The 57,671-nt window shown below is 35.9% G+C and carries 58 protein-coding genes and 4 pseudogenes (1 of these 62 running past the window's edge); 55 read left to right on the forward strand and 7 right to left on the reverse strand.

Annotated features, from left to right (window positions below):
* Positions 1–189: 189 nt before the first annotated feature.
* Both ECA1_RS12515 and ECA1_RS17875 read left to right on the forward strand, forming a co-directional pair.
* Complete coding sequence (locus tag ECA1_RS12515; RefSeq protein WP_060792637.1) at positions 190–432, forward strand: hypothetical protein; 243 nt, start codon at positions 190–192, stop codon at positions 430–432.
* Between the two features lie 313 nt (positions 433–745).
* Positions 746–899: pseudogene (locus ECA1_RS17875) on the forward strand (DNA (cytosine-5-)-methyltransferase); the annotation flags it as partial.
* Positions 900–1,810: 911 nt separating this feature from the next.
* Here the strand turns inward: ECA1_RS17875 and ECA1_RS12525 are convergent.
* Both ECA1_RS12525 and ECA1_RS12530 read right to left on the reverse strand, forming a co-directional pair.
* Positions 1,811–2,020 carry a hypothetical protein gene (locus ECA1_RS12525; protein ID WP_060792639.1) on the reverse strand — a complete coding sequence of 70 codons (210 nt, stop codon included), beginning with the start codon at positions 2,018–2,020 and terminating at the stop codon, positions 1,811–1,813.
* A gap of 19 nt (positions 2,021–2,039) precedes the next feature.
* The gene (locus tag ECA1_RS12530) at positions 2,040–2,255 is read right to left on the reverse strand and encodes a hypothetical protein (RefSeq protein WP_060792640.1); all 216 of its coding nucleotides are present in this window, start codon (positions 2,253–2,255) and stop codon (positions 2,040–2,042) included.
* A 108-nt stretch (positions 2,256–2,363) separates the two neighbouring features.
* On the opposite strand from ECA1_RS12530, the gene ECA1_RS12535 reads away from it, so the two are divergent.
* From ECA1_RS12535 to ECA1_RS12670, 27 genes and pseudogenes are all read left to right on the forward strand, one after another.
* On the forward strand, positions 2,364–3,239 hold the full coding sequence (locus tag ECA1_RS12535; RefSeq protein ID WP_060792641.1) for an Rgg family transcriptional regulator: 876 nt from the start codon (positions 2,364–2,366) through the stop codon (positions 3,237–3,239).
* On the forward strand, positions 3,226–5,376 hold the full coding sequence (locus ECA1_RS12540; protein ID WP_060792642.1) for a peptidase domain-containing ABC transporter: 2,151 nt from the start codon (positions 3,226–3,228) through the stop codon (positions 5,374–5,376). The genes ECA1_RS12535 and ECA1_RS12540 overlap by 14 nt, the downstream gene beginning before the upstream one ends.
* Positions 5,377–5,400: 24 nt before the next feature.
* On the forward strand, positions 5,401–6,759 hold the full coding sequence (locus ECA1_RS12545; RefSeq protein ID WP_060792643.1) for an HlyD family secretion protein: 1,359 nt from the start codon (positions 5,401–5,403) through the stop codon (positions 6,757–6,759).
* 238 nt (positions 6,760–6,997) lie between these two features.
* Entirely contained in the window at positions 6,998–7,180 is a 183-nt protein-coding gene (locus ECA1_RS12550; protein ID WP_060792644.1) for a hypothetical protein, read from the forward strand.
* A gap of 351 nt (positions 7,181–7,531) precedes the next feature.
* The gene (locus ECA1_RS12555) at positions 7,532–8,989 is read left to right on the forward strand and encodes a DNA cytosine methyltransferase (protein ID WP_060792645.1); all 1,458 of its coding nucleotides are present in this window, start codon (positions 7,532–7,534) and stop codon (positions 8,987–8,989) included.
* A 314-nt stretch (positions 8,990–9,303) separates the two neighbouring features.
* Positions 9,304–9,507 carry a hypothetical protein gene (locus ECA1_RS12560; RefSeq protein ID WP_060792646.1) on the forward strand — a complete coding sequence of 68 codons (204 nt, stop codon included), beginning with the start codon at positions 9,304–9,306 and terminating at the stop codon, positions 9,505–9,507.
* A gap of 44 nt (positions 9,508–9,551) precedes the next feature.
* Entirely contained in the window at positions 9,552–9,881 is a 330-nt protein-coding gene (locus ECA1_RS12565) for a hypothetical protein (RefSeq protein WP_060792647.1), read from the forward strand.
* A gap of 92 nt (positions 9,882–9,973) precedes the next feature.
* Positions 9,974–10,153, forward strand: a pseudogene (locus tag ECA1_RS17880) (hypothetical protein).
* A 374-nt stretch (positions 10,154–10,527) separates the two neighbouring features.
* Positions 10,528–11,031, forward strand: coding sequence for a hypothetical protein (locus ECA1_RS12570; RefSeq protein WP_060792648.1), 504 nt, complete (start codon positions 10,528–10,530; stop codon positions 11,029–11,031).
* Between the two features lie 218 nt (positions 11,032–11,249).
* Positions 11,250–11,390: a YvrJ family protein gene (locus tag ECA1_RS17235; protein ID WP_071859302.1), complete on the forward strand. Its 141-nt coding sequence runs from the start codon at positions 11,250–11,252 to the stop codon at positions 11,388–11,390.
* Between the two features lie 45 nt (positions 11,391–11,435).
* Positions 11,436–11,681: a helix-turn-helix domain-containing protein gene (locus tag ECA1_RS12575; RefSeq protein ID WP_060792649.1), complete on the forward strand. Its 246-nt coding sequence runs from the start codon at positions 11,436–11,438 to the stop codon at positions 11,679–11,681.
* Between the two features lie 898 nt (positions 11,682–12,579).
* On the forward strand, positions 12,580–12,948 hold the full coding sequence (locus tag ECA1_RS12590; protein WP_060792652.1) for a BlaI/MecI/CopY family transcriptional regulator: 369 nt from the start codon (positions 12,580–12,582) through the stop codon (positions 12,946–12,948).
* 520 nt (positions 12,949–13,468) lie between these two features.
* Positions 13,469–14,386 (forward strand): WxLIP family cell surface protein, encoded by a 918-nt coding sequence (locus ECA1_RS12595; protein WP_162264659.1) that lies wholly within the window; start codon positions 13,469–13,471, stop codon positions 14,384–14,386.
* A 58-nt stretch (positions 14,387–14,444) separates the two neighbouring features.
* Positions 14,445–15,191 (forward strand): WxL domain-containing protein, encoded by a 747-nt coding sequence (locus tag ECA1_RS12600; RefSeq protein WP_060792654.1) that lies wholly within the window; start codon positions 14,445–14,447, stop codon positions 15,189–15,191.
* A gap of 32 nt (positions 15,192–15,223) precedes the next feature.
* Complete coding sequence (locus ECA1_RS12605; RefSeq protein WP_060792655.1) at positions 15,224–17,461, forward strand: WxL domain-containing protein; 2,238 nt, start codon at positions 15,224–15,226, stop codon at positions 17,459–17,461.
* The gene (locus ECA1_RS12610) at positions 17,458–17,751 is read left to right on the forward strand and encodes an EF2685/EF0750 family sortase-dependent surface protein (RefSeq protein ID WP_060792656.1); all 294 of its coding nucleotides are present in this window, start codon (positions 17,458–17,460) and stop codon (positions 17,749–17,751) included. The genes ECA1_RS12605 and ECA1_RS12610 overlap by 4 nt, the downstream gene beginning before the upstream one ends.
* 147 nt (positions 17,752–17,898) lie before the next feature.
* Entirely contained in the window at positions 17,899–18,264 is a 366-nt protein-coding gene (locus ECA1_RS12615; protein ID WP_060792657.1) for a DUF7006 family protein, read from the forward strand.
* A 214-nt stretch (positions 18,265–18,478) separates the two neighbouring features.
* The gene (locus ECA1_RS12620; protein ID WP_060792658.1) at positions 18,479–19,909 is read left to right on the forward strand and encodes an AcpB/EbpR/MafR family transcriptional regulator; all 1,431 of its coding nucleotides are present in this window, start codon (positions 18,479–18,481) and stop codon (positions 19,907–19,909) included.
* Positions 19,910–20,438: 529 nt separating this feature from the next.
* Positions 20,439–20,750, forward strand: a complete 312-nt coding sequence (locus ECA1_RS12625; RefSeq protein ID WP_060792659.1) for a PadR family transcriptional regulator — start codon at positions 20,439–20,441, stop codon at positions 20,748–20,750.
* Positions 20,751–20,761: 11 nt separating this feature from the next.
* Positions 20,762–21,391 carry a DUF2812 domain-containing protein gene (locus ECA1_RS12630; RefSeq protein ID WP_010749140.1) on the forward strand — a complete coding sequence of 210 codons (630 nt, stop codon included), beginning with the start codon at positions 20,762–20,764 and terminating at the stop codon, positions 21,389–21,391.
* A 557-nt stretch (positions 21,392–21,948) separates the two neighbouring features.
* Positions 21,949–22,263: an ArsR/SmtB family transcription factor gene (locus ECA1_RS12635; protein WP_010748148.1), complete on the forward strand. Its 315-nt coding sequence runs from the start codon at positions 21,949–21,951 to the stop codon at positions 22,261–22,263.
* A gap of 13 nt (positions 22,264–22,276) precedes the next feature.
* Positions 22,277–23,356 (forward strand): ACR3 family arsenite efflux transporter, encoded by a 1,080-nt coding sequence (gene arsB / locus ECA1_RS12640; protein ID WP_005237696.1) that lies wholly within the window; start codon positions 22,277–22,279, stop codon positions 23,354–23,356.
* Positions 23,357–23,373: 17 nt separating this feature from the next.
* Complete coding sequence (locus tag ECA1_RS12645) at positions 23,374–25,041, forward strand: FAD-dependent oxidoreductase (RefSeq protein WP_060792660.1); 1,668 nt, start codon at positions 23,374–23,376, stop codon at positions 25,039–25,041.
* A gap of 120 nt (positions 25,042–25,161) precedes the next feature.
* Entirely contained in the window at positions 25,162–25,518 is a 357-nt protein-coding gene (locus ECA1_RS12650) for a hypothetical protein (protein WP_236596076.1), read from the forward strand.
* A gap of 706 nt (positions 25,519–26,224) precedes the next feature.
* Positions 26,225–26,680 carry a GGDEF domain-containing protein gene (locus tag ECA1_RS12655; RefSeq protein WP_226818125.1) on the forward strand — a complete coding sequence of 152 codons (456 nt, stop codon included), beginning with the start codon at positions 26,225–26,227 and terminating at the stop codon, positions 26,678–26,680.
* A 428-nt stretch (positions 26,681–27,108) separates the two neighbouring features.
* Positions 27,109–28,179, forward strand: coding sequence for a chromate transporter (locus tag ECA1_RS12660; protein WP_060792662.1), 1,071 nt, complete (start codon positions 27,109–27,111; stop codon positions 28,177–28,179).
* An 836-nt stretch (positions 28,180–29,015) separates the two neighbouring features.
* Entirely contained in the window at positions 29,016–29,219 is a 204-nt protein-coding gene (locus ECA1_RS12670; protein WP_060792664.1) for a hypothetical protein, read from the forward strand.
* 75 nt (positions 29,220–29,294) lie between these two features.
* Here the strand turns inward: ECA1_RS12670 and ECA1_RS17645 are convergent, their stop codons facing one another.
* Positions 29,295–29,444, reverse strand: coding sequence for a hypothetical protein (locus tag ECA1_RS17645; RefSeq protein ID WP_005237684.1), 150 nt, complete (start codon positions 29,442–29,444; stop codon positions 29,295–29,297).
* A gap of 295 nt (positions 29,445–29,739) precedes the next feature.
* Here ECA1_RS17645 and ECA1_RS12675 point away from each other — a divergent pair, with 295 nt between their 5' ends.
* From ECA1_RS12675 to ECA1_RS12705, 6 genes and pseudogenes are all read left to right on the forward strand, one after another.
* Positions 29,740–29,940, forward strand: coding sequence for a cold-shock protein (locus tag ECA1_RS12675; protein ID WP_005237682.1), 201 nt, complete (start codon positions 29,740–29,742; stop codon positions 29,938–29,940).
* Between the two features lie 66 nt (positions 29,941–30,006).
* Positions 30,007–30,222: a hypothetical protein gene (locus ECA1_RS12680; protein ID WP_010748155.1), complete on the forward strand. Its 216-nt coding sequence runs from the start codon at positions 30,007–30,009 to the stop codon at positions 30,220–30,222.
* 86 nt (positions 30,223–30,308) lie between these two features.
* A complete protein-coding gene (locus ECA1_RS12685) occupies positions 30,309–30,614 on the forward strand; it encodes a hypothetical protein (RefSeq protein WP_060792665.1) in 306 nt (101 codons plus the stop codon).
* A gap of 795 nt (positions 30,615–31,409) precedes the next feature.
* Positions 31,410–31,655: pseudogene (locus tag ECA1_RS12695) on the forward strand (MerR family transcriptional regulator); the annotation flags it as partial.
* Between the two features lie 415 nt (positions 31,656–32,070).
* Positions 32,071–32,979: an IS982-like element ISEfm1 family transposase gene (locus ECA1_RS12700; protein ID WP_060792667.1), complete on the forward strand. Its 909-nt coding sequence runs from the start codon at positions 32,071–32,073 to the stop codon at positions 32,977–32,979.
* Between the two features lie 55 nt (positions 32,980–33,034).
* Positions 33,035–33,532 carry a GNAT family N-acetyltransferase gene (locus tag ECA1_RS12705; RefSeq protein WP_060792668.1) on the forward strand — a complete coding sequence of 166 codons (498 nt, stop codon included), beginning with the start codon at positions 33,035–33,037 and terminating at the stop codon, positions 33,530–33,532.
* Positions 33,533–33,568: 36 nt separating this feature from the next.
* Here the strand turns inward: ECA1_RS12705 and ECA1_RS17240 are convergent, their stop codons facing one another.
* Positions 33,569–34,171, reverse strand: a complete 603-nt coding sequence (locus ECA1_RS17240; RefSeq protein WP_226818334.1) for a PHP domain-containing protein — start codon at positions 34,169–34,171, stop codon at positions 33,569–33,571.
* Between the two features lie 388 nt (positions 34,172–34,559).
* Here ECA1_RS17240 and ECA1_RS12715 point away from each other — a divergent pair, with 388 nt between their 5' ends.
* From ECA1_RS12715 to ECA1_RS12755, 9 genes are all read left to right on the forward strand, one after another.
* On the forward strand, positions 34,560–35,312 hold the full coding sequence (locus ECA1_RS12715; RefSeq protein ID WP_060792669.1) for an amino acid ABC transporter permease: 753 nt from the start codon (positions 34,560–34,562) through the stop codon (positions 35,310–35,312).
* A 35-nt stretch (positions 35,313–35,347) separates the two neighbouring features.
* Complete coding sequence (locus ECA1_RS12720; protein WP_060792670.1) at positions 35,348–36,160, forward strand: transporter substrate-binding domain-containing protein; 813 nt, start codon at positions 35,348–35,350, stop codon at positions 36,158–36,160.
* A 12-nt stretch (positions 36,161–36,172) separates the two neighbouring features.
* Positions 36,173–36,883 (forward strand): amino acid ABC transporter permease, encoded by a 711-nt coding sequence (locus ECA1_RS12725; protein ID WP_021150492.1) that lies wholly within the window; start codon positions 36,173–36,175, stop codon positions 36,881–36,883.
* Complete coding sequence (locus tag ECA1_RS12730) at positions 36,880–37,626, forward strand: amino acid ABC transporter ATP-binding protein (protein ID WP_054114517.1); 747 nt, start codon at positions 36,880–36,882, stop codon at positions 37,624–37,626. The genes ECA1_RS12725 and ECA1_RS12730 overlap by 4 nt, the downstream gene beginning before the upstream one ends.
* Positions 37,627–37,649: 23 nt before the next feature.
* Positions 37,650–38,870, forward strand: coding sequence for an aminotransferase-like domain-containing protein (locus tag ECA1_RS12735; RefSeq protein ID WP_060792671.1), 1,221 nt, complete (start codon positions 37,650–37,652; stop codon positions 38,868–38,870).
* Positions 38,871–38,882: 12 nt separating this feature from the next.
* Complete coding sequence (locus tag ECA1_RS12740; protein WP_060792672.1) at positions 38,883–39,854, forward strand: NAD(P)-dependent oxidoreductase; 972 nt, start codon at positions 38,883–38,885, stop codon at positions 39,852–39,854.
* Between the two features lie 25 nt (positions 39,855–39,879).
* Positions 39,880–40,632: an amino acid ABC transporter ATP-binding protein gene (locus ECA1_RS12745; RefSeq protein WP_060792673.1), complete on the forward strand. Its 753-nt coding sequence runs from the start codon at positions 39,880–39,882 to the stop codon at positions 40,630–40,632.
* A gap of 14 nt (positions 40,633–40,646) precedes the next feature.
* Positions 40,647–41,819, forward strand: a complete 1,173-nt coding sequence (locus ECA1_RS12750) for an MFS transporter (protein WP_060792674.1) — start codon at positions 40,647–40,649, stop codon at positions 41,817–41,819.
* Between the two features lie 92 nt (positions 41,820–41,911).
* Positions 41,912–42,358 (forward strand): Lrp/AsnC family transcriptional regulator, encoded by a 447-nt coding sequence (locus ECA1_RS12755; RefSeq protein ID WP_005470356.1) that lies wholly within the window; start codon positions 41,912–41,914, stop codon positions 42,356–42,358.
* A gap of 58 nt (positions 42,359–42,416) precedes the next feature.
* Here the strand turns inward: ECA1_RS12755 and ECA1_RS12760 are convergent, their stop codons facing one another.
* A complete protein-coding gene (locus ECA1_RS12760; protein ID WP_060792675.1) occupies positions 42,417–42,848 on the reverse strand; it encodes an Lrp/AsnC family transcriptional regulator in 432 nt (143 codons plus the stop codon).
* 158 nt (positions 42,849–43,006) lie between these two features.
* On the opposite strand from ECA1_RS12760, the gene ECA1_RS12765 reads away from it, so the two are divergent.
* From ECA1_RS12765 to ECA1_RS17885, 5 genes and pseudogenes are all read left to right on the forward strand, one after another.
* Entirely contained in the window at positions 43,007–44,353 is a 1,347-nt protein-coding gene (locus tag ECA1_RS12765; protein ID WP_081091743.1) for an aspartate ammonia-lyase, read from the forward strand.
* A gap of 297 nt (positions 44,354–44,650) precedes the next feature.
* Positions 44,651–45,841: pseudogene (locus ECA1_RS12770) on the forward strand (IS256-like element ISLgar5 family transposase).
* 40 nt (positions 45,842–45,881) lie between these two features.
* Complete coding sequence (locus ECA1_RS12775) at positions 45,882–46,634, forward strand: hypothetical protein (protein WP_060792676.1); 753 nt, start codon at positions 45,882–45,884, stop codon at positions 46,632–46,634.
* Between the two features lies 1 nt (position 46,635).
* Positions 46,636–47,400, forward strand: coding sequence for a mucin-binding protein (locus tag ECA1_RS12780; protein WP_060792677.1), 765 nt, complete (start codon positions 46,636–46,638; stop codon positions 47,398–47,400).
* Positions 47,301–48,476 (forward strand): Spy0128 family protein, encoded by a 1,176-nt coding sequence (locus tag ECA1_RS17885; RefSeq protein ID WP_255209323.1) that lies wholly within the window; start codon positions 47,301–47,303, stop codon positions 48,474–48,476. Before ECA1_RS12780 ends, ECA1_RS17885 begins: the two co-directional genes overlap by 100 nt.
* Positions 48,477–48,558: 82 nt before the next feature.
* On the opposite strand, the gene ECA1_RS12790 is transcribed toward ECA1_RS17885, so the two are convergent.
* On the reverse strand, positions 48,559–50,493 hold the full coding sequence (locus ECA1_RS12790) for a BglG family transcription antiterminator (protein WP_060792678.1): 1,935 nt from the start codon (positions 50,491–50,493) through the stop codon (positions 48,559–48,561).
* 247 nt (positions 50,494–50,740) lie between these two features.
* On the opposite strand from ECA1_RS12790, the gene ECA1_RS12795 reads away from it, so the two are divergent.
* The 5 genes from ECA1_RS12795 to ECA1_RS12815 all read left to right on the forward strand — a co-directional run bounded on the left by ECA1_RS12795 (position 50,741) and on the right by ECA1_RS12815 (position 56,392).
* On the forward strand, positions 50,741–51,202 hold the full coding sequence (locus ECA1_RS12795) for a PTS sugar transporter subunit IIA (protein WP_005225261.1): 462 nt from the start codon (positions 50,741–50,743) through the stop codon (positions 51,200–51,202).
* Positions 51,199–51,522, forward strand: coding sequence for a PTS fructose transporter subunit IIB (locus ECA1_RS12800; RefSeq protein WP_005225262.1), 324 nt, complete (start codon positions 51,199–51,201; stop codon positions 51,520–51,522). The genes ECA1_RS12795 and ECA1_RS12800 overlap by 4 nt, the downstream gene beginning before the upstream one ends.
* Before the next feature lie 18 nt (positions 51,523–51,540).
* Positions 51,541–52,641 (forward strand): PTS fructose transporter subunit IIC, encoded by a 1,101-nt coding sequence (locus ECA1_RS12805; RefSeq protein WP_060792679.1) that lies wholly within the window; start codon positions 51,541–51,543, stop codon positions 52,639–52,641.
* 263 nt (positions 52,642–52,904) lie between these two features.
* Positions 52,905–55,580 carry a mannosylglycerate hydrolase gene (gene mngB, locus ECA1_RS12810; RefSeq protein ID WP_060792680.1) on the forward strand — a complete coding sequence of 892 codons (2,676 nt, stop codon included), beginning with the start codon at positions 52,905–52,907 and terminating at the stop codon, positions 55,578–55,580.
* 383 nt (positions 55,581–55,963) lie between these two features.
* Positions 55,964–56,392 (forward strand): GNAT family N-acetyltransferase, encoded by a 429-nt coding sequence (locus ECA1_RS12815; RefSeq protein WP_005225265.1) that lies wholly within the window; start codon positions 55,964–55,966, stop codon positions 56,390–56,392.
* 84 nt (positions 56,393–56,476) lie between these two features.
* Here the strand turns inward: ECA1_RS12815 and ECA1_RS12820 are convergent, their stop codons facing one another.
* Complete coding sequence (locus tag ECA1_RS12820) at positions 56,477–57,304, reverse strand: LysR family transcriptional regulator (RefSeq protein WP_005225266.1); 828 nt, start codon at positions 57,302–57,304, stop codon at positions 56,477–56,479.
* A 150-nt stretch (positions 57,305–57,454) separates the two neighbouring features.
* Here ECA1_RS12820 and ECA1_RS12825 point away from each other — a divergent pair, with 150 nt between their 5' ends.
* Positions 57,455–57,671 carry the 5' portion of a TDT family transporter gene (locus tag ECA1_RS12825; protein ID WP_060792681.1) on the forward strand. The gene runs 752 nt beyond the window's last position, so only the first 217 of its 969 coding nucleotides appear in the window; it begins with the start codon at positions 57,455–57,457; its stop codon lies off the right edge, out of view.

Below are 57,671 nucleotides of genomic sequence, written 5' to 3' on the forward strand. Positions count from 1 at the left end.
GCACGGTTTCTGAAGGAGCGGTGGTGGTGGCTGGAGCGACTGAAGGAACAAGCATTTCACTCGGATTTAGACATAAAAAAAACGCTAAAAGCCTTGATAAATATAGGTTTTTAGCGTGAGTTATGGTATAATATGAGTACAGTAAAGTTTGTGACGGTGGCGCTTTTTTTGAAAGTGAGGTGGTGCATTATGAATGTACTATCGAAATCTGAAGAAAGGAGTAGCCTTTTGCAAGATGTGGATATAATCGGCATTTTGTTAGCAATAGCGCCTGTTTTATTAGCCTTCATTGGTTTAATCGAAGCATGTGTGAAACTAGCAGATACGATTATAAACACTCGTTCTTCTAAGCGTAAAAGCAAGAAGAAACGAAAAAAGAGTGCAAAAAAAATAACCGTCAACTTTAGCAGGGTTACGGTTATTTTTAACTAATTGATCCGCCGCCGTCTTAAACGGTGCTGTAGGGGAGTTGTTAGCGCAACTCCTCTTTACATAGTAATTATAGCAAGATTTCAGTGAAATATCAACCTTTTGCTATACAGACGTGCCTTGCACGTCTATTTTTTTTGCCCTCCTAAGTGGTGTAGGCGGCTGGAACGTGGAGGGCAAAAAAGATCGCTTTTCTTTCTTAAAAAAGGTCTAAGTACCACCATTGTTCCGTAATTTAACCATCCATTTTCTCGGTATTCTTAATCCATCAGGTACTTGAAATACCTTTCATGCGCATGAAGAAACTGAGTGAATAATGGAAAATGGTACAACAGAAAATAAAGGCACCTTTTTAGATCTTTTTTCAGGAATTGGAGGATTTCGGATGTGTTGGATATTGCGAGATCGATGGCCATGCCAGAAAAAGTTATCAATCAATTTTTGACACAAAACAGGAGGTAGAAATGTATACGTGGTAAACTAGTTTCTATTTAGGAATAGATAAGAAAAAATTTGGACAGAGATCGTTTCTAACCACTTTTTTAACGAATTAGTGGGATTTTTAAGCAATGCTGCGACGGTTGAGAATTTGCAATTTACCCAAAGTAAAAGCTGTAGGAATCTTTAAGGAGAACGAAGCAAAGGCATTCCTTTATGAAAAACATGCGCTAAAAGATGAAGAGGATATGATCTGTAAAAGCTTTTACAGATAGCGGTCATGAAGATTGGGTATTCGGAAATTATTTTGAATTTTAGATTGCAAAAGTAACGCTTGAATAATCACTGAAAGGACGGTCAAAACTAATTAGAGGATGAACAACAATGGAGAAATTATTTCTAAATAAATAAAACATTGCTAGGCTTAATTATATGATGGAAGAAATTAGGTTTTACGAATTTAAGGGTTCCTTATTGTCGCTGCTTAGTTTTTATCTTTTTCTGTGATGAAAGGATATTAAAATAACGTATTTCGCCGTTAGAAATCTTTTCTATGTTGATGAAGCTGGTTACCAGCTGGCTAAGAATGTGATTGTTATTAGATTGAAGTTATACTAATTGGGAAATTGGTGAAAATACAAATAACCTACCAATAAATCAATATATTTTACTTATTATTATAAATCTGAAATTCCTAGCATAAAAAAAGTTACTCAATTTTTAGAGTAACTTTTTTTATGCGCTATTTTATAAAAAGATTATAGTACCCTAAACAAAGAATTCCTATACCAACTATTGTAATACCATCTACAAACTGAGAGCCATATTTAAAATAAAAATAAGCTTGTAGAGACACAATCACTATTCCCATAATTAGAATAACTACTGAGAGAATATTAGTTATGTTGAGCTCTTTGTTAAATATTTTTAGCACCTAGATCACCTACTTCTTTTTTGTATCATTGTAGCCATTCCAAAATCCTAAAGCCGCAGCTCCAGCAAGTGTTGTTACACCAGCAGCAATTAAAGCCGCAGCTTTCCAACCGACAAATGTAATACCAGCAATTGTAATGATTAAACCACCATTAACATCATACAATTCGTCACTTTCAACAGTGACATAACGCTCATCTAAAAAATTTAGGTTATTCATACTATTCACTCGTCCTCTCTTATTTTACGTAAGCCCAACCTTTACCAAGAACATAACCAACTCCATAAGTTCCACCGATTATGGCGCTAATTAGGGCAACTCCACCAGCAATCGCTTTAGCGGTTAATACTAAAGTCACACCACCTAGAGTAATTATAATTCCACCATTGATGTCATACATATCCTCTAAAGTGACAGCTTGATACTGGTTTTCTAAAAATCCTAATTGACTCATTACATTTCCTCCTTTTTGGTATTTTTTTAGTTACAAGTTTATTGTATACTATAAATATTACCAAAAAGAAAAGGGTTGCAAATATGCAAAAATTAAAGGAGGAGTGTTTTGGAAGTTAATAATATTAATAAAATAGTTGATTCGTTGATTAAAAATAGAAACAGATCGATCACGAAAGCTTTACATGGCGTTATGTCTAAGTCTAATTATTATAGATTTGTTAATGGAGAAATTGATATTAGCCTATCAAAATTTCTGAAGTTAATAAAATACAATGATATCGCTTTGAAAGAAATTTCTTTCACTGCTAATAATTATACAGATGATAAGTTTATAAATCAATTAACTGCAATCATAAGTAGTTATAGAAGGAACGATATGAAATATCTGAAAAATTTTATCAGTAATAGTTCAAAACTAAAAGATATTTCATATAAACAAAAAAACATACTCTATCTAAGTGAAATTTACTTGGAATTATTAAAACATGGAAATTCAAATGAAAATAAATTGACTTATCTAACCTCATTCTTCTACGAGTTAGACGAGTTAGCCTATTTTGATATTGTTTTTTTAGCTAACACAATGAATATATATTCTCCAGAGTTTAATCATTATATGTTTAAAAAATTAATTGAGAAAAGTAATAGTTATTATAACTATGAAAAAAACGAGAATATTTTTATCCATATAATTATGGCAAGAATTGCTTATTTATTCGAAATTGGAGAAACGGACACTATAGGAAATTGTGTGAAAATATTGAATCAAATTAAAATTTCGAATAATCAAATTTATGAGAAATTATGCGTGAAATTTTTTAATGAAATTAATGATTTATCTCAAGGTATATCTAAAAATACAACAAAAGCAGAATACTATATTAGTATCTTAAAAGATTTAGAGGATCAAAGATATTTACTTTTAGAAGACATTTTAGACAATTTAACGGAAAGTAGAGGAGTACTTTTTGAAAAAGTATAAGTCGGTAAAGCAAAATGATTTAAAGGATTGTGGGGCAGCATGTATCTTAACTGTATTAAAACAGTATAAATCTGATGTAAGTTTATCTAGAATTAGAGAGACTATCGGTACAAGTAATACAGGTACCAATCTGTTAGGGATCGTAAAAGGTCTCGAAGAGTATAATTTTGAAGCAAAGGCCATTAAAGCTGATATGGAAATTTTTGAAGATGATAGTTTACCTTATCCAGCCATTGCCCATATCTTGAAGGATGGAATGCTTCTTCATTTTGTGGTTATTCATAAAGTTTATAAAGATAAAATTTTGATTTCAGACCCCGCAGAAGGCTTAAAGAAAATTTCAAAAGAAGAGTTTAAAGAAGTATGGACTAAATATATCATATTTACTGTTCCCACAGAACAATATATTCAAATAAAAGATAAAAAGAATTCGTTGGGAACATTTTTTAAACAAACATTGAAAGATAAAGGACTAATTGCTCAGATAGTTGTTGCAGCAACTATAATAACTATTCTAGGAATTATAGCCTCGTTTTATTTTCAGATATTGATAGATTCAATAATTCCTTCAGGATCTATTAAAACATTAGCATTAATTTCGCTAGGGGTCATAATTGTCCATGTATTTGAAGTGATTTTTAATTTTATAAAAACATATCTATTAGTTATCTTTGGAAATAGAATGAGTATCAGAATCATGCTAAGTTATTACAATCATGTATTAAAACTTCCATTTAACTTTTTTTCTACTAGAACATCTGGAGAAATAATCTCTAGGTTTTCTGATGCTAATAAAATAATTAATACTTTAGGATCTTCAATACTCACAATGATATTAGATGTAAATATGGTCATCGTCATTTCTTTAATCATGTTTTTCCAAAATAGTACTTTATTTGGCATAGCTTTGGTATCGATACCATTCTATACAATTATCATAACTTTTTTCTTGAAAAAATATGATAGTTATAACCATAAAGAAATGGAAGAAAATGCTTTACTAAATTCGTTTATAATCGAAAGCTTCAATGGAATAGAAACAATAAAGTCTTTACAAGGAGAAAAGGCAGCGAGTAAAAAAGTCGATAATTTATTTTTATCATATATTAATGCTTCGTTTAAAACAGTACAACTGGATACTACTCAGATGTTTTTCAAGCAACTTGTTCAATTAACAATGAATATTATTGTTTTATGGATAGGATCTCAATTTGTTATTAAAGGAGATTTAAGTGTAGGACAATTAATTACATTTAATATTTTACTTTCTTATTTCACAAATCCTTTGCTAAATATAATAAATCTACAACCTCAATTACAATCTGCCAAAGTAGCTTCTGATCGTTTATCTGAAATAATGGAGTTAAAGCAAGAAAAAAATCAAAATGAAGAAAGAATTAGTATTAAGAATATTTCTGGAAATATTCAAGTTAAAGGTTTAAATTTTCACTATCCAATGCAAAGAGAATGCTTATCTGATATTAACCTAGAGATATTACAAGGAGAAAAAATAGCAATTGTAGGGAGAAGTGGTTCGGGAAAATCAACGTTGGCTAAACTTCTTGTTGGTTATTACGATATAAGTGAAGGGGACATTCTATTTGATGGTTATTCAATAAAGAATATACAAAAAGAAGCTCTAAGAAAATCTTTAATTATGGTACCTCAAACAAACTTTTTGTTTAACGGGACCATATATGAAAATTTAACTTTTGGTTTGGAAGAAAATATTGAATTAAAAAATATTATTGAAGCATGTAAATTAGCCTGTATTCATGAAGAAATTGAAAATTTAACATTGGGATATGGGAGTTTAGTGGAGGAGAATGGTTCCAATTTTTCTGGTGGACAAAAACAGCGGCTAGCAATTGCACGTGCAATTTTAAGAAATCCTAAAATCCTTCTTTTAGACGAATCGACGAGTAATATTGACAGTTTTACTGAGAAATTGATATTTGATAACCTTTTTAAAATAAAAGATTTGACTTTGATTGCAATAGCCCATAAATTATCTTTAATCAAAAATGCAAACAAAATATTTGTGATAGAAGACAAAACTATTGTAGAAGAAGGCACACATGAAGCTTTAATAAATCATGGTGGTAAATATAAAAATATGTGGAAGATATTTAATTAAAATGAAAAAGTTGAGGTGGTCTCAATGAACGATATGAGTTATATAAAAACGAGTGCTGAATTGTTAGCCAAAAAACAAGGATCAACGAGTGCTTTTATTGTTTATCCATTTCTATTACTTCTTGTATCCATTGCTATATTCCTTTCTCTGGGGAAAAAAGAAACTTATATAGAAACGTACGGTGTTTTAGACATTCCAGATATAAGTACCCAAATAGTAAGTCCATCTAATACAGAAATTAAAAATATAAATGCAGAGAATGGCAATTTTATCAACAAAGGTGATGTTTTAATAGAATTCGATACTACTGCTTTAAAGACAGAAATAGATTCAATCTATAAAAAAATTGAAGAAAAAGAAGAAAAATTAGTGTATTTAAATGACTTTTTGGCTAGTATTAGTAAAAGCGAAGATAAATTAAAAGATAATAAGTTCGGATACCATAGTAAATTCAAAGAATATTTAAATAAAGTAGAAAGTTATTCTTTGGAAGATAGTATGAAGTATGATGAAATTAATCATTCAAATAATAAAGTGAGTACTATAGATGATAGTATAAGTATGAAGAATACCCAAATTAATGACTACAAAAACTTCATTAAATACATTGATGGAGAGTTTAATGCCTATGCTCCTACGGATCCTAAGCTTAAAGAATCATTGGTGAATTTCGAAGAAGAAGTCAAAAATAGTAATAATGATTCCCTGGAATCTGTAAAAAATTCACACAAGTCTGCTAGTTATTCATCTATAGACGCATTAAGTACGGAAATAGAAGCTTTATCAGAAGAAAAAAATCAGTTAAGTACATTGATAGAAACAGGATATAAGCAAATCGAACTAAACAAAATAAATTTTGAAAATGAAAAGAACAATATAATCTCTGAAGCTGAAATTGAGAATTCAAATGTCAAAACAGATTTAGAAAGTGAAAAACAAAATTTAGTTAACTATGAACATATGTTGAACAAAAATACGATAACTGCACCATCGGATGGGACATTTGAACTTTCAGAGAATATAAAAGTTGGTTCTGTTGTCCCTGAGGGTACAGAACTAGGGGAAATGATCAATACGGGTGATAATCTTAATGTTAACCTTAATATATCAATACCAAGTAGTGAGATAAGTAATATATATGAAGGTCAAAAAATACGATTTACAATTAATAGCACAAATGATAATAGAAAAAAGGTAATTCTTGGAGAGATCCAGAGTCTTTCTGTGCAACCAAAACAAACGGAAAACGGAAATTTTTATTGGGCGTATGCTACGATTAAAGGAAACCAAGATGAATTTTTACATGGACTTGAGGGAACTGTCTCTATAATAACTGGAGAAAATACGTATAAGGACATTATAATAAACAAACTATTTGGTTAGTCTTATTTCACTATTTTCATTAAAGAATAAATTTTTCAATAAGATCCAGTTAAGGTGCGGAATCAATTTTTTTGCTTTGTCATATTTTAACTAAAAGGGTCAGAAACTTGAAATTTTTTGATTCTAAAAAACGCTAAAAGCCTTGATAAATATAGGTTTTTAGCGTGAGTTATGGTATAATATGAGTACAGTAAAGTTTGTGACGGTGGCGCTTTTTTTGAAAGTGAGGTGGTGCATTATGAATGTACTATCGAAATCTGAAGAAAGGAGTAGCCTTTTGCAAGATGTGGATATAATCGGCATTTTGTTAGCCTTCATTGGTTTAATCGAAGCATGTGTGAAGCTAGCAGATACGATTATAAACACTCGTTCTTCTAAGCGTAAAAGCAAGAAGAAACGAAAAAAGAATGCAAAAAAATAACCGTCAACTTTAGCAGGATGCGGTTATTTCTTAACTAATAAAACTGCCACCGTCTTAAACGGTGCTGTAGGGGAGTTGTTAGCGCAACTCCTCTTTACATAGTAAGTATAGCAAGATTTCAGCGAAATATCAACCTTTTGCTCTACAGACGTGCCTTGCACGTCTATTTTTTTTGCCCTCCTAAGTGGTGGAGGCGGCTGGAACGTGGAGGGCAAAAAAAATCACTTTTCTTTCTTAAAAAAGGCCTAAGTACCACCATTGTTCCGAAATTTAACCATCCATTTTCTCGGTATTCTTAATCCATCAGGTACTTGAAATACCTCTCATGCGCATGAAGAAACTGAGTGAACAATGGAAAATGGGACAACAGAAAATAAAGGCACCTTTTTAGATCTTTTTTCAGGAATCGGAGGATTTCGTTTAGGGATGGAACAAGCTGGCTACCGATGTGTTGGGTATTGTGAGATCGATGGCCATGCCAGAAAAAGTTATCAATCAATTTTTGACACAAAACAGGAGGTAGAAATGCATGATATCACAAAACTTTCAGATGAATTTATTCGAGGAATCGGACGTGTGGACATTATCACGGGAGGCTTTCCGTGCCAAGCTTTCAGCCTTGCAGGAAAAAGAAAAGGTTTTTCAGATACTAGAGGAACTCTCTTTTTTGAGATTGCACGCTTCGCATCTATCTTGCGACCTAAGCTTTTATACCTTGAAAACGTCAAAGGACTCCTCAACCATGAACGAGGGGCTACGTTTGAGACGATCCTCCGAACCCTGGATGAATTGGGGTATGACGTGGAATGGCAACTGTTTAACAGCAAAGAGTTTGTCGCCCAAAACAGAGAGCGTGTATTTATTATCGGACATCTTAGAGGAGCAGGTACCAAAAAGATTTTTCCTCTCACAAGAGAAGAAGGATCAGCTGATCAAAAATCAGGAAGGATCCATTTAGCTGGAACGACACATGCAGCGAATGATTTAAGTCGATTTACACGAGAAAGAACGTACTATACGGACGGTCTGATGGGGACTTTGACCGCAACGGACTACAAAACACCGAAACAAATCGTTGTTGGCAACGTCAATCCAAGCGGTGGAGGAATGAATGGCCAAGTGTATGACGCTTCAGGACTTAGTCCTACGATCACCACAAACAAAGGAGAAGGAAATAAAATTGCGATCCCGATCCTAACGCCAGATAAAGCTACTATTCGTCAAAACGGCCGTAGAATGAAGGAAAATGAAGCGCCGATGTTTACCCTAACCACACAAGATCGCCACGGAATTATCGTGGCTAGGTCAATCGATGGTTCCTATCGATCAGCTGCAGCGATCCATTCTGTAGAAGGGTTATGCCCTACATTTACCACCATGAGTGGTGGCGGCCACGAACCCAAAATACTGGTGAAAGAAGCCACGAAAAAAGGCTATACTGTAGCACTACCAGGCGATAATATCAATTTCGCTTATCCTAAATCTACAAAACGTCGGGGACGTGTGGGAAATCAGCAAGCAAATACCGTCGTTACAGGTGATCAGCAAGCCGTAGTAACCGATGATTTTCAGATTCGGAAACTAACACCACTTGAATGTTGGCGACTGCAGTCGTTTCCTGATTGGGCCTTTTTGGCAGCGAAATTCGGTAATAGGCAGATCGCTGAAGAAATAATCAGTAACGGGCTTGATCACTATAACTGCAGATACGATCAAATAACTTCGGACAGCCAGCTGTACAAACAAGCTGGAAATTCGGTTACTGTATCAGTCATTTATTTTATAGCAAAACACTTCCAAATTGGTTAAAATCATCTTTTTTGACCATTAAAATCAAAAAAAAGCAATAATAGATTGTCACTATCGGTATACCGTGGTATAATAAATACAACGGTATACCGATATATTTAATTTTTAGAAAGGATCTATAACTATCTGAAGATCCGGTATACGGATAAAAAAGGGAGGGATCACTACTGCAAAATAAAAAAAGCACTTATTCTGAGTGGGTCAGAACAAGCGCAAGTAACAAAACCGTGCAGGGAATGCTACTACTCAAAATATACCATAATTGTGAGTAGTGGCAAGTTTTAATTGTCATACTCCTTTCAGGAGGAAAAAAGATGTACGCAGATAAAGATAAGATAGAATGGTTGCTTTTTGAAAGTGGAAAATCATTGTATGAAATTCAAAAAAAATCAGGAGTTGCCGCAACAACTGTTGCAGATCTTGCTCATAAAAGGTCTTCTATAGAAAGAATGCGATTTGATAATGCCGCCAAACTTACAAAACTTGCGGATCAATTAAAAGAAGAACCCACTGAATAATCAGAGCTTGATCTTGTAACTCCTTATCTCTAGGAGGAAAAATAATGAATGCCGTTTTAAATAAGAAAAAATGTACTGTGATATTTGATCAATATGAAGATAATAACAATGTAGCGATTCAACTGATTAAGAGAAGAAGAGGTCAGTCTGAAGAAGAGCTGGTTGCAACGGCTACGGTAAACACGAGTATCGGAATCAAACAAGATTTCGTCGCAATCAAAGGGTGGTCTGAAAATGCGGGCATTGAAGAGGTGCTGATAGCAGCTGGTGTCATTTGTGAGGAATCTGTAGGGGCAATTCCTTGTGGCATGACTGTTGCAAAAGTCTTTCCCCTTACAGAAGAAGCAAAGGAAGTCATGAAAAACAATCAGTAGAAAAGAATCGGTTCAAAGCTGCGGCGAGTGTGACTTACGCTCGCTGCGTCTTTTATCAAATCTACGATCGTTTCAATGAAGGAGAGCAAGTTATGGCTATTGCAAAAGGAAATACACGTCTTCCTGTAACGCTTAATGAAAAGAGGAAGTAGGGACTGAAGCACTTGAACACCAAGTACAAGAAAAGTGAATCGAAATTAATGTGTATCGCTTTAGATATGTTGCTTGAGCAAGAAAAAGCGGGATTTGAGATTCCTGCGCTTAGAAAGTGACTGCACTTTATTTTCTATTTCATTGAAGTGCTATCACTTTTCACTCATTACTTTTATCAGTGAAACCGTTATCCAATACGTGGTAAACTAAAATCAGACAAAAGGTGAGATCCAATGGATGAAAAAGCCAAAAAGAAAATGGCCAAAAATGCGATCGATATAAGGCTGCAGTTCTACTAATTCTATAAAAGAATAGTTTCAACTCTTAGGACGTGCATAGCACGTCTTTTTTTATTCAAATTTAATGAAATTGCTGATCGATCTATAAATTATAGTTTACAAAGAGACTAACAAAAAGAATAATCCGGCATACTTATGACATCAAATAAATATTGATCAATAAATTTGATAAAAAATTCAAAGGAGAGAAAAAAATGGCATTTCAATCAGAACGATGGGCAACAATTCAAGTTACAGCAGGAAATTTAGAAGGAGCTAGACAATATCAACAACTTTTTCTAGATAAAAAGTATGCGCCAAAAGCTGACTACAATGTATTGTTAAAACTATTCCAAAGTAAGGCAAAAGGCTGGATCCAAGGGGGCGTGATTACTGCTTTAGGGTATTTAAGTTTTCCAACAGGAGTTTTTGCTACAGTAGCAACTTTATGTACAAGCATGATCGATGTAATTGGTAAACAAGCTGCTGCAACGGAGTATGATCAATTAATTGCAGGACGTAAAGCAGTTGAAGAAGTTAAATCATATATCTCTAAAAACAATTATAAGATGGCTGAAGTGACTTTCAGACTACGAACTTATGAAAACCCCGCAACTGGTCATAGAGTATCATTTTTCTTGGGAAATTCAAAAAACATTAGTGCTGCTTACGAAATCAAACGAGTTCAGCTACAAAATGGTAAATGGTTAGAAAAATAAAAGCAAAAAGAGAATAGTCCCAGTTCAGAGGACTATTCTCTTTTTTATTTTCGACACTGTTTCGAAGAATGGGCATATAAATTATAATTTATATATTAATTATTTGTATTAAGGTTATTTTATCCTCTCTATATGAAGGAGGGGAAAATAATATGCATACAGAAATTAATCCATTCGGTTAAGAAAGTAAGGGGGAATCAAAAAATGGAAAATTTGGAGTGATCGCAGAACTAGTTGCAAATATAGGTTTTCCTATAGTGTTATCAATATTCTTTCTAACAGAATTAGACAAGGCTATTGAAAAACTTCAAGAATCAATCAATGAAATTCTGCGAATAATAAAGAAAGAAAAAGATTAACGGATAAATCCGTTAATCTTTATTCCATATAAAGGGGCTTATCACATGAACGATGCTATCGTAGGTAAAATACTTAAACAGATAAGAAAAGGTAAGAAACTGACGGTAAGGTACCTTACTGAAGACATAATCACTCCACAACATTATTATAAGGTTGAAAAAGGAGAAGCTTACCTGAGCAGCAATTTTCTATTACAAATTCTTAATCGCATGAACGTTTCTTATAAAGAATTTTCTATTTTAATTAACTCAGAAATAGAGCGGAAAAAAAAATATTTGATGAAAATATAATTGATCAAAAACCTGTTGATTTCGATTCTGACTTTTTCTTTCAACATTATTTAAAAAAAGACAATTTAAATGAAAAAGAAATAAATCTCCTTAAAAAATATTTGTTTGAGAAAGAAGAATTCTTTCACTATGAATTCTCCTTATTTAACAACTTTTTAACCTATTTTGATGATAAATTTATTTCCCTATTACTTCCAACTGTAGAGTGTTATTTAAACACTGTAAGTACGATATCAGAATACAAAATCGAAAAAATAATTTTTTATAATAATCTAGCTTTTAATTGTTTAGATAAGAACAGAAATTTATCTGAATTCAAAAAAATTTTCTCCGAGCTATCCCTACTAATTGAAGATAACTTCTTTGATATTCCTATTCTTCAATATTATAAGTATGAAATGCTATGTTCATATGTAAGGGGTAACATTAGCAAAGAGAAATTTTTGTTATTAAGCCAAATGAATAAAGAAGAGACGAAAGAATCTATAGGGAGGATAATAAATATAAATTTTTATAGCATTTAAAAGTAACAAAGCTTTATATTTATTTTTATGTGATGTATCATATATAAAAGCAAAAAATTATCAATAAGGAGATTCATGTATGAATTCAAACTTCAGTAAGTTACCCTACCATTTGAGAAAGTGGTATGCATGGCTATATATGGTACCACTAATTTTGATCTTGATAATTATAACCTTAACTGATTGGCTGAATGGTTATTCATTAGCAGCGTTGTTTTTAATACTATATGGTATAAGTTGTTCTTTTTCTACCAAAGCAACTGATGGTAGGAAACAATGGATTATAGTAGATACTATTATATATGTGTTTTTACTGGTTGTCTCTTTGGTACTTTACAAATAGAGAATCATCGGAAAAAGATAAGGAGACTATTATGTCAGAATTAAGTAAATCTGAATATCAAATTCTTCGCTATTTCTATGAATTCAACCAGACTTTAACTAAACATGAACTATTAGAAAGATTGCCGAAACTAAACGAAAATACGACTGCTGCTGTGATAAGAAAATTATTAAACAAAGGCTATTTGGAAGTAGGAGAGATTAAATTTTCTCAGAATGTGTTAGCACGTGCTTACAGACCTAGTATTCCTTTTATAGAATTTATAAAAGACGAATATGGGGAAGTGGTTTTGAAAAAATTAGTAAATCATGCAGTAAGCTCCTTAAAGACCACACAACAAACAGAATACTTTTCGAATCTTATAATTGAAAGAAAAAATATCATACAAAAGAATAGTTGAATTTTTAATATTTCGTTTGACTGTTCGGAGGATTAAAAAAGAGGGTCAGAAACTTAAAAGTTTTTGATCCTTTTTTAATTTCACTTAATTATATTTTTTATATTGATTTAGTTAAAGTTAGTCTTTTTAATCGATTAAATAAAAACCTAACAATGTTTATATAGTTAGGTTTTTATTGTACATGGTCTATATTTACAACAAAGGTCAATTTTGTTTTTTTCATGTAAATATATTTCACGTTGTCAAATTATACATTTCGTTTTGTAAAAATTGACAGGTATAAAATAAGATTTCTTGTTATATTGAATTCGAACTTTCATATAAAGATCAAATTGTTTTTTGTTTGAATTTTATTATAAAAATTTAATAGCTAATCAAAGAAAGGAAACAAAAATAAATGAGGAAAAATTTAAATATCAAATTGCTTATATTTATATCTATCATGATAACTATCCTACTTAACTGTTTAACAAAAGTTAATACAGTATACGCAGATTCTTCAGACTCTATAGAGTTTTCAGTGGAAGCATTAGATGAAAACGGTCAGTCAAACGAAAGAGGATTTTATCATTTTGTAGGAGAACCAGGCAAACAGGAAATGGGGCATCTTAGAATCTATAATTCATCAAATCAAGAAATGCGAATAAATATTGAGGCTAATTCTGCTTATACAAATATTAACGGCATACCTAGCTATTCACATAACGAGGTTATAGACAATACCTTAAAGCACCCATTTCATTCATTAGTAAATTTAAATGAAAAAAAAGTTGTTTTGCCACCCAACAGTTCTCAAGAGATTAAAATACCTATTAACTATCCTAACGAAAGTTGGGATGGACAAATTTTGGGAGGAATACGAGTTACTCAAGAAAAAACATCAGACACAAACCAAACAATTTCCAATGAGATTGCCTACACCATTGGTGTTTTACTTACCCAGAAAGGAAAAAATATTCCAGAAAACAATTTAGAATTGAATGAGGTTCAGGCTGCTCAAAGAAATTATCGGAATTACATAGAGGCTAATATGCAAAATACAGAGGCAGTAATTATAAATGAATTGTCTGTTGAAGCGAAAATCTATTCGGTAAATAAAGAAGAAGCCGTATATGAATATTCTGCGCAAGATATGCGTATGGCACCAAATTCAAATTTTGATTTAGGAATACCTACAGGAGATGTTTCTATCCAGCCGGGAGAATACAGACTAGAATTAACCGCTATTGCCGATGATAAAGAATATCACTTTGAGAAGAAGTTTGAAATTGAAAGATCAAAAGCAAATTCTTTGAATTCAAGTGCTGTAAATGTTGAAGAAAATACAAACAATAAATATGTATTTATGGTTGTCTTGGTTCTAATTGTAGTCGTAGGTGGCATCATACTTTTCTATAGAACAAAACTAAATTCATTAAAGGAGGTGAGAATTAAGTGAACGGATTCTAAAAATACCAAGTTTAGAATATAAAAATTATAAAAAGTGAGGAACGAAAATGAAAAAAAGACTTTTTCCAATTACAACATTTATCTTATTAACAGGTACCCTTTTAGGACCAAAGGCGGTCTTAGCTGCGGAATATGATGGTCCAACTAAAGCAGTCAGTGAAGGAACAGTAACGATTCTAGAAAATGATGACCCAGATAATGTGATTCCAGATCCAGATGATCCAGACAATCCGATAATTCCAGATCCAGATAACCCAATTAATCCTAACCCTGGATTACTAAGAATCAATTACGTTTCAGATTTTAGTTTTGGAAGGCAATTCAATACCTCTGCTGCTACGGCTATTCACGCAGATATGGATACTGTATTTGATGGTAATACCGGGGAAGAAATTAAAAGAGTTCCTTTTATTTCTACAGAAGACCGTCGTGGGACAGATAGACTCGGTTGGGAATTAAGAGTGAGTCAAAGTCGCCCATTTCAGGATAACGACGGAAATGAACTTGAGGGAGCAAGAGTAACGATTAATAATCTTCAATATCCAAATATGGTGAATGCACCGACTACTACTCCTGGAAGTATTGTCATTAATGAAGAGGAAAAACCGGTTGCTTTTGCAGATGAGAGGCAAGGTAGCGGAAGCTGGTCTTTAGCATTGGGAAATCCAACAGATGAGGGTACTACAGACGGAGTCCTGTTAGAGATTCCTGCCAATACTGTAAAGAATAATACAACTTACAGTAGTTCATTAGTGTGGGAACTGGTTGCTGATCCAACGAATGTTTCTGAGTAAATTATTCACTTTTAGAAAATGGTGATACTAATATGAAAAATATTTTATGGGGTGGTTTGTGTCTTTTAGGCTTGCTGTTTTTTTCTATAAATATAGAAGGTTGGGCAGACTCAGTTGAGAATTCTTTAGATATAGAAGTGGAATCTCCAACTTATTATGACGTACATGATGGGCCAAATCCTCTGCTAGCCTCAGTACAATTTAGAAACATTTCAAGAGAAAATTCTTTTCAGGAAAATAGCATCTTGGGAAGATTACAATTTTCTGTTATACAAGAGTTACTTGAACAGCGTGTGATGGCCAGTTACAACGGAGTGGTACTACAGCGTGTAGAAGCCTGGTCGAACTCCACCGGAAGTATCGTGTCAAGGATTAGTCTAGGAGGACCACAATACTTAGACTTTTCAATGTTCAATTTACTAAATTCGGACCTATATTTAGTGACTTTATATGGAAAAATTGATTTTACTTCTGATATTTTTAAAGAAATTTCTATAAGTGACAACGGGATAATCACTTTAAATACACTAGATTGGTTGGATACCGAAAACATATTCTATAATGATGAAGTAACAGGCGAAAAGATTTTCGATCAATACCACGATATCACCAAAGTTACCTCCCTCATTACAATAGAGGCAAGTTTATTAAAAGAACGTCATCTTACAGTAGATGGAGAAGTCTTATATGAAGAAGAGAGCTATGTTATCCCATATCAAGAGTATAGTTTTAGACCACGAGAATTTGAAGGGTATAAATTGATTGAAGAAGGTGTTCCTAGTAACTCGTCAGGAAATATTACACAGCCAGAAACCCAAGTTGACTTTTACTATGAAGAAATAAAGCAAACTGGATTTGAGTATGAAGTAAGTCCACAATCTGTCTACCTTACTCAAGATTCGCAACGCATAAATCCTATGAACACTGTTGAAGATGTTCGGTTTAATGGAAAGAGTCTTGATCCATCGGAATATGAAGTTAAGGTTAAATCTTTTATTGACACAGATACAGTTGGAAGAAAAACTGCTGAGATGGAAATTATCCATAAGGAAAGCGGCGTGTCAGAACAGTTTGATCTGCCAATTTCTGTTCTTTGGGGAAATACGATCCTCCTGCAAGGTAGTAGTTATAGATCGTTAGGATCGTACACCTATTTTCCAGAAGAAAAGTATATTCAGATAGGCTGGGGGACTGAGCAAAATAATTCTGTGATTCATTCTGGATGGGGAGATGATATCTACTATTCAACCGCATTTTTTCGTCCGAATGATGATGTAAATCTAATTGGAACGTTATCCCCTTTTTGGGAAATAACTGGGAAAGGAAACCAACAAGCTGCCTCGTTAATAAGTGATTTACCCACTCGAAGAATTGATGTGAAGTCAGGTGATGTAATGGAAATTTTCCATGCTCAGTCAATTAGTCACCCACTAATGACACAACTATTTATTAATGAACAGTCCAATACTTTAGCTAAAATAGCTGAAACCACTTATGTAGAAGTAACGGATAATGGATATGTTCCACTTCAAATAAATTATGTTATTCCTAAAAAATCTAAAATACCAATAAATGTATCGAATGAAGAATTAGAACTGTCACTTGATGAATTTTTAGATATGTCCTCTGCACCGCAAGTACAGGTGGTCGGATTTACAGAATATCCCGACAGAACAAAAGTTGGAACAACAACAGGGATTATAAGAGTTGAACAAATCCTGAGCACAGGACGAAGCATTGTAAAAGACTATGAAGTACCATTTACAGTAGAATTACCTGACGGACTTTTCGGTATTTCAACTGTAGATGATATTCTTTTTGAGGAAGTAAAACAAAGTAGCACCCAACAACTGTCTTCTGGAAAAAATCAAGCTGGAGGAATACCTAGAATTCAAATCACTGATACAAGTCCGGCAGAAACGTGGGCTCTGCGTGTTTCTCAACCGAAAGCATTTTCTGATGCTTCAGGAAATACCTTATCTGGAGCCTATATCACATTAGATAATCTATCTGTTAGTGGAGATTCTGACTTATTAATAGCGGATAGAGAAATTATCTTGGGAGGAGAAGCGGAGGAAATTGCATGGTTTTTTGATCATGACGATTCTAATAAAAAAGGAATAACTGATATTCAATTTGGAAAGATGGATTCTGGAATGCAGTTGGTAATACCTCGCAACACAATACAAAATAGTACAGACTACCATGCAACAATCCAGTGGGAGTTAGTTTCTGATCCAACCTTAATTAAAAGAGAGGAAATAAAATGAAAAAAATCATTTGTGTATTTCTAGTAGTTGTTTCGTTCTTTCTTTTAATACCTTTCGAAGTTCATGGTGATACGCACCGGGTGAAAAGCGAGGCTGTTGTTTCTTTTTATGAAAAAGATAATTCTAGAGATAGTGAAACTAATGAAGCAGGTATTTTACCACAAACAAATGACCGGAATTCAAATTTAAAATGGATTGGATCAATGATCCTCTTTTTCATATTAATTTTTTTGAAACGCAACAATGAGTATGAGAATAGCTCTTGCTCATACAAAAAGGATAGAAAATGAAGCACAATGTGAACGAGGTCTGTAGTGGGAAATTGGTTTTTACAATGAGTATGTCGTAACATACTAAAGGACAACGTATATTATAATACATGTGATTAGTGGTGGTGTTTATATACCATCACTAATTGGTATTAGGAAAACAGAAATATGAAAACTATCGAAAACTTTAAAAATTATCAAGAACAAATTTTATCTGATTGGCTAAATCCGCTGATTATTAACCATCCAATCATTGAAGCCTATAGTAAAGAACTATTAACTACTTTAGAACTATTAATTACAACTATTTCTCCAGAGAATTTTTGGATTAATTTGCCTAAAATTTTAGGTATCGACTCAAAATTGCGCATATTAGGAGAATACCTAGATATGGATATTGCACTGAAGCTAGAACTGAAAGAAAATGATGTGATCGATTTAGTCGAAAAGGACTTTCTTTCTTTTAATAAAGAGTTATGCGGTTATCGGTTGAATACAGATATGAAATGTTCACTTATATTCAATATAGTTTGAAACTATAAGGCTAGTACTTATGTGAAGACACAACTTAAAATATCAATACAGACAAATTGCTTAGACGACTCGACTGATCTGGATTAAAATGGTTTATCTCTATATCATCATAATCATCAAGAAAACTATTTAGAGCGAAAAAAATGTAGATTTTTTATTAAAGATGATAGGATAAAGATAAATTATTTACTATGTGTTTAGGGAGTGAGTTGGCATGCGAATGATTTTATCAAGTAGAGATGAAAAGCTATTATCATTAATTGAATTAATTGAGAGGGAAAAATTTCAAACGTTCAATCAAATAGAAAAAGCTCTCGAGATAAACCCGAGAACATTGAATTCATTGATAAAGTATGGAAATGAAATTTTTTCTCCAGGAGAGATTTATCGCTCGAAAGAAGGAATTATCTTAATCCATTCATCAGAGACTATCACAGTCAAATATTACTATCAAAAAATTTTAGAAAATAGTTTAGAATTTAATATCATAGAATCCGTTTTTTTTGATCAGTATACGATAAGTAAGTTAGTGAATAAGCTCTTTATCAGTGAGTCTACACTTCGTCGATTAATCGATAAGCTTAATGTAGAACTAACTAAAATAGAAATGAAAATTGACACAAAAATTGTTGCTCTAAATGGAAATGAAAAAAACATATGCAATTTAATTATTCATTTGCTGCTTGAAAAATATTCAGATTGCACATTTTTATTTGATGGTTATCGAGTTTCTTTTGTGGAGTCTATAATTAAGAAAGTATTTAAGCAAAGAAATATTGGACTAAATTATCCAGATTTTTACCGTGTAAAAGTTTGGCTTCTTGTTGTTTTTCACCGCGCCAATCAAACCAGAAGACAAACTCATGGCGTAAGGTTGAGAGATTCTATTTTAGTTAAACTTCTTTCCATAGAGGCCTTAAAAAGAACATTGTATTTTCCACTGAAGAATAATCCGTATATCAATGCACTAGATTTTCTTTTTTCTGAGCAAATGATCTTTGAGTATGAGGAACTAGAAAAAAAGATAAAATATGATCCATTATTGAAAGAAAAAAAAGAGAGGTTTGATAGGATTATTCATTATATTGAGGAATATTTTAATATAGTGATAACAGATCATCGGGAGAAATTGCTGGTAGATTTATGTAATGCTGCAAGCATTCATTTTGGTCCCCCATTTATTTTATATGATAAATACAAGATGTTTTCTGAAGAGGTGATGAAATATAATAAAACCTTTTTTATCGAAATAAAAAAGGTTTTTATGTCTCAATTCCCAAATGAACCAGCTTATGTGATTGATACTTACCTGTATATGATTATAACGCATTGGCCACAACTGCTTCTATCACTTAATAAAACGATTAGTCCAATCCGTCTTTCTTTAGTCTTTGATAGTGATATTGAACATATGGAAATGATTGAAAATCTAATTGGAATACTATTCCCTAGAAGGTTTATGATAAAGATCGTTTCGCACTTTACGAGTTTAAAGGAATTAAAGAATATTATTGATACGCAATTAGTTGTCACGAATATTTGTGACTTGAATCTTCCAAGAAAAGATATAATCGTTACATCGTTATATCCCTCTGAAAATGAATTAGAAAAGCTACGCGATTACTATGAGAATGATGCAGATTAATCTGATGCAAAATTGTCAGCTCTTACTGCGAGTGATTTTGATGATTTGATCAATACTTGGACAAAAAAGTTTAAGAAACTAGATATTGGTAAAAATAAATTACAAAATAATTTTGCAATGCAGTTACATATTATCATTTATAATGGGTAACTCAATCAAAGAGAAATGAGATAATTTCTTTCAAAGGAATAGAGATATATTAATTTGTTTGGTAGTGGAAATAAATTATTCTTAAACGACTATTAAGTAGTCAATAAATCAATGTTCCACACAAGTATCAATTTATGAATTTTTGCACTAAGTATATAGGGTCAGAAACTTAAAAGTTTTTGATCTTTTTTTGTTCTCCCGTTTTATGGCTCGTTCAATAGCTCAGTTAGTTAGGATCTGTTAGATATAAAAATAAGGGACAACAGAGAGTAACATAATAAACCTTTTCTTATGCTTGACATTCTTTTTATATACAGTTAAGCTATATATAGTTCAACTGTATATAGCTTAACTATAGTAAAATAAGGAGTATCTTTATATGACTAGAAATCCATATTTACCTTTAACTGAAACAACTTTTTATATTCTTTTAGTTTTAACTACACCCGCTCATGGATATGCTATTATTCAAGAAATTGATAAGTTAAGTGAAGGGGCAGTTAAGGTAGCAGCAGGAACTATGTATGGAGCGATTGAAAATTTACTTAAGCTTAATTGGATAGAAGAAATTCCAAGTAGGGAAAAAAGAAGAAGAGTTTACAAAATTACTGATATAGGAGAAGAAGTTTTAAAACTAGAAATAGAACGTCTAAGAAGCCTGATTAAACTATCTTCTGTATTTGGATATTAGGAGGGGACAACATGAAGAAATTTAGAATTTTCTTATCCTTGAAAAAAGAAGAAGAATGGATCAATTCTATACAGGAAGAGGGATATAGGTTAGTTTCTGTTAATTCTCTGGTGCCTATGTATACTTTTGAAAAAATGGCTAGTAAAGAAATGTTCATTCCGTATGTACGCATTGATTTTAGAGAAAAAAGTATGAGGAAATCAAATTACGAAGATTACGTAACACTGTTTTCTGATAGTGGTTGGAAATTAATAAAGGGCAGTCGTTCCGGTGGCGCTCAGTACTTTCAGCAAGAACATCCAGATGTAACAAGAGAGATATTTTCTGATACTGATTCTCAAGAAAGTGTAAAGAAAAGATATGTGAAATATGGTTACACATATGGATCTATATTTTTATTGTATTTTTATATTTTTTCTAGCAGTAATTCATGGAGTTTAAATAATATTTTAAACATTAAATCATGGTATTTCACCCAAGGTTTATGGGAAATGAAGGGTATGTGGTTTTGGAAAGCATTTATTTTTGAAACTCCATTTGTTTTACTACGTGTATTACCTTTATTTTTCTTTCTATTTTTAGGTGTCTATTATCTCTTACGTTCGCTTATAAATGATGACTCAAAATTTAAAGCAAAATAAAAATAAAGGAAGTAGCCTTTTGAACAAGGGCGCTTCCTTTATTTGTTGTGGGACACCAGAGTATACTCTGTTGGACACTCCTTTAAACAGATTTTTAAATCATTAATAGTGTCCATGTAGATTGTGCAAAAAGCTTTCTCGAATCATAAAAAATTCATAATGAGTTATTTTGAGTAAGAGTGTTCAGAAAATGACTAATTTCTGGACACTCTTTTTAGATACTGTAATTTATATGTATCACTCTATTTTTGTGTTCATAAACTCGTAGCTAAATCATTGTTCAATTAAAATTTAGGTTTATGAGTATTAGGACAAATCTTGGATGTGGTCAAAAACTTAAGGGTTTATGAGCTCTCTTTGATTGCTATAACTATAAAAGAGTTCAAGATAGAATATTCTTTAACAGTTCTTCTATGCTAAATTAACCTATAGTGAGAGTACTAACTATGCTATTAATTCCTATTTACTTAGAAATTATGAGTAAACAACTTGACCTTATATAGATGGTTGTCTATATTACATATATAGACAACCATCTATATAAGGAGGGTCGAAGAATGAATTATGAATCTCTTTCATTAGTATTAAAATCTCTAGCGGATCCAAATCGTATGAAAATAGTAGATGTGCTTTCTTGCGGTAGTTTGTGTGCATGTGATTTACTTGAATATTTTGATTTTACGCAGCCTACACTTTCTCATCATATGAAAGTACTTGAAAAAGCGGGTGTCGTTTGTGTAAGTAAAAAAGGGCAATGGCACCATTATTCATTGAGGGAAGAATTTGTTGTAGAATTTATGGAATCTATTCAACAATTACTTGTAAATAATGAAGACAACTGTGTATGCAAAGTAAAAGAAGGATCTAAGTAGGAGGAAAGTAAAAATGAAATCAAAAGGTAAAGCTGAAGGGTTAGGCTTTTTTGAAAAGTATTTAACTCTATGGGTAATCTTGTGTATGATAATCGGAGTATTGATTGGACAGTTTGCTCCAGCTATTCCTGATACATTAAGTCAATTTGAGTATTTTCAGGTCTCAATTCCAACGGCTATTTTGATATGGTTGATGATTTATCCTATGATGTTAAAAATTGATTTTACCAGTATTGTTCGTGCTGCTAAAAAACCTAAGGGATTAGTTATCACGTGCGTTACTAATTGGCTTATTAAACCGTTTACGATGTATGGCATTTCAGCACTCTTTTTTTATGTGATTTTCCAACAATTGATTCCAATAGAACTAGCAAAAGAATACGTCGCTGGTGCAGTTATTCTAGGAGCAGCACCATGTACAGCGATGGTTTTTGTGTGGAGCTACCTAACAAAAGGTGACTCTGCCTATACTTTGGTTCAAGTCGCAATCAACGATTTAATTATCCTAGTATTATTTGCACCTATTGTTGCTTTCTTGTTAGGTGTTGATAATGTAAGTGTCCCCTTAGCTACTTTATTACTGTCTACTGTTCTTTTTGTAGTTGTTCCATTGTTTTTAGGCTTCATTACTCGAGTGTTGATCATAAAAAAAAGAGGTTTAACCTATTTTGAAAATGTCTTCTTGAAGAAATTTGATTCAGTGACGATTATTGGTTTATTACTAACTCTGATCATTATCTTCTCCTTCCAAGGTGAAAGAATCATTGCTAATCCATTGCATATTTTATTGATTGCAATTCCTTTAACGATTCAAACGATTTTAATATTTACAATTGCTTATAGTTGGGCAAGATTTTGGAAGTTGCCACATAATATTGCTTCTCCTGCTGGAATGATAGGAGCAAGTAACTTTTTTGAGTTGGCAGTAGCGGTATCAATATCACTTTTTGGATTACAGTCGGGAGCAACTTTAGCAACAGTCGTAGGCGTACTTGTGGAAGTGCCAGTTATGTTACTTTTAGTTAAGGTTTCTAATAAAACAAAAGACTGGTTCATAAATCCGGAATCTTTGAGTGAAATCAAGAACGTATAAAGGATAGGTGTGGAGAAATGAAAATCATCATTATTGGATCTGTCGCTGCTGGAACAAGTGTCGCTGCAAAAGCAAGAAGAAATACGGAAGATGCAGAGATTGTTTTGTATGATAAAGATATGGATGTGTCTTACGCAGTTTGTGGGATTCCATATGCAGTGGGGGGAGAAGTGGAAAACTTTGATGAACTGACGCCTCGTAATGCTGAATGGTTTAAAAAAAGGTACGACGTAGATATTCATACCTCTCATGAAATAACTCAGGTTGACTATGATAAAAAATTGGTGCACGGAATCAATCTAATTACAAAAAAATCATTTACCAATAATTTTGATGTTTTAGTGTTGGCCACAGGATCGGTTTATAATACCCCAGAAATATTTGTTAATAGACATTTTGAGAATGTTTTTCAGGTGAAAAATATTTCGAGTGGGAAAAGTATCAAGAAGTTTGTAGATGAAAACGAGCCAAAAAAAGCAGTTGTCATTGGTGCTGGATATATTGGTTTAGAAATGGCCGAGCAGTTACAGAGACTAGGTCTTGAGGTCTCGTTACTTCAACGAAGTAAATATCCCATGTCCCATTTAGACTGGGACATGTCTTCAAGAATCATTAATGAAATGAAAAGGAAAAACATTGCCTTTTTCCCTGAAGAAACCGTCAGAAAAGTTAACGGTGATGGTAGTCTGAAGTCTATTGAAACGGCTAAAGGAACTATCTTTTCGGCAGATATTTTTGTATTAGCTACCGGAGTAAAGCCGAACACCGCATTAGCAAAATCCATGGGAATTAAATTAGGAATTACCGGAGCTATAGAAGTAAACGATAAGTTAGAAACCAATTTTCCAAATGTTTATGCTGTAGGTGATGTTGCAGAAAGTTTTGATCGCATAACTAGGCGACCAATTTATCGACCTTTAGCTTCAACAGCCAATAAAATGGGAAGGATCGCAGGAGATGTTATTACAGGTGGCAATCTACGACACAAGGGAATCTTAGGAACTGGTATTTTACGATTCTTTGATTTAACAATTGCTCAAACTGGTCTCACAGAAAAAGATGCTTTAGCAAATAATATAGCTATTACTACTTTATATAATATTAAACCTAATAAGCCGGACTATATGAATGGTAAAGAAATGGTGATCAAAGCAATCGCAAATAAAGAAAATGGGAAGATACTTGGGGCTCAAATCATAGGTTATGATGGGGTAGATAAGCGGATCGATGTGCTTGCTACTGCTATTTCATTTGGCGCAGCTGCTGAAGATTTATTTCACTTGGATTTAGCATATGCTCCACCTTTTTCTACAACAAAAGATCCCATTCATTATACTGGGATGGCTTTGAACAACGATATAAATAATGATACCCCGTTAATGACCCCTATAGAGCTATTGAGAAGAATTGATAGCGGCGAAAAATTACAAATTATTGATACCAGATCAAGAAAACAGTTTGAAACTTCGAAAGTTGAGGGAGCAATTCACATACCTTTAGCTGAGTTAAGAGATCGATATGAGGAATTGGATAAAGAATGTGTGACAGTAACTTATTGTAATAAAGGCGTTACTGGAAATGCAGCACAAAATATTTTACTGAACAAAGGATTTAAACAAGTTTATAATTTATCCGGAGGAAATAAAAACTATCAAGAAGTTTGTGAAACGATACAAAAATTATGATAGAATTCTAAATATTGGAATAATTAGGAAGAAACTTATTTTGAGGTTTGATGTAAAATTTGTATTTTTTTCAAGCTTCATTTTTTTATATATTATGGACTACTAGAGGTGAAATTGAAGATGGTAGATTTAACTAAAATTGAATACCGAGTTTTGATTTCATTATATGAATGCGAGGGAGGGATAACAAAACGTAACTTTGTAAAAAAATACCCAGAAATTAAGCTGAATACAGCTTATTTAGTTATTGATCGGCTAGTAGACAAAGGGTACTTAGAAATGAGTTGCTCAAAAAAAACTGAATTATCAGAAAAATTGTTTAGTCCAATCAAATCAATAACTGACTTCTATTCTGATATGTTTGGTATTTGCGCTGTTGATTGTACGGTGAAAAAAGTAATACGTGAACTAACTGATTATAGTCAAACAAGTTTTATTCTAGATAAAATAAGAGAAGCAAAAAGATATGCAAAATAAATTTATATAGTTGGAATGAAAAGGTAAAATCTCATACTTATAGTCTTGGTATACAGTAAAAAAGAAATGGAGAAATGTCTATGGGACTTTTACATTTGCTTTATGTAATATTGTATTCAATTATAGTAATTAGCTTACTTATTTCCTAAGATTTATTTGTAAAAAATTTTAAGAAACTCCATTTACGATATTCTTTTAAAATAATTATTGGTTTAATATTATTTGTATCGCAAATGTATTTTATCATAACTTTTTCGATAAATAATGTGGGGCATGTTTATTATGAATATACATTACCTTTATTTATCTTATACTTTAACTCATTCAAAATGAAAAATTATTTTCTTTTATTGGCTCTAATGATGGTGTTTATCGGACTATCGTAATAAGTATTATTGATATCAAGACATTACTTAGTATTCTAGTTCTAAGTATACTGGCATTCACTTTTAGTTTCGTAATTAAAAAAAGCTTTTATAAATATAAAATACAGATACCGTTTTATATATTTTTTGTTTTAATTACTCTAATGATGGCTGGATTGAATTCTATGCTCTTTTTTGAATATAAACTTACTTTTTGGGAATATCTATCTTTGTTTATAGGGTCTATAATTATTTGTATTTCTTGGCAATACTATCTAAGTACTCAAAAATAATTCTTAAAAGATATAAATAGAAAACTTATTGAGAGAAACTACGATGAATTGACGAAAGTTAAAAATATTAGAAGCTTAAATGAAGACGTAGATAGTATGACAGATGTTGAAAAGGAAAAGCTTATTTTTGTTATGATGGATTTAGATCATTTTAAAAGAATTAATGATCACTATGGACACATTACAGGAAATCGTGCTTTAATATTCTTTTCAAAAAAAATAACAACTTTTCTTAGTGAAGCACACCAAGATCAAGTAGAGGTTTATAGATATGGAGGCGAAGAATTTTTAGTTATTTTCAAAGACAGTACATTAAAGTCTGTTCAAAAGACTATATTAAGATTTCAGGCATTCTTATTAAAAAATAAGTTGAATATTGGAGGGGAAAGAAAGATTACGCTTTATTTTTCTGCTGGCATTTCTAAGTATGATTCTTCTTTAGATGTATATGAACTCATCAATCAGGCTGATCAAGCGCTGTATGCTGCAAAAAAAAGGAGGTAGAAACACAGTTGTTGTTTATTCTTGATTTATTATGCAATTAAACATGATTTTGGCTTGATCAAGATCTCTTGGACGGTTAATTTAAAATAGTATTGTTTAACAAGGGCATTTTACTTGCTATATATAAATAATTGTTCTAAAATTTTCTAGTGTGTCTCATTAAAAGAGTAGCGGAGAAAGCAGATTGGGGAAGTCTTCTTTTTATATGTTGCTTTTATATTTATAGGTGAGTAAATCTACTGTAATGATAATATATTTATCGTTTTTCAGAAGGTTTCATCAAAGGACGCAAAGAGAAAGTTCTATTTTTCTCTTTGCGTCCTTTTCTAAACTATTTATTGGAAAGTAAAGATCTACTAAACTGAAACCAATCATTGATATAACAAATCAGCACATAACTTAATATTTCTCATGCTATTGGAGGGCTTATGGAAGAAAATAAATACATCGAGATTGTTAAAGTGTTCTCAAAACTTGGGTTCTTTGCTTTTGGTGGACCAGCTGCTCATATCGCTATGATGGAAGAAGAAGTCGTGGATAAAAGGCAATGGATGTCTAAGGAAGAGTTTCTAAATTTATTAGGATTTACTAACTTGATTCCTGGTCCAAACTCTACAGAGATGGCAATTATATTAGGTCATCGGCGTGCTGGAAAATGGGGATTATTTTTAGCAGGTATTTCATTTATTTTACCAGCAATGGTCATTGTAATGATTATAGGGCACTTTTATAAATTATATGGAGACCTTCCTAGAGTTCAAACAATTATGGAGTATATAAAGCCTGTCATTGTAGCAATTATTGTAGCAGCTCTAATAAAGCTTTTTAAAACAGCTATAAAAGATATATCTACATTTATTGTTTTTTGCCTGTCTCTGCTTTTGGTTGTTTTTGGTGCTTCGGAACTCACTGTGTTAATAGTTGCCGCAATACTCTTACTATTAATAAAAAAAGATTGGAATTTTAAAAATTATGTCATAGAGCCATTTAGTCTCTCAATTTTATTTTTAACTTTCCTGAAAATAGGTTTACTTTTATATGGTAGTGGCTATGTATTACTTGCGTTTATCCAATCAGAATTTGTTGATAAGTTACAAGTATTGACCCAAGTTCAAATGATAGATGCCATATCTGTAGGCGAATTTACTCCTGGGCCTGTATTTACTACAGCAACTTTTATTGGATATTTACTTTTCGGTATCCCAGGTGCTTTGGTAGCTACAGTAGGGATTTTTTTACCATCGTTTCTACTGGTTCTTATATTAGCACCACTATTTTCCAAGCTTAAACAATCCAATACATTTTCCAAAATGTTAATTGGTATAAATGCGGCAGCATTAGCATTGATGGCTAATGTTACCATCCAATTAGGACAAAATATATTTGTTGAATGGTATTTCATTTTAATTTTTTTTATTAGTCTATTAGGTATTCTTAAATACAAAATTAACTCTGCATTCTTCATTTTAGGGGGAATTCTATTAGGTCTATTTTTATGATTTAGATTAGATGATCTAATGATAAGAGTTTTGCATAAGAATGTTAGGGTATTTATGTATAAAAACAATAGATTTTTTTGTAGGTAAGGGGTAACATACTATTGTAAAGATATCTGATGTTGAATTGAAATTTATTTGATTACGTAATATGTATTTTTAAATAGCAGAAGTGGTTAGTTAATCTCTCTTTTCGCTGAGTTTTTTATTAAGGGAAGGACGTGATTTTCCTGAAAGTTGAGAAAGAAGAATTTAAACGAGTTATTAATGACGCGTCTCACTTAGAATATAATTATATTCATCGGGATTTAGAAAAGATTACTGATCCTAACTTGAAGGACGAAGAAGTAGAGTATTTGATTGTAAATCAGATACATCACAGACTTTTAAAAAGTTCACACAAATCGTTATTTGGAAATAAAATAATAATAAAAAGTATTGATGAAAAAGATTACAAGTTATTAAGATATTATGTGGAAGCATTATCGGAAAACCACTATAGAATAAAATAATATTCCTTAAAGTCTTAGGTTTCGAAAAGTTAATTATTACTTATGTGAATGGTTTTTAAATAAATGATTGCTTGATAAAAAATGATTATGAATTCTACAATATTGATTTTAACGGATCAGAAATTATAGGATTTTGCTCTATTTTAAAATCGAGCTGAAGCTGGATCTAAGAATAGGAGACAATAAATAGATGTACTGCTTTATTAACATAAAAAAAGCAATTTTTAATCTGTGATGATTGGCTTGCTAGTTTGTGATATTTTTTAGTTAAAAGTTACTTGCATTTGCTATGTCTAACTGTAGGTAATACCATTTTGGAGGGATGATATGGAAGAAAGTGAGAGTTTTGAACAGCACTGGCTATTGTCATTTAGTATCCAACGTGTAAAATATCTGAAACTTCTTTCCGCCTATCCAAAAACTACTTGGACGGAGGAGGAAAAGAAGGTATTTCTCTGGTTGTGTCAGATGGATATCGATACACTTGAAACAATGGAGATCATTTTTAGCAAATTAGCACACAAAAAATGAATAAGACAGCTACTCATTCTTACAAGTAGCTGCCTTTAATATGAAAAGAGCTTGGCCATTAGAGAGTTTCACTCCTTATGCTAGTTTTTCTAATTCATGTACTGCATTTTCGATTGTAGTACCGGTTGCCACTTTGGTTTCATCATTTTTAGAAAAAACAATAAACAAGTTTAAGTTAGTGTCCAAAGTAACACGATAATCAATTGTTTTGTTAGTGAATGTCATAATACATTCTCCTCTCTCAAATAGTGACGAAAGGTAACGATAACGTTCATAGCGAAATTCTATATAGATAGTATAGCACATTAAAAATAAAATAGTGTATAGTGAGTGATAAGTTTATAAAAAAATAATATTTTTATGTAAAGTTGCAACTAAAGAGTTTGTGTGGTATACTACTTGTAGTGATAAACTTTGAAACGTATTAAGAGTGCTATACATAAATTTATACTCTCCTTTTGCTTATCAAACAATTATTGCAACAAAACGCATTCGTAATGATGCACAAGGAGGAAATAGTATGAATAAAGGTACAGTAAAATGGTTTAATTCAGATAAAGGTTTTGGGTTCATTACAGGAGAAGATGGTCAAGATGTCTTTGCTCATTTTTCAGCGATTCAAGCGGATGGATTTAAATCTTTAGATGAAGGTCAAGCAGTTACTTTTGATACTGAAGAAGGTCAACGCGGTTTGCAAGCTGCTAATATCTATAAAGCATAAAAGTGCCTTTTAACCCGTCTCAACATGTGTGAGGCGGGTTTTTCATACTTCAAAGGAGGGGTAAGAATGAGTTTTTCACAATGGAAACCACAACAACTTTCAATAGAAGGCCAAGCTTTTCATATAGATCAACAGGTCATATTTCGATATAGAAAAAAACAAGCAGCTGGAACAATTATAAAGCTACTCAGCAATTCGGCAGTTGTAACCCTTTCAAATTCAGAAGTGACGAATACTACGGAAAGAACAGTTATAAATTATAAAAATTTAATGAGTAACTGAAATCAATGAAGAATAGATTGAGTTTTTTAATCACGTACTATGTATATGTAAACTGGATAGACGATTGGTTTGAGTGGAGGAATAAAATGCAAAAAGAAGCTATTCATCAGTTAATCGTAAAATTGACACTTAACAAAAATTGGCTTAATGACCCAATGATTGTTAATCAAGTGAAATATCTAGGAGATCAACTTTCTTGTACACGACGTTCTCCGATTAATTATAATCAGATTCAGGGAATCAATGTTTATTATCTGGATGGTTCTGAAAAAATGTATACTTCTTTAAAAAGTTGCTGTGAAGGAGAAAAACTCTTCAAAGGAACCATCCAGAAATATATTTTATCTGATTCACCCATAGCAGATGGCAGATATTTCTGTGTCATTCGCTAATCTATAAACTTCTAAATCCGCCACCATAAGTTTTGCGATAAATATTTCTTTTTATTAAGCAGATTAAGGATGAACATTTAGTTCATTAGATACAGATATACAAAAAAACTAGCTATGATCAGCTAGTTAAATTATTTATACATAAGAGAGTTACATCTAGATTTAGCTTCCTCTAAAGTAGAAAATTTTTCGATATCAATATCGTAAATAAATAATTTGAGTTGAATATTGTGCAACTCTTTCAAATTTAGCACAGCAAATGACGTGATCAAAGGTGGTCTCGATTGAAAATCATACAAATTTGTTTTTGCTTTTGATGAATATAAACGGTAGTCCGAACTAAAAACTTCTACTGGATAAAAATTAGTATTCATATTTGAACACCTACTTTCATGGTACTTATCCAGTATAGCACTTAAAAGAAGTCAAAAGTAAAAATAGAAAAAACGTAAGGGATTCCTAAGCATTGCTTCTACATCGTAATTACTTGCAAAAAAGAAATATATAGCGTAGGCTGATTAAGCAACATGCATTAATCTAAGAAGAGTACCGGCACAGAAAACTTGGGGAAGTTTTTCTGGACTGCGCCGAATACTCTTCGTTTTTTTATTTTAACATTATTCTTACTTAATAAACATTAGAATATGAGAAGTTGCATTTAACTGATTTTATCTATTGCTTAATATTTTAATAGTCTACGGAATGTGAGGAGGTATTTAGTATAGTATTAGCATAGAGACAAGAGGCTTCTGGTTTCTCTAGAGTTAACTCCATGGTTTATTATAAATAAGAAGAATGAGGAGGAGATTCGATGAATATAAAAAAGCAGCTGAAATGTTTGATTTAAGTGTGGATACACTAAGCTATTATGAGCGTGTTGGCGTGATACCACCCGTTCACCGCCACGAGAGCGGCTACCGAGATTATACTACCAATGATTTAAATTGGATTTATCTAGCAAAAAACTTGCGAAATGCTGGATTGTCGATTGAATCTTTAATTGATTTTGCTCAACTAGTTCAATTACGTGAAACACAAAATGATGCTATATAGATAGAAGGAAAAATTTGGGAGGTTATCATTCTGGATGAAAAATAAGCGTAGCTATTAAAGAATTTTACATTTAACTGCTGAAAAGGAATGGTAAGATTCTCCAAAAATTGTCAATGAGGTTCAAACGATAGAAACAACTATTTTAGACGGACGCGCTTCGCCCATGAACTATTAGGAGTCAAACGGAATAAGAGTTACTGAATCATAAGAACAATGTCAGAAACTATGCAACGATCAGTGGCTGCGTAGCTAATGAACTACCGTGTCGAGTAATTATTACAAAACTTATTAAACCCGTGGTGCTAGTTAATTTTTTCCTAGAGGAAAATGTCTAAACATGTTGGTAAATCAACAAAAAAACGCATATAGTAGTCTCAAAACTCCCAAGAAATGAGGACTACATATGCGTTCATCAAAATATACTGAACATTATACAGATACTTTTATAACATTCAAGGAAATTATGAGAACTGTTTCTAACATATACCACAATTGTGTACCAGATAAGATTAAAAACCGAAGAAATACTGATCAACTGAAGCAACGCGATACAGTGATTATTGCTTGTGTTATATGGGGCATAATTAATGGCTATACTAGCCAAAGAGCCACGTATAGAGCGGTTTGTTCCGTCTTATTTCCTAATGGTGACTTTCCTAGTAGGAGTCGATTCACTCGCTTAAGTTCAAACTTAGCTTACACTATCAAGATTATTCGATACTTTTTCATCAAGAAGCTCACCAAAGGTGAACTAGTCGGAATTATAGATAGTTTTCCTAGTTTATTATGTAAACCAGTTAGAAATAGACAAGCAAAACTATTGAATCAAATAGCCAAAGTTGGCTATAACTCAACAAAAAAATCTTATTTTTATGGTCTTAAAATTCATATGATCGTTACTAAGACTGGCTTTCCGATTACTTACTCAATCACGAATCCAGGTGTCCATGACGTGAAAGTGTTAGAGACTTTATCGGAAGAAGCGAATCTTCCCAATATCCTAGGGCACAAAGGATATATTAGCCATAAAATCCATGAAAAGCTTGCCCTTAAGGGCATTACTATATCCGTTCCGCCACGTAAAAACATGGATAAATCAGAAAAACTAGACCACAGCTTACTTGGAAAACAAAGAAAAACAGTTGAGACTGTTTTTTCTTCCTTAGAAAAATTAGGTTGTCAAAATTTCAACTCACGTTCTGTTAAAGGGATAGAGAGTAGATTTGAAAGCATATTACTGGCTTACAGTGTTCTATTAAGTCGAGCACAACGACGTTTTGAAGGAACTTTGAGATATTCTTTAGGATATTAAAATTAACTAGCACCACGGGTGATTTATAGTATACTATGTCAAAAGGAGGAGTTAGATGAACAATCAAATCACACTAGCGTATTTAGATTATGATGATCTAGATGCTTTACAAGTTGTAAGTGTTGTCAGTTTTTATGAATCGTTTATCGATGGCGCAGATCCACTTGATATGCAAGGATATTTACAGACACAATTGACAACTGAAATATTGGCAGTAGAATTGGCACAGTCAACCAGTAAATTTATTGGTATTAAGGATCATCAAATACTCATTGGTTATATGAAAGTCAATGATGAAAAAGATACTATAGAGATTCAACGGCTCTATCTGCTCAAAGATTATCAAAACAAAGGGTTAGGGCAACGGTTACTCGATGAAGCGAATCGTTATGCTAAAACGAAACAAAAACGTTATTTACGTTTGACTGTTTATGAAAAAAATCATGCAGGTATTCGTTTTTATGAACGTCATGGATTTAAAAAAATCGGGATCAAACATTTTCCTTTAGGAAAACAAGATCGTATTTGTCCGATTTTAGAAAAAGAAATCTAAAAAAACGTCCTCACTTTTGATGCTGAGGACGTTTTTTTAGACTGGTAATGGAACCATAATTCGCTTTCCTTTTTGATAAATCGCTAATTCCGTCACACCTTTTGCTTTTAACAGAGCAAAAAGATCATCGAAATGGAAACGGAAATGTTCAAGGTAATGCCCATCTGATCCAACACTAAACAAGGTACCACCACGTGAAAGATATAAATCGATGACATATTCATATAACGCTAAATTGTCATACAAGTAAGCGCTCTTAGCATTTAATTCGAATGCCAATTTATTTTTGATTACTTGATCTAGAATCGGTAAAAACTGCGCTTCATATTGTTTAAATTCAGCAACGGATAGACCAAATACCCGAAAACCATAGTCAAAATGAGCAAAGACATCTGCTTCTATAACAACTAGTGCTTCTGAAAGTTGTGCAAAATACTGAGGAATCACAATAGCAGGATCCATATCTTTGACTTCGTCATCTAAATAATCAAATTGACCATTATGATGCACACTGAGTAATTTTAAATCGTAATCTTTATCGGCTAAATAGTCGATGATCCGATTCTTTTCAGAAGCGATGTAACCGATTTCGATGCCTTTTAAAACACGATTGCCAAAACGCTTATTTAAGCTATCGATTGTTTAACTGTACATTTCATAATCGGGGATATCATCGACTTTAGTAACAGGATTGGCTAAGTCAAAATGTTCAGTTGTCACGACGTAACCATCGTAGTTTGTTAAATAGTCCTCATTTCTTGGGAGTTTTGAGACTATTATATGCGTTTTTTTGTTGATTTACCAACATGTTTAGACATTTTCCTCTAGGAAAAAATTAACTAGCACCACGGGTAGTATTTTATATTCTTATATTAAAAAGAAAGATGCCGTTTGCATCTTTCTTTTTTTAGTTAAAAGGGAGAATTTATAAAATTAATGAAGTTTTAGTAATGAATCTATTGAAAAATTTTTTTCCATTAGTAATATTGTCTAATAATCAGAATATTCAGAAAAAAGGAGGGGCAATATGTCGGAATTTTTTCAGTGGAAATTAGTTTGGGAATATTTTCCAAAGGTTTTAAGTGCTTTGCCGGTTACGTTGATGATAGTAGCAGTGGCGTCGATTACAGGATTGCTTTTAGGGATTTTACTTGCATTTATTCGTGTCGAAAAAGTGCCATTTCTGAGTCAACTGGCGGCAGTCTTCGTTTCATTTATTCGAGGCACACCGATATTGGTTCAACTGTATGTTGTGTATTATGGTGTACCCGCCTTATTACAAATGATTCAAATCGATGTTTCCTCATGGAATAAAATTATTTTCATCTATATCACCTACGGATTAAATACTGCTGCCTTTCAGTCTGAAACTTTCCGGGCTGCGATTCTAAGTGTACCGGTCACACAGAAGGAAGCGAGTATTGCTTGCGGATTGACGAAAACACAAATGTATCGACAAGTGATTTTATCGCAAGTTGTCCGTGTCGCATTACCTGCATTTGGTACAACTACGATTGCACTGCTGCAAGACACATCGCTGGCTTTTACCATTGGGGTAGTGGATGTTGTCGGCAAAGCGCGAGCGATAGGCGCAGTGACCTTCCATACACTTGAAGGCTATGTCGGTGCGGCGATCTTGTTTATTACCTTAAGCTTCCTCTTAGAACGTGTTTTCACCGGTCTGGAACGTCGGATGAGTTTTTCGAAAACAAAACAACAAACAGCAAAAGTACCACTGATATCATGGACCAAAAAACAGCAAAAAATCAAAACAACATAGGAAAATTTTGGATAGAGGGAAAGGGAGGAATTCAAATGAAAAAAACGATTTTAGGTGCAATTACATTGGTGACACTTTTGGTTTTAGGGGCTTGCGGAAGCAGTTCTGCCGACACTACAAGCAGTGGAGCAAGTGATGCAACAGAAATCAAGGTGGGTACTGGGAATGAAGCATTGCCATATGCTTATTTAGACGAAAATGGTGAATATGATGGCTATGATGTCGCCGTCGTTAAAGCAATCGACGAAAAATTACTTGATTATACCTTTACCTTTGAAGGAGCGGATTTCCCAACGACGTTATCAAATTTAGAAAGCAATAAAGTCCAGATGGCTGCCTATGAATATGAAGTCAATGATGAACGGAAAGAAAAATTCGTCTATGGGGATGTTGGGTATGTGGTCTGGGATACGTATATTGTCTCTGATCCAGATGCCGGTACGGTCTACGATAGCTTCGAAGATTTAGCAGGAAAAAAAGTCTATGTGACGACTGCTACTAACCAAGCAGCAATGGCTGAGGCTTATCTGGCAGAAAATCCCGATGCTTTTGAATTGGTTTATGGGGAATACAACAACGAGCAAATCGTACAAGCAGTCACTTCAGGTGCGGTCGATGCAACGTTAGCACCAGAATATCAAGTCGATAATTGGAACAATTCATTTAGTGAAAATCTAGAGATCGGCAGCGAACCAGTCCACAACTCAGATGCCTACTTATTGTTCAACAAAGAAGCGGACCAAGACTTTATTGATGCGGTCAATACAGCATTAGAGGAATTGAAAGCAGATGGAACGATCAAAGAATTATCAGAAAAATATCTAGATGGGGATTACGTCCCAGAATAGGGAGGAATGGCGATGAGTTTTCAATTGTCTATTATGATCGAAGCGCTGAAAACAGCAAGTCATTATATTGGTACGACGCTTTTTATGGCGTTGACCGCACTAGTCATTGGCGCGGTGGTTGGGTTGATCATCGCCTTGATTCGTCTGTATAGGATCAAGATCCTCGCACCAGTGCTGCAAGTGATTGTCACGGTCTTAAAAGGGGTCCCAGTGGTTTTAGTGATTTTAGCGTTATATCTTATTTCTGCTAAACAGTTTGATATTTGGGCGGAGTCGATGCATTGGACTTTGCGATTTAAAGATTTCAACATGGTTTGGATAGCGATCGCCGCCTTGAGTTTAATGTCTGCTATCAATAGCAGCGAGATTTTCAGGGGCGCATTTGCGGCAGTCAAAAAAGGGCAGTTCGATGCAGCCAAATCGATCGGCATGACGAACTTACAAGTCATCCGTCGTGTGCTGCTCCCGCAAGCCTGGCCGATTTCATTGCCCATGTTCAGTAATTTGCTGATCTCGTTGGTTAAAGCGTCGGCCTTAGCTTCCATGGTCAGTGTTGTCGATGTTTTTGCGGCAGCTAAAATCACGGCCCAGCAAAATTATCGGTTTTTAGAAGCGTATGTGGCTGTTGCGATCATTTATTGGCTGATTAGTTTGGTCATCGAAAAAGGGGCACAATTACTGGAAAATCGGCTGTTGCGCAAACTAAGGAGGGCCGCATTATGATGAAAGTAACGGATATCCATAAGCGATTCGGCAAACAAGAAGTGTTAAAAGGGATTGATCTTGATGTCGCTAAAGGCGAAGTAGTCGTCTTATTGGGGCCTTCCGGTTCGGGAAAAACGACCTTCTTGCGTTGTCTCAATTTTTTGGAACGAGCAGATCAAGGTGTGATTCAATTGGGAGAAACCACCACCACATTGCACAAAGCAAGTAAAAAAGAAATATTGACCCATCAACGGCAAACAGCGATGGTTTTCCAAAATTATGCCTTGTTTCAAAATAAAACAGCCAAAGAAAATATCATGATGCCATTGATCGTGACCAAAAAACAAAGCAAAGAAGCTGCCCTGCGAACAGCAGAGGCTTTGTTGGATCAAGTCGGTTTGTCTGAACGACAAGATTTTTATCCTAGCCAACTGTCAGGTGGACAACAACAGCGTATCGGGATCGCCCGTGCGTTGGCGTTGAATCCTAAGGTCATCTTGTTTGATGAACCTACCTCGGCATTGGACCCGGAACTAGTGGGACAGACATTGGCGCTGCTCAGAGAAATTGCGGAAGCCGGTGCGACCATGGTATTGGTGACCCATGAAATGAAATTCGCGTATGAAGTAGCAGACAAAGTCGTTTTCATGGAGAATGGACATATTGTTGAACAAGGCACACCGCAACAAGTATTCGAGGAAACCAAAGAAGAACGAACCAAAGCCTTTTTAGCCCGCTTTACCACACAGCTGGCCGGCTAACAACTATGCAGGGAGGAAATAGAATGGCCTATCAATTCGCACAACGTATCATGACATTAGAAGCATCTCCATTAAGAGAGAATGCAAAAAAAAATATGGAGTCTGCAGCAGCTATTTCCTTTGCTTACGGATTTCCACCGACAGAAGCATTTCCAATGGCTACATTGAAAGAGATCTCGCAAAAATTATATAACGAAGCGGACCCAGAGTCTTTCTTGCAGTATGGGGCATCAGAGGGGTATCCGCGCTTACGGACCTTGATCAAAGAACGTTTGCGTCAATTGTCAAATATCGATAACGAAGAGGAGGTGCTGGTGGTTTCGGGCTCGACCCAAGCCATGGATTTGGCGGTAAAAGTCTTTTGTAATGAAGGCGATGTGGTGTTATGCGAGGAGCAAACATTTTCCGGTGCGGTGAATGCTATCAAAGGATATGGGGCGATACCAGTGCCGGTACCGATGGATCTTGCAGCAGAATCAATGGATCTTGACGCTTTAGAAACAATCCTCAAAACAGACGCAAGAGTGAAAATGTTGTATCTGATCCCCACTTTCCAAAACCCTTTAGGCACATCAATGCCATTGGAAAAACGTAAAGCCATTTATGCATTGGCATGTCAATATGATGTGCTGATTTTTGAAGACGATCCTTACGGTGAGTTGTTGTATGAAGGTACACCGATCCCTAAGATGAAAACATTAGATACCGAAGGACGAATCATTTATGCGGGATCTTTTTCAAAAATTTTGGCACCCAGCAGCCGGATTGGTTTTATGATGGCTGCTGGTCCTGCAATGGAAAAATTGATTTTGGCCAAGCAATCCGCCGATTCCCACACCAATTTTTATTGGCAAGTGGTATTGGCCGAATATATGGATCATCATGATTTCGAAGGTCATGTGGCCCAATTGACCTTGTTGTATCAAGAGAAATATGCCCGCATGCTGCAAGCATTACAGGCACTGCCAACGGATAAGCTTACCTTTATCAAACCAACAGGCGGCTATTTTATCACCTGTTTCCTATCGACTGAGATGGACGCAGAGCGGTTCTATGAATACCTTGATGAGGCGAAAGTTGCGGTCATTCCAGGCAATATCATGAGTGTTGCGGGAAAAGGCTATGAGCATTCATTTCGGCTGAATTTTACGAAGCCGACATTGGCACAGATCGATCAAGGGATCGCTTTATTAGGTGATGCGTTGGAATACGCTATGCCGCCAGCATATGAAGGGGTCATTTAGGAGGTGTTGCCAATGAAATTGATTTATTACGGGGTAAGTGAAGAGGAAATTGCTTATATCGAACGGTGGCAATTTATCCACAAAACACCAGTGACGATCGTAATGGAGGGCTTGTCTTGGGAGAATATCCATTTGGCAGCAGGGCACGACGGCATCTGTTTGTATCCTAGTCTGGCTATGCAGCAAGATGAGTCCCTGTACCAACGCTTGCATATTTTAGGGATGAAGCAGTTATCGATCAAATCAACGGGGGTCGACGGTCTTCGTTTTGACTGGGCGCAAAAGCATCAGTTGACGGTCACCAATGTCCCTTCTTATAGCCCAACATCGGTGGGCCATTACACTGTGATGTCGATCTTGATGGTTTTACGCAATATTCCAGCAATGATCAAAGGAAAACTTGATCGACGGTCTGTGATTGGTCGGGAGCTACAAGACGTAACAGTCGGTTTGTTAGGCACTGGTCGAATCGGTGCTCTAGTCGCAGAAGCGATTTATCATATGGGGGGACATGTGATTGCCACTAGTAGGAGTGAAAATCCTCGGTTGAAGGGGACTGTCGAATATGTGTCCTTTGAGACCTTGATTGCTGCATCGGACGTCTTGTCGATCCATATCCCGCTGACAAAAGCATCAGAAGGGCTATTTTCGGCCTCTGTTTTTGCACAGATGAAGCCTGGCAGTTGTCTGGTCAATACGGCACGTGGGGGAATCGTTGATACGGATGCGTTGATTGCCGCACTCGCGCAAGGGCGTTTGTCTGGTGCTGTATTAGACGCTATCGCCAATGAAGAACGGTATTTTTCAGTTGGGTGGGATCAAAATCCTTATTATCAACAGCTGAATCAACTGCCAAATGTGCTTTTGACCCCGCATATTGCGTATTATACCCAATTGGCTGTACAAGAAATTGCAGAAACAGCTTTGAACAATGCAAGAGATATTTTGCTAGAAGGACAATCTGCCAATACGATCGCGCTTTGAGCGATAGAAAAGAAAGGGTGGGAGTATGCTGCAAGCAGAAATCAAAGGATTGAAGAAGTCTTTCGATAAACAAGTCATCTTAAAAAATGTTGGCTTACAAATTGAACGTGGGGAAGTTGTATGCATCATTGGTCCTAGCGGCTCTGGAAAAACGACCTTTTTGCGTTGCTTGAATTTGTTGGAGCAGCCTGATGCGGGGAGTTATTCTATCGGTGACTTCCAGTATGATCTCGCACATATTGGCAAAACCCAACGATTGGAGATCGCCCGCAAAACAGCGATGGTCTTTCAATCCTATGAGCTGTTCAGCCACATGAATGTGTTGCAAAATGTGGCGGAAGGACTACGCACACCACGGCGTTTCCCAAAAAAACTGGCAGAAAAAGCAGCGTTATCTGCCTTAGAAAAAGTGGGTTTGGCAGATAAAGCTATGATGTATCCTAGTCAACTGTCTGGCGGACAGCAACAACGTGTAGGTATCGCCAGAGCGATGGCTTTGACGCCAGAATTATTACTGTTTGATGAACCCACTTCAGCGCTCGATCCAGAACTTGTCGGTGATGTCCTAAATGTCATGAAGCAACTGGCTGATAGTGGGCAAACGATGATCATCGTGACGCATGAAATGCAATTTGCACAAGAAGTCGCGGATAAAGTGATATTCATGGCGGATGGTGTGGTGGTAGAAGCGGGAACACCAGAAGAAATTTTTGAGGATCCGCAAGAAGAATGTACACAGCAATTTTTGACACAAGTACGTTTTCAATTAGCTGTATAGAAACGAGGCACAATATGGAAAAGGTGAACAGCTCTAGTCGGCTTTGGTCGAAAGATTTTTACTTAGTGATGGTGGTCACGGTACTAGCAATGACAGCCATCACGACCCAAATGGGGACTATGCCGTTATATGTTGCTTCTTTAGGTGGTTCTAAAGCAGTATCCGGCGCCATTGTAGGTGTCTTGGGGCTATCTGCTTTGTTTTGCCGTTTGCCAATCGGTGTGGCATTGGATCGATATGGACGCAAAGTCTTGCTTTGTATGGGATTAGCCATTCTGTTGATTGATTTTAGTTTATTGAATCTGCTGCAGGGGCTATTGATGCTTTTTTGTCTGCGCATCTTGCAAGGGGTGGGCAATAGTTTGCAAGCGACAGCAGCAGCGACGATGGCAGTTGATACGATTCCTGAAGGCAAATTAGCAGTCGGATTGGGGTATTTCAGTATCGCCCAGGCTGTGCCGAGTGCCATCGGCCCGTTGATAGGACTTGCTGTTGTAGAAAATTATGGATTTCCTGTACTTTTTCGGATGGCTGCCTTGTTGAGCGGAACAGCTTTTTTGTTGAGTTTCTTTTTGAAAGAACAGCCCTTTTCACGGAGGAATACGCACTCTGGCGAAGCGAAATCATCGTTACGAGAACTGCTTCGCATCAAAGCGGTTGTGTTTCCTAGCGGTATCCTTTTTTTGATATGCTTTGCCAATTCTGGCGTGGTGGCGTTTATTGCACAATATGCCCTTGAACGTGAGATTATCGGCGCAGGCTATTATTTTACGGTCATGTTGATCATGACGGTCACAACACGGGTCGTATTTCCACGTTTGCTCGCCAAAATCCAAACGGCTACATTGATTTATGGCAGTTTATTATTGATTTTGGTTTCTTTTTGTCTGTTGCCATTTACGACACAGCTCAGTAGCTTGCTTCTGGCCGCGAGTTGTTATGGTGTCGGTTATGCCGGCTTATTGCCTGTGATGAATACGATTGTATTAGAATCGGTGTCTGAGGCGCAGCGAGGGCAAGGGACAGCGGTATTTTCAGCAGCCTTAGATGTAGCTTATGGAGGTGGGGCTTTTTTGTGGGGAATCATCGCCAGTCTTTTTGGCTTTGACATGATGTTTTTTGGGTGTGGTCTGTTTGCTTGTGGGGCGATGATTGTTTATCGCTATTTCCAATTATCTCAGCGTTGATGTTAGGAAATTTAACATAGGATGTAATCTGCAACTTGCGCTTCTGTTGTTTTCTCGATAAACTGAGAAAATAATGAGAACGGGGGATGATTATGGATAACTTAGACCGCAAGATACTGAACATCATGCAGCAAAATGCCCGAGTCACTGTCAAACAGATCGCAGAGCAATGCTTTATTTCATCGCCATCTGTTTCTGTGCGGGTACAAAACCTTGAAACCCTTGGGTATATCCGTTCTTATCAGGCACTGATCGACTACCAAAAACTTGGTTATCTGATCAAAGCGTATGTCCATTGCGCAGTGAATGCCAAAGATAAAGAAGCCTTCTATGCCTATATCGCAGACATCCCAAATGTGATCGAGTGTGACTGTATCACTGGAGATTATTCTATGCTCTTGAAGGTTTATTTTAGTGATACGGTCGTCTTGGATCGGTTTATCACAGATTTGCAATTTTATGGGGATACCAAAACCCACATTGTATTTTCAACGAATGTCGGACCACGAGGGTTGCAAGTGCCAGTCGATGACCAGTGACCCCTGTATATAAAAAAAGCGTGCCTGTCTATGTGAGATAAGCGCGCTTTTTGGGTTTTCAGAATTGATATCCTCGAGAGGGAACTGGCGTCGAGAAAACGATTTGGGTGTTGGTTCGACCGAATTTTTGCAAGTCATTGATAAAGCTGTCCAATGATTTGGTAGAAGGGAAAACGACTTTGATTAACATTGAATAAGGGCCGGTGACACAATCACATTCCAACACATTGGGGATCACCTGTATGAAAGGATAGAAACTTGCTTTTTGCTGTGGTTCGATCGACAGGTGGATAAATGCTTTGATCGGCAAGCCGGCTTGTTCATAGTCAATCGTCGCTTGATAATACAACAATTGCTCGGTTTCTTCTAAATGTTTTATTCGTTGGGAAACAGCAGGTGCAGTGATGAATAACGCTTCACTTAACTTTTTGATCGATAACCGACCATTTTGCTGCAACAGATTCAACAACTTTTTATCTAGTTCATCCAAATACTTTCCTCTTTTCTGTTTTTGTACTGTTTCTCTTTGTTTTTCAAAGTGAAAGGAATCAATTTCAAGGATTAACAAAGAGATGGCTGAAAAGGCTCGTGTCTTTTTCTCTTATGTGATATTTTATCACATATAATACAAAAAGGGGCGTTTAAATCATGATGAGGATCGAATCAGATACAATTGGCAGTCTACCTATATACGAGGGGGCTTATTATGGTATTCATAGTTATCGCGCAAAAGAAAATTTTGCTTTCACTGATCAAAAAGTTGATCTGACGATGATCAAACAAGTAGCACGTATCAAAGCCGCAGCTGCGCTAGCCAATCAACAATCTGGCACGCTATCCAAAGAAAAAGCACAAATCATTGTGACTGCTGCGGAAGAAATCATCATGGGCAAGTGGGATGAAGAATTTATTGTTGATACATTTCAGGGGGGAGCAGGAACATCCACCAACATGAATGTGAATGAAGTGATCGCCAATCGCGGGTTAGAATTGATGGGGCATAAGAAAGGGGAATATCAATATCTTCATCCTTTAGACGATGTCAATCAAAGCCAATCCACCAATGATGTCTATCCTAGTGCTGGGAAACTGGCTTTGCTTGTATATATTGAACAATTGGATGAAGCGCTGGTACAGTTGATTGACAGATGGCATATGAAAGCGAAAGAAGTTCAGCACGTGGCAAAAATGGGGCGAACCCAACTGCAAGAGGCGGTGCCAATGACAGTAGGGGAAAGTTTCGCTGCATATGCCCACAGTTTGACGCGTTGCCGTGAACGGCTGCACCACTTATCGGCAGAACTATTGACCTTAAATATGGGTGGGACAGCCATTGGGACAGGTCTTAATGCGTCCTATCGCTATCAAGAATACCTCTATCAAGAATTGAACCGACGTTTTCCAAGACCCTTACGGCCAGCGAATGACCTGATTGATAGTACACAGCATACCGACAGTTTCGCCTCGATTTCAGGTGGATTAAAAACGATTGCCATCACATTGAACAAAAGCGCCAATGATCTGCGTCTCTTAGCCAGCGGTCCGCGAACTGGTTTTCATGAACTCAACTTGCCAGCAAGACAAGCAGGCTCATCGATCATGCCGGGCAAAGTTAATCCAGTCATTCCAGAAGTTATCAGTCAAATTGCATTTCAAGTGATTGGAAATGACGGTGCCATCACCTTTGCGGCAGCTTCCGGAGAATTGGAATTGAATGTTTTTGAGCCGGTGATGTTCCATAATTTATTTGAATCATGTCAACTGTTGACCAAAGCGTGTCAAATTTTTGCCGATAAATGTGTGGCAGGTATTACCGTCAATGAAACAGCTTGTTTGAAAGCTGTAAATAACAGTACAGGGACTATTACAGCCCTTTCACCGCAAATTGGTTATGAAAAAGCCACTGCTTTTGTCAAAGAAGCATTGGAAAAAAATTGTTCCATCGAGGAGCTATTAAAGCAAGAAGAATTCTTGCGGACAGAAACTTATCAGTAAGGAAAAACTGAAATATCCATATACCTAAAAGCCTAAAAGCATAAAAAAATAAAAAACTTATCTGTAGTAGGGATTTGTGTCTGGTAAAAGACACTCAATCTCGCTGAGGATAAGTTTTTTAGATTTTTGTCAATGAGTCAAACAAAAGTATGGTAATCCATCTTAAAATTTATATAGACAGAATGATATTCAGTTTAACTCAGGAGAGTGTAAAATATTTTGTGTAAATAGAAAAAAGGAAGTCCCTTCTGTAGAATAGAGTTACCACAACACATTCACAGAAGAGAGGACTTCCCTATGAACGATTTTACTACAGAAATTCTAAAGACTCTAGCGAACAAAGGCGATTTGAATGAATTATTCCGTGTCCATTTGGAGAAAGCAGTCAATACGCTTCTCAAAACGGAGTTAACGGCTTTCCTAGATTACGAAAAGTATGATCGCATTGGTTTTAACACGGGTAATTCTCGTAACGGCTCCTATGACCGTACGGTCAAGACCGAGTATGGGGAACTTCATCTCCAGATTCCGCGCGACCGCAATGGTGAGTTCAAGCAACAGACTGTTCCTGCTTATAGACGGACGAATGACACGTTAGAGGAGACCGTCATTCACCTCTTCCGAAAAGGTATTACCATGTCGTAAATCGCAGACTTGATTGAGAAAATGTATGGGCATCACTACACGCCCCAAACCATGTCCAATATAACAAAATCATTTACAGAAGAGGTAACGGCGTTTAAAGGGCGGGAGCTTCATGACCGTTATGCTGCTATTTATATGGACGCAACGTATATTCCGTTAAAGCGGAAAACCGTCGCCAAGGAAGCTATTCATATCGCAGTTGGCATTCGCCCGGACGGATCAAAGGAAGTATTGAGCTATGCGATTGCACCGACTGAATCCATCACGATTTGGGAGGAAATTTTATTGGACCTTCAAGAGCGCGGTTTGAAAAATGTCCTCCTGTTCATCACGGATGGCTTAAAGGGGATGGTAGGAGCGATTAGTCGGTTCTATCCCAAAGCTCGTTTTCAACATTGTTGTGTACACGTTTCCCGTAATATCAGTCACAAAGTGCGTGTCGATGATCGTAAGGAAGTCTGTGATGATTTTAAAATGGTGTATCAAGCCTCATCTAAAGAGGTGGCGTTGGAAGCACGTGGTGCTTTTGCGGAAAAATGGAAAACCAGCTATCCAAAAGTGGTTGAATCGATTCTTTCGAACGATCACTTGCTCACTTTCTATGATTTCCCCTTGGCCATACGCAAGAGTATTTATTCTACGAACTTGATTGAATCCTTTAATAAGCAAATCAAGAAATACAGCCACCGCAAGGAACAGTTCCAAAACGAAGAGTCGATGGAACGTTTCTTAGTCTCGTCTTTTGATACTTACAACCAAAAATTCCTAGGTCGCAGTCATAAAGGCTTTCAACAGGCCGAAGGCGAACTTGAACAAATGCTAAGCCAACTGATTGAGAATTAGAAACAATCTGCAGTAGGGAAGAATCATTTACACAAAATTATTGACGCTCCCCACTCAAAAAAGTGCATATAAGCTTTTCAATGTATTAAATAATAAACTTCCTATTGTTTTTGTAGGTGATTTTGAGAATATAATTAATAATGAAAATGACTATCTAAGAAAGATTATTGATCAAAGGGTTGAACTTCCTTATGTTTTACATCCTCAAAAAATTTGGGGAGACTATTTTGAAAGATTGGGTACTATCTTTGATTTAGAAATTAAAGAAAGCTTAGCAACAATATTTATAGAAGATAATAGAAATTTACGTGACTTAGATCAATTTAGTTTTTACCTAAAACAAGAATTAATAAAATACAAGAAGCTAGGACATACACAAATTGAACAACAATTGGCAATTATTTATTTGTACTTATTTTATCCAGATAAGTACAAAGATACCCTTAAATCAAAAAAATTTTTAGGATCTGTGGAGTATCAAAAATATAAGAATGATGAAAAAAATCCTACACGTAGTTACCAAAAAAAAACTGAAGACTTACTTTCAGATATACTTGAATATAATCAAAATTATCCCCAATGCTTCATTGATAATCCTGAGGGCTATTTTATTTATGAAAGTATCTCTAGCTTATCCATTGTAGACTGTGAAGAGATATTAAAAGATTCGGAACTTCTGAGAAAGAATATAAAAGGAGTAGAATCTTTTAATGACGATTTTTTCCATTTCATTAGAAGTAGGTTTGAAAATTTTGATTCTACTATGAGAGATAACTTATTACATCTGTCATGAGTTGACTGCAGAATCAGAAGATCTTGAAGTAACTGTCACTTATTCGCCAAACATGATCGAATCTACGGAGACCAAAGAGGTCAAGCAAACGATCCATTATGTTTATGAGGACGGTAAACAAGCCGCGTCAGACAAGACGGACACTGTGACTTTTACACGGACAGTGACAACGAATGAAGCAACAGGTGACAAAACTTTTAGTGAATGGCAAGCCAAAGATGATGATACAACGTTTGATGAAGTGAAAAGTCCTGAAATCAAAAACTATCACGCAGACAAAACAAGCATTGAGGAAGTCACAGGTTTGACAGCAGAGGACAAAGATCGCGAAGTGACTGTCACTTATTCGCCAAACATGATTGAATCTACGGAAACCAAAGAAGTCAAACAAACGATCCATTATATGTATGAAGACGGCAAAGAAGCCGCGTCAGACAATGTAGACACGGTCACGTTCACACGCACAGTGACAACGAATGAAGCAACAGGGGAAAATACCTATGGAGAATGGCAAGCCAAAGATGATGATACAACGTTTGATGAAGTGAAAAGTCCTGAAATCAAGAACTATCACGCAGACAAAACAAGCATTGAGGAAGTCACAGGTTTGACAGCAGAGGACAAAGATCGCGAAGTGACTATCACTTATTCGCCAAACATGATTGAATCTACGGAAACCAAAGAAGTCAAACAAACGATCCATTATATGAAGGCAGTGCTGTTTTTAAAAATAGCTACAATCCCGCAAAAGGAAGTGCGGTTCTAGAAGCAAGTAAAGAACTAACTGGCAAAGCACTAAGTGCAGATGAATATCGATTCCAGCTGTTGGACGAACAAGGGGAAGTGCTCCAAACCAAGACCAATGATGCCAACGGAAAAATTTACTTCGATGCAATCGACTATGACCAAGCTGGCACATACAAGTATACGATCCGAGAAGTCGTAGGGACAGATAGCACGATCACCTATGACCAAACAGAATACCATGTAACCGTAAATGTGGAAGACCAATCGGGGCAATTAGTGGCAAGTCCAAGCTATGAAGGCAGTGCTGTTTTTAAAAATAGCTACAATCCCGCAAAAGGGAGTGCGGTTCTAGAAGCAAGTAAAGAATTGACTGGCAAAGCACTAAGTGCAGATGAATTTCAATTCCAGCTGTTGGACGAACAAGGGGAAGTGATTCAAACCAAGAGCAATGATGCCAACGGAAAAATTTACTTCGATGCAATCGACTATGACCAAGCAGGCACATACAAGTATACGATCCGAGAAGTCGCAGGGACAGATAGCACGATCACTTATGACCAAACAGAATACCATGTAACCGTAAATGTGGAAGACCAATCTGGACAATTAGTGGCAAGTCCAGCGTACCAAGAATCGATTATTTTCAAGAATACTTATGTATCACCAAAACTTGGGAAAGTAACTCTAAAAAAAGTAGACAGCGAAACAGGAAAACTACTGGCAAATGCAGAGTTTGAGCTGCAAGATTCGAAAGGAAATATTGTACAAAAAAACATAGTTACGAGCAAAGATGGAAAGGTTGAGATAAGTAATTTAGAAGTAGGAGAGTATCAGTTGATTGAAACCAAAGCACCGAGTGGTTATCAAATTGATAAAACACCGATCAAATTTTCAATAAATGATCGCTCCACTAATATATCGAAGCCAAAAGTGTTAGAAAAAGAAAATAAAAGGATAAAAAAATCAGACAGTGCTGCTCTGCCTAAGACAGGAGAAACTGCAGATCAACGATATGTTCTCGTTGGATTGTTTTGTATTATTGGTTTCATCTTGTTAATGATATTTAAAATTTTAAAGGTCAAGAAACAATCTTAATCTTGCATACTATGAATGAGAAAAAGAGCTATCAAATAAGATTAGTCATATCAACAAAAGGAGCTGGATTCCCCAGCTCCTTTTATAATTGCTTTATACAGCTCAAAAAGTGGTGATAGTCACTATTTTGCAGGATTGCTTGTTGAATATCTTCACGATCCATCAACTCTAATAAAAGACTATAGATTTCTTCGGTATCTTCATATTCGTCTTTTTGAATCGCAAAGAGAAAGACGAATTTAACCAAATCACCATTTCCCCAATCAACGCCGTCAGGAATGATCGCCACTGAAACGGCTGAGCGTTTTGCCATCAAGGTCATGGGATGGGGGATAGCAAGCCACTCGTTAATATTGGTCTGATTGATTGCTTCTCGTTTTTTCACACTGTCATAAAAATCTTGGGGCACAAAATCTTTTTGGTACAGTTGCTGCGCCATTTTCTTTAGTAAGGTTTCTTTATCTGCATGATTTTCATGAAGAAAAAATGCTTTTTGAAACAATGAATAGATACCATCTTTTGATTCACTGAGCGTTTCAATGAACGGTTCGATTTTGCCAATTTCTTTATCTAGCTTGGCCATGTTGATGTAAATAGAAGGAACCGAGAACTGTTCTAATGGAACGGTTGTGATCACAAAATCAATGGCAGAAAGATCACATTGTTGTAGCTCGACGTAAGAAAAGCGATCAACGACTTCGATCGTTTCTTGATAGTGCTTGATAATTTTTGCTTCAATAATACGACTCATGGCTCGACCGGTTCCGCAAACAAGGATGACGCGATGTTTATGATGATTTCTGATGGAACTCCTTTCCATAGCACCTGCGATGTGCAAAGCGATATAGCCGATCTCATCAGGAGAAAAATAAAAACCGTGTTTCAGGCTTACCGTTTCTAAATGAGTCAAACATAAATCATAAGCCTGTGGAAAAGATTTTCTGATCGTTGCCAGCAATGGATTGCTACGGCGTGCATCCATTAGATTCATGTTGATAAAGCCCTCAATATGAGATGTCAAATCGTCTATTAGCATCTTGTCTGTCTCTAACGCATAGTTTGACGTCTGTTTGATCGCAGTTAATAATTCTTCCACAATGGCTTTCGCAGTTTTCGTGGAAGAATCGCTTGCATCGCCTGTTTCAACTAAACGTGGTGCATTCATCGCAAGATAGTAAATGAAGTATTGTTTTTCTCCAGCAGTCAATTGTATATCAAATGCATGATCGATTTCTTCTAAGAAGTGACCAACAACTTTCTGGGCGTCTTCTTTGAGCGCGGGCACGTGCAAGGGAAATTCGTTGATCTGATGGCCAGCTATAAAGCGACTGATTGCTAAAGCAAAATGAGAAAGAATGTTTTTATGATAGTAGTCAGAGTCTAACAAGTCTAAGGGCGCCAGATGATTTAATGACAATTCTTGCAAGCGGGTCAGATCAATCGTATCAAACAACTCAAGTTCCATTTCCGTAAAACCCACCAAATACTCTTGGAGATCTTTTTCAATCAAAAGATCACTGATTGCTTGTCGCTTGGCGAATTCGTTACCCAAGACTTCAAAGCCAATATTTGGACGATTTACTATTTTTAATTGATAGGTCGCTAAATTGTCTCGAGCCGTTTTTAAGTATGAGTAAAAGGTGTTTTTACTAATAAATAATCGATCAAGAAAATCATCTAAGGATAAAGGGTTTTCATTCTTAAATAAAAGGAAAAGTAGATAGGCTTGTCGTTCTTCACTCGTAGTTAGAAAGGACTCGGTAGTCGACATACTTTCAGTCCACCAGTCATGAAATCGTTCTTTTGAACCAATAGACAACAAATAGCCTTGCCCTCGAATCAACTTGATGGAGGCACCCACATTTGTTAACAAATCATTCAAATTTGCAATGTCGGTCCGAACCGTTCGCTCAGAAATCGAGAAGCTTTTTGTTAACTCCTTCATTGGTAGCGGCGCCGTTTGTCTAGTTAATACTTCCATTAGATCATCTAATCGTTGATAAGCAAGTTTTGACACTTGTTTCACCTCCGTGCTCTTTCTCATCATACAATAGAAAGAATAAGAATGAAATGCTTCACCAGTACCGAAAATTTCCAGAAGAGTTGGCAATCATTTTGGAAAACGCTTTACTAATGATTGCCACTTGAATTGGAAATTTGTTGTGTTTACATCGTGAATTAGAAACCGTAAATTAAACGTGTACAGAAAATAAACCACACGAATTACGCTAATGGTTTCATAATAAAGGAAAGGAGCAGATGAGATGGATTTTCAGAAAAAAAATATTCTCTTGAATGTGGCTGTTACATCAAAAGAAGAACTGTTTCACGTAATTGCGCATCATGCCTATGAATCAGGGATCGTTACCAATGCAGCAGATACATGTGCGGCATTCATTGAACGGGAAGCACAATATTCAACCGGCTTACAAGAAGGCTTTGCTATTCCACATGCAAAAGCTGAACCCGTTTTGGAACCGACCGTTTTGTTTATTCGTTTAGAGCAAGCCATCGAATGGGAAACCTTCGATGATTCAGCAGTCAAAAATGTGTTTGCTTTGATGGTTCCTAAAAAAGATGAAGGAACGGTGCATCTGCAAATGTTGAGTCGCCTAGCAACCGCATTGCTTGAAGAGACATTCATCCAGCAGATTCAACAATCAGAAGACAAAGCTTATTTAGCAGAATTGATCAAAAAGGAAATGATGGGAGAGAAAATTGTATGAAAATAGTAGGAATTTCCGCCTGTCCAGCTGGATTGGCACATACACCGATGGCGGCAAAAGCTTTAGAAAAAGCTGGTGTGAAACTTGGCTATGAGGTCAAGATCGAACAGCAAGGCTCATTAGGGCAAGTCAATGAGATCACTGCAGCCGAAGCAAAAGAAGCGGATTTCTTGCTTTTAGCGACTGACCAAAAAGTTGTTGGGATGGAACGGTTTGAAGGAAAACCGCAAATTCGAGTAAATATCAATACGTGTATCAAGGCACCGGAAGCGGTGCTGAAGAAATGTGTAGCTGCTGTTGAACAAAGAAACGCAAACTAAAGGAAAGAGGCAAGGATGATGAAAAGAGTTCTAGCAGATTTAAAAGGCCACTTGATGAGTGGAATTAGTTTTGTACTGCCATTGATTATTGGTGCTTCACTGGTTGTTGCCATTCCGAAAATGATTGCTCTTGGTATGGGGATCACAAGCTTAGATCCTTATGCTGACACGGAAGGCTTTAAACATGCGCTTTATTTGATTGAACAAGTAGGGTGGGCAGGAATCGGCTTGATCAATACTGTCTTGGCTGGTTTTATCGCGTATTCTGTTGGAGATAAGGCTGCGCTAGGTGCCGGCTTTATCGGTGGTGCAGTCGCTTCTAGCACCAATGCTGGGTTTTTAGGGGCAGTTATTGCTGGGTTCTTAGCAGGATACTTAGTGAAGTGGGCGAAAGAACATATCAAATTACCGGAGTCGTTTGCTGGGGTGATGCCGTTGGTAATTTTACCTTTGATTGCTACATTGTCCGTAGCAATCGTCATGGGCGCCTTACTCTCTGAGCCCTTGGCGTGGATCAATACTAGTTTGGTTGAATGGATCCGAACCATGATTGAAAATGACGTTAACAAAATTTTACTGGCATTCATCATGGGGGCAATGATTGGCTCTGACTTAGGGGGACCTGTAAACAAAGCTGCTTGGATGGCAGGAAATGTGTTACTAGCGGAAGGAGTCTATTTACCAGCCATCATCGTGAACGTTGCGATTTGTGCGGTACCATTTGGATATGCCTTAGCAACTTTGTTCCACAAAAATCGATTCAACAAAGAGCTACTGGATGCTGGGCGTAATAACTTTATTATGGGGTTCATCGGAATCACAGAAGGAGCAATTCCTTTTACATTAGTCAATCCATTACGGCTTGTGCCGATCAACATGTTGGGAGGTGCAATTGCTTCTGGTTTGGGGATCGCATTAGGAATGTATGACAAAATGCCACCAGTTGGGGGAATCTACGGCTTCTTCACTGTTGGAAACGGTTGGGCGTATTTGATTGGACTATTTGCAGGAGCAGCCTTCATCGGTTTTGTCGCGCCTTTATTCGTGAATTTCAATAAGCAAGAAGAACAAACAGAAGATATTGCCCTCGATGATATTGAAGTGAGCTTTGAAAACTAAGTAACAAGGCTGATTAGCTAAATAGTAGCAAAAGAAAAGGCACGAGCAGGTGATTTTTCAAGAACGCTTTAAGGTATCTGACAAGGACAAGACTTGGGGAAGAAAACAAGAGTATTTGAAGAGAAACGATTTTCAAAATTCGAAGCATTTATGTAAGGATCAAATGATGCGTACCAGATGGTAAAAAAATTGAGAAAAATTAATAGGCACGAACGACACCCATCGTTACGTGCCTTTTTTAATCACGGGAGAGGAATGATTGAATGAAAAAAACAGTACATGTCGTACCCCACAGTCATTGGGATCGCGAATGGTATTTTACGACGAGTCGCTCGAAAATCTATTTGATGCACGATCTAAAAAACTTCATTGAACAACTAGAAAAGGATGATCCTTATGAAAGTTTCATTTTAGATGGACAGGCTTCTCTGTTAGATGATTACTTGAAATGGCGCCCACAGGACAAAGAAAGGATTCAACAACTTGTTCAACAAGGAAAATTGATCATTGGCCCATGGTACACACAAACCGATCAATTAGTGATCTCGGGAGAAAGCATTGTTCGTAATATGTTATATGGCATGAAAATTTGTGAAGCATTCGGAACCTACATGAATGTCGGCTATGTGCCAGATTCTTTCGGACAAGCAGCTAGTATGCCACAAATCTATCGTGAGTTTGGTATCACAGACACAATGTTTTGGCGCGGTGTCAGTGATGACGATGTTAAACACACAGAGTACAAATGGCGTGGAGAAGATGGTTCTGTGGTCAATGTTTACCAGATCCCAAGTGGGTACTACATTGGCGGTGCCATTCCTGAACGAGAAGCAGAATTAGCAGAGTTCTTACATCAAGAACCGTTTAAAACGACTTGGGGGCGCAGTGCAACGGATCAAGTGTATTTTCCAAATGGTTTCGACCAAGCACCAGTTAGAGAAAATCTTCCAGAATTGGTTGATCGAATGAATCAACTGTATCAGGATGAGTATGAGTTACAATTTTCAACGATCGAAAAATACATTGCTGCGGTCAAAGTACGCCATCCTGAGTTGGAAGAAATCGCTGGTGAACTGATCAACGGCAAATTGATGCGAATTCACAAAACGATTTTTTCTTCACGTCCTGATTTGAAGGCGATGAACACACAGATCCAACATTACTTAGTCAATGTCATGGAGCCTATCTTAACCATGGCTATGCAATTAGGATTTGAGTACCCCGTAGAAACAGTCATAGAGATTTGGAAGTTAATGTTTGAAAATGCGGCGCATGATTCGATCGGTTCTTGTGTTTCTGATACGACCAACGAAGATATCTATATGCGCTATAAGCAAGCGCGAGATATTTCTATGAATCTTGTCGAATTGATGTTACGACAGATTTCTACTGCAATCAACAACCCACAAGCAAAAGAAATTACTTTTACGCTTTTCAATACCTATGACACAAAACGTAATGGGGTGATCGAAGCAGAGGTTTATTTGCCGCAAAAAGATTTTGCGATCCTTGACCAGTCAGGTCAGGCGTTACCTTATACGATTTTAGAGCTTACCGACCAAACGGAGTATGTGTTGAATCAGGGGAACATATTAGATCCAGTCAAGGAGATCTATTTGCCGGAGAAAGTCTATAAAGCAAAGATTGCCATAGAAACGACTGATGTGCCGAGTATGGGGTATACCCAGCTGACAATTGATTTAAAAGGTGATACAAGCGCACCATTGCAGGAGATTACAACCAATACGATCGAAAATGAGTACTATCAGATCACTGTCAATAGCAATGGCTCGTTAGATATTCTAGATAAAACCAATCAGGTGCTTTATCAAAATCAAGGGATCATTGAAGAAAATGGCGACGATGGTGATTCATTCAATTATTCACCACCTGTGAAAGATTTTGTGATTTCATCAATTGATGCGCAACCAACGATCTCGATTCAGCAATCAGCAATCTACCAAAAGATTGATGTGGTATTCACGCTGAGGGTTCCGAAGGATTTAGCTGAACGTGCAGAAAAGAAGGTCTCGGCTTCACTACCGATCCAATTGACGATCGTGTTGAAAAAACAATCGCAACAAATTGATTTCAACTTAACGGTTGAAAACCAACAAGTGGATAGTCATCGGGTATGTGTGCTATTTGATACCGGAATTGCCTCGAAATTTTCGCTGGCTGACCAACAGTTTGGCACGTTGCAGCGCCCTGTTGTGTTTGAAAAAGAAATGGCTCTTTGGGAAGCTAATAAAGAGCAATGGAATGAGCAGCCGATCGCCATAGAAACTTGTCAATCGTTTGTCGGTTTATTCGATGCATCCCATGGCGTAGCAGTCATGCCCAAGGGTGTACGTGAATATGAGATCGTGGGGAAAGCGTTTGATACGATTCGCTTAACGATTTTCCGAACCTATGGCTTCATGGGGAAAGAGAATCTACTGTATCGACCAGGGCGTGCTTCAGGAGAATCAGTGATTGCGACACCAGCTGCGCAGTGCCACAAAACGATGCATTTTGATTTCTCTGTTGCTTACTTTGCTAAAGGATTTGATCAAGCAAATGTTGCACAGAGTGCCAAACAAGCAGTAACACCGATCACTCTTTATCAATCCGCAGAATTCCTGAATTCCCGCTTGATATTTACTTTAGGACCGGTTGAACCAACCTTACCGGCAAACTTTAGTCTTTTTGAGATCAATGGCAATTTGACCCTGAGTGTATTGAAAAAAGCCGAAGATCGTCTAGGTTATATTTTGCGTCTATACAATGGGCTTTTAGATGAAGGTGGACACGCAACGATCACATTCAACCATCCAGTGAAGTTAGTAGAAACAGTCGATTTAAAAGAAGCTACAAAAGAAGCACTGGTTGTGGAAAAGAATGTAGTCACTCTTGAAAAGATAGGCCACGCAAAATTTGTGACATTGTATGTAGAGTAATTGCTACTGAGAAAAAGTCACGCGAAGCGGCGAGTCCGCTTGTGCCATAGAAAAGTGAAAAAGGTTCGTAAGTCTTATCAAAGTATTTACGAGCCTTTTTTAATACTAATGCGAAACAGACGAGAATCTTTGTAGGTTGAATGCCAATAGCGAATGTATACCTAAGCCATCCTTTCCAAGGTATGCAAAAATCTCTCCTCTGTACGAGTTGCACGAAAGGAGGAAAGTCAGAAGGCAGCTTGTCGGTTTTCTTTTAATTCTTATTTCCATCTCAGTTTATGTAGTTTTTGGTATTTCACATCAGCGGCGCAGAACGGGCTTTCTTGACAAATAAGCATTCTAAAAATATAGTTGAGTCAAAAGCTGCAAGACAGGAGAATATCATGAAAATTAGAGCCGCAGCATTGTCTGATCATAAAGAACTAACTCATTTGTCGAAAGTACTAGGCTATCCAATCGAAGAAGAAGTATTGATCGAAGGCCTAAAGAGAATTTTAGCTGAGGAGGATCATCTCTTGCTTGTTGCCGAAATAAAGGGTAAAGCAGTTGGGATGATTGAAGCACAGCCGTATTCAACAGTTTATTCTGCTGGGCAATTTTTTAATGTCCTAGGTTTGGTAGTGGATGATCAAGTGCAAAAGCAAGGCGTTGGCGGGAAACTACTGTCGGCAATTGAAGAAGAAGCCCGACAGCGAGGAATGCAAGGCATTCGATTAAATTCGAATGTTAAACGCCATGCTGCTCACAGGTTTTATGAAAATCATGGTTACCACAGCAGTCATGAACAGAAACGGTTTATCAAGGAATTATAAAAATACAAAGACGCTGGAGGAGTGACAAACGACACTCCAGCGTCTTTTTTTGTATTCACTTTAATTGGTTCAAAAGACTAATATTTATGGAATCAATGATAACAACAGCCGTTTAATCTCCTCATAAACCTCTCCGGTTTCCGGCGTCACACGTTGACGATTCTGAATGATAAAAAGATCACGATAGCGGTACTCTGGATCAAGTTCCTGCCAAGGCAACTCTTCTGGTAATGAAAGTTTCGAAATGATCGATTTGCCGATGTTTTGTTTTAGTAGGGACAAAATCACTTCGCTATTATTGGCTTTGATGATTTGCGGATTTAGGTGCTGTGCGTAAAGATAGGTTTCGTTAATGTAATACATCCCCGAGTCGTTTTCTCGCAAGACCCAAAAATCAGAAGCGAGGTTGCCTGCTAACACCAATTCATCGCGATAAACGAATTCTTTTTGGATCAATGGCGAAACGATTGATTTTTCGATCAGGCCGATATGGGCTTTGTTTGATTCGACGGCATCGATCACTTCTTGCGAATTCATGATTTTGATTTCAAAGGCAAATGTTGGAAATTCTGCAATCAGCTGTGCCATGATGCTAGGCAGTAAGTAAACGGCGGTGGTATTCGAACAAGCGAGCACACACGCTGTTTTAAAATTTTTGGTGTCTTTGGCTTGCGAAAAAATAGTGGACAATGAGCGGAGGGACTCGACCACACGAGGATACAAAAACTCCGCTTGGCTAGTGGGTAAAATCAATTGTTTTCCTTTACGTTCAAAAAGTTTGAAGCCAAGTTCCGCCTCTAATCGTTGGATTTGCAAGGAGATCGTTGGCTGAGTTTTATAGAGCTGTTTTGCGGCAAGACTAAAGTTTCTCGTTTCATAAACAACAATGAAGGTTTTGAGCAATTCAATCATTTTGCGGACTCCTTTATTATTAATAATATTTATAATTAGTATTTAAAAGTACAATTTTACAAATAGTTATCAGGTGATTATAGTATAAGTGTAGAGAAAAAAGAAAGCAAATTTAATTGAAATTTTCATACGTTAAGAAAGGATGAGTTGATGAAAACATCGATCCAGCATTTTTTACATTCATTGCCAATCCCGATTTGCGGCTTGATTTTAGGCACTGTGTCTTTGGGGAATTTATTGTATTCAGAAGGAATGGAGACGGTTGGAAATGCGTTTTGCACCCTTGGTATTTTCATCATGGGGCTCTTCCTTCTGAAAGTATGCTTTACATTTAAGCACACGATGTCAGAGTTGCAAAACCCAATCG

Source organism: Enterococcus casseliflavus NBRC 100478 (genome assembly GCF_001544095.1).
In the GTDB taxonomy this organism is placed as follows: Bacteria; Bacillota; Bacilli; order Lactobacillales; family Enterococcaceae; genus Enterococcus_D; species Enterococcus_D casseliflavus.

What these genes read in the sequence shown, in the direction of transcription:
- ECA1_RS12730 (WP_054114517.1), top strand. Translation starts at nt 36,880, where the DNA reads ATGATGAAAGTAACGGATATCCATAAGCGATTCGGCAAACAAGAAGTG.
- ECA1_RS12645 (WP_060792660.1), top strand. Translation starts at nt 23,374, where the DNA reads ATGAAAATCATCATTATTGGATCTGTCGCTGCTGGAACAAGTGTCGCT.
- ECA1_RS12685 (WP_060792665.1), top strand. Translation starts at nt 30,309, where the DNA reads ATGCAAAAAGAAGCTATTCATCAGTTAATCGTAAAATTGACACTTAAC.
- ECA1_RS12605 (WP_060792655.1), top strand. Translation starts at nt 15,224, where the DNA reads ATGAAAAATATTTTATGGGGTGGTTTGTGTCTTTTAGGCTTGCTGTTT.
- ECA1_RS12575 (WP_060792649.1), top strand. Translation starts at nt 11,436, where the DNA reads ATGAACGATGCTATCGTAGGTAAAATACTTAAACAGATAAGAAAAGGT.
- ECA1_RS12550 (WP_060792644.1), top strand. Translation starts at nt 6,998, where the DNA reads ATGAATGTACTATCGAAATCTGAAGAAAGGAGTAGCCTTTTGCAAGAT.
- ECA1_RS12715 (WP_060792669.1), top strand. Translation starts at nt 34,560, where the DNA reads ATGTCGGAATTTTTTCAGTGGAAATTAGTTTGGGAATATTTTCCAAAG.
- ECA1_RS17645 (WP_005237684.1), bottom strand. Translation starts at nt 29,444, where the DNA reads ATGACATTCACTAACAAAACAATTGATTATCGTGTTACTTTGGACACT.
- ECA1_RS12700 (WP_060792667.1), top strand. Translation starts at nt 32,071, where the DNA reads ATGCGTTCATCAAAATATACTGAACATTATACAGATACTTTTATAACA.
- ECA1_RS12675 (WP_005237682.1), top strand. Translation starts at nt 29,740, where the DNA reads ATGAATAAAGGTACAGTAAAATGGTTTAATTCAGATAAAGGTTTTGGG.
- ECA1_RS12525 (WP_060792639.1), bottom strand. Translation starts at nt 2,020, where the DNA reads ATGAATAACCTAAATTTTTTAGATGAGCGTTATGTCACTGTTGAAAGT.
- ECA1_RS12745 (WP_060792673.1), top strand. Translation starts at nt 39,880, where the DNA reads ATGCTGCAAGCAGAAATCAAAGGATTGAAGAAGTCTTTCGATAAACAA.
- ECA1_RS12740 (WP_060792672.1), top strand. Translation starts at nt 38,883, where the DNA reads ATGAAATTGATTTATTACGGGGTAAGTGAAGAGGAAATTGCTTATATC.
- ECA1_RS12590 (WP_060792652.1), top strand. Translation starts at nt 12,580, where the DNA reads ATGTCAGAATTAAGTAAATCTGAATATCAAATTCTTCGCTATTTCTAT.
- ECA1_RS12615 (WP_060792657.1), top strand. Translation starts at nt 17,899, where the DNA reads ATGAAAACTATCGAAAACTTTAAAAATTATCAAGAACAAATTTTATCT.
- ECA1_RS12660 (WP_060792662.1), top strand. Translation starts at nt 27,109, where the DNA reads ATGGAAGAAAATAAATACATCGAGATTGTTAAAGTGTTCTCAAAACTT.
- ECA1_RS12750 (WP_060792674.1), top strand. Translation starts at nt 40,647, where the DNA reads ATGGAAAAGGTGAACAGCTCTAGTCGGCTTTGGTCGAAAGATTTTTAC.
- ECA1_RS12725 (WP_021150492.1), top strand. Translation starts at nt 36,173, where the DNA reads ATGAGTTTTCAATTGTCTATTATGATCGAAGCGCTGAAAACAGCAAGT.
- ECA1_RS12795 (WP_005225261.1), top strand. Translation starts at nt 50,741, where the DNA reads ATGGATTTTCAGAAAAAAAATATTCTCTTGAATGTGGCTGTTACATCA.
- ECA1_RS12515 (WP_060792637.1), top strand. Translation starts at nt 190, where the DNA reads ATGAATGTACTATCGAAATCTGAAGAAAGGAGTAGCCTTTTGCAAGAT.
- ECA1_RS12565 (WP_060792647.1), top strand. Translation starts at nt 9,552, where the DNA reads ATGAATGCCGTTTTAAATAAGAAAAAATGTACTGTGATATTTGATCAA.
- ECA1_RS12625 (WP_060792659.1), top strand. Translation starts at nt 20,439, where the DNA reads ATGACTAGAAATCCATATTTACCTTTAACTGAAACAACTTTTTATATT.
- ECA1_RS12560 (WP_060792646.1), top strand. Translation starts at nt 9,304, where the DNA reads ATGTACGCAGATAAAGATAAGATAGAATGGTTGCTTTTTGAAAGTGGA.
- ECA1_RS12800 (WP_005225262.1), top strand. Translation starts at nt 51,199, where the DNA reads ATGAAAATAGTAGGAATTTCCGCCTGTCCAGCTGGATTGGCACATACA.
- ECA1_RS12805 (WP_060792679.1), top strand. Translation starts at nt 51,541, where the DNA reads ATGAAAAGAGTTCTAGCAGATTTAAAAGGCCACTTGATGAGTGGAATT.
- ECA1_RS12570 (WP_060792648.1), top strand. Translation starts at nt 10,528, where the DNA reads ATGGCATTTCAATCAGAACGATGGGCAACAATTCAAGTTACAGCAGGA.
- arsB (WP_005237696.1), top strand. Translation starts at nt 22,277, where the DNA reads ATGAAATCAAAAGGTAAAGCTGAAGGGTTAGGCTTTTTTGAAAAGTAT.
- ECA1_RS12765 (WP_081091743.1), top strand. Translation starts at nt 43,007, where the DNA reads ATGATGAGGATCGAATCAGATACAATTGGCAGTCTACCTATATACGAG.
- ECA1_RS12530 (WP_060792640.1), bottom strand. Translation starts at nt 2,255, where the DNA reads ATGAGTCAATTAGGATTTTTAGAAAACCAGTATCAAGCTGTCACTTTA.
- mngB (WP_060792680.1), top strand. Translation starts at nt 52,905, where the DNA reads ATGAAAAAAACAGTACATGTCGTACCCCACAGTCATTGGGATCGCGAA.
- ECA1_RS12820 (WP_005225266.1), bottom strand. Translation starts at nt 57,304, where the DNA reads ATGATTGAATTGCTCAAAACCTTCATTGTTGTTTATGAAACGAGAAAC.
- ECA1_RS12680 (WP_010748155.1), top strand. Translation starts at nt 30,007, where the DNA reads ATGAGTTTTTCACAATGGAAACCACAACAACTTTCAATAGAAGGCCAA.
- ECA1_RS12635 (WP_010748148.1), top strand. Translation starts at nt 21,949, where the DNA reads ATGAATTATGAATCTCTTTCATTAGTATTAAAATCTCTAGCGGATCCA.
- ECA1_RS12705 (WP_060792668.1), top strand. Translation starts at nt 33,035, where the DNA reads ATGAACAATCAAATCACACTAGCGTATTTAGATTATGATGATCTAGAT.
- ECA1_RS12555 (WP_060792645.1), top strand. Translation starts at nt 7,532, where the DNA reads ATGGAAAATGGGACAACAGAAAATAAAGGCACCTTTTTAGATCTTTTT.
- ECA1_RS12630 (WP_010749140.1), top strand. Translation starts at nt 20,762, where the DNA reads ATGAAGAAATTTAGAATTTTCTTATCCTTGAAAAAAGAAGAAGAATGG.
- ECA1_RS12720 (WP_060792670.1), top strand. Translation starts at nt 35,348, where the DNA reads ATGAAAAAAACGATTTTAGGTGCAATTACATTGGTGACACTTTTGGTT.
- ECA1_RS12670 (WP_060792664.1), top strand. Translation starts at nt 29,016, where the DNA reads ATGGAAGAAAGTGAGAGTTTTGAACAGCACTGGCTATTGTCATTTAGT.
- ECA1_RS12620 (WP_060792658.1), top strand. Translation starts at nt 18,479, where the DNA reads ATGCGAATGATTTTATCAAGTAGAGATGAAAAGCTATTATCATTAATT.
- ECA1_RS12600 (WP_060792654.1), top strand. Translation starts at nt 14,445, where the DNA reads ATGAAAAAAAGACTTTTTCCAATTACAACATTTATCTTATTAACAGGT.
- ECA1_RS12610 (WP_060792656.1), top strand. Translation starts at nt 17,458, where the DNA reads ATGAAAAAAATCATTTGTGTATTTCTAGTAGTTGTTTCGTTCTTTCTT.
- ECA1_RS12815 (WP_005225265.1), top strand. Translation starts at nt 55,964, where the DNA reads ATGAAAATTAGAGCCGCAGCATTGTCTGATCATAAAGAACTAACTCAT.
- ECA1_RS12755 (WP_005470356.1), top strand. Translation starts at nt 41,912, where the DNA reads ATGGATAACTTAGACCGCAAGATACTGAACATCATGCAGCAAAATGCC.
- ECA1_RS12545 (WP_060792643.1), top strand. Translation starts at nt 5,401, where the DNA reads ATGAACGATATGAGTTATATAAAAACGAGTGCTGAATTGTTAGCCAAA.
- ECA1_RS12735 (WP_060792671.1), top strand. Translation starts at nt 37,650, where the DNA reads ATGGCCTATCAATTCGCACAACGTATCATGACATTAGAAGCATCTCCA.
- ECA1_RS12650 (WP_236596076.1), top strand. Translation starts at nt 25,162, where the DNA reads ATGGTAGATTTAACTAAAATTGAATACCGAGTTTTGATTTCATTATAT.